Raw genomic sequence first — 56,356 nt, forward strand, 5'->3', positions numbered from 1 at the left:
TCAACGAGGCCCGCATGCTGCAGGTCGCCGACGCTTTCCAGCGCGCGACCGAATGGCATCGCAAGGCGCCGGCAGGGGTGTAAAGCATGAGCACGCAATGGGAAGTCGTTATCGGTCTCGAGACGCACGCGCAATTGTCGACGGCGTCGAAGATCTTCTCGGGCGCATCGACGCAATTCGGCGCGGCTCCGAACACGCAGGCCTGCCCCGTCGATCTCGCGCTGCCGGGCGTGCTGCCGGTGATGAACCGCGGCGCGGTCGAGCGCGCGATCCGCTTCGGCCTCGCGATCAACGCGACGGTTGCGTCGCGCAGCATCTTCGCGCGCAAGAACTACTTCTACCCGGATCTGCCGAAGGGCTATCAGATCAGCCAGTACGAGATTCCGGTCGTGCAGGGCGGGCAGATCACGATCCAGGTGCCCGCCAACGAAAAGGCCGGCAAGGAAGCGTACGAGAAGACCATCAATCTCACGCGCGCGCACCTCGAAGAAGACGCGGGCAAGTCGCTGCACGAAGACTTCGCGGGCATGACGGGCATCGACCTGAACCGCGCCGGCACGCCGCTGCTCGAAATCGTCACCGAACCTGAAATGCGCAGCGCCGCCGAAGCGGTGGCATACGCGAAGTCGCTGCACACGCTGGTCGTGTGGCTCGGCATTTGCGACGGCAACATGCAGGAAGGCTCGTTCCGCTGCGACGCGAACGTTTCGGTGCGCCCGGTCGGCCAGAAGGAATTCGGCACGCGCGCCGAGATCAAGAACCTGAACTCGTTCCGCTTCCTCGAAGAAGCGATCCAGTACGAAGTGCGCCGCCAGATCGAGCTGATCGAAGACGGCGGCACCGTGGTGCAGGAGACGCGTCTGTACGACCCGGACAAGCGCGAGACGCGCTCGATGCGCAGCAAGGAAGACGCGCACGACTACCGCTATTTCCCCGACCCCGACCTCATGCCGCTCGTGATCGATGCGGCGTGGGTCGAGCGCGTGAAGGGCGAGATGCCCGAGCTGCCCGCGACGATGCAAACGCGCTTCGTCGAGCAGTACGGCGTGACGCCGTACGATGCGAACGTGCTCACGTCGAGCAAGGCGATGGCGGCGTACTTCGAAGCGGTCGTGGCGAAGACCGGCGCTGCCCAGGCGAAGGCCGCCGCGAACTGGCTGATGGGCGAAGTGTCCTCGCAGCTGAACCGCGAAGGCCTCGACATCGGCGCCTCGCCGGTCTCGGCCGCGCAGTTCGCGCTGCTGCTCCAGCGCATCGCCGACGGCACGATCTCGAACAAGATCGCCAAGGAAGTGTTCCAGGCGATGTGGGACGAGAAGGCCGCAGACGTTGCCGCAGCGGATCGCATCATCGAAGCGAAGGGCCTCAAGCAGATTTCGGATACGGGCGCGCTCGAAGCGATCATCGACGAGGTGCTCGCGGCGAACCAGAAGTCGGTCGAGGAATTCCGCGCGGGCAAGGAAAAGGCGTTCAACGCGCTGATCGGCCAGGCGATGAAGGCCACCAAGGGCAAGGCCAATCCGCAGCAAGTCAACGAACTGCTGAAGAAGAAGCTGGGCTGATCGAGCCGGGCTGGCGTTCGGGTTGACGCAAGTCGTTGTGGGGCGGCGTCGCGCGCATGGCGTGCGGTGCCGCCTTGCCGTTTCAGGGTCCAGCAACAAGGAGGAGTGCAGCGCATGGCGAAGTCCCCGAGTCTCGACGATTACCGTGTGCCGTATGCCGGCGACAAGAAAGCGGAGAAGTTCGCGCCCGAGGCGATCGACCCGACCGAGAAGCCGTTCTCGACCGGCAGCAAGGATGGCGACCGTGAACGCCTCGCGGAAATCGGCGCAAGGCTCGACGAGCTGCAGGAGCGCCTGCATGCGCAGCGTCACCATCGCGTGCTGCTCGTGCTCCAGGGCATGGACACGAGCGGCAAGGACGGCACCGTGCGCGGCGTGTTCCACGAGGTCGACCCGCTCGGGCTGCGCATCGTGCCGTTTCGCGCGCCTACGCCCATCGAGTCGGCGCACGACTTCCTCTGGCGCGTGCATATGCAGGTGCCCGCCGCCGGCGAACTGGCCGTCTTCAACCGCAGCCACTACGAAGACGTGCTCGTGCCGCGCGTGATGCGCCAGATCGACATGGACGAGTGCGAGCGCCGCTACCGGCAGATCCGCGACTTCGAGGCCATGCTCGTGGAGAACGGCACGACCATCATCAAGTGCTGGCTGCACATTTCGAAAGACGAGCAACGCCGCCGCATCCAGGCGCGCATCGACGACCCCACCAAGCACTGGAAATTCGATCTTTCCGATATCGAGGCGCGCAAGCACTGGGACGCCTACCAGGCGGCGTATCGCGATGCGCTCGCGGCCACGTCGACGGAAGTCGCACCGTGGTACGTGATTCCCGCCGATTCGAAGACGCATCGCAATGTGATGGTGGCCGAGTTGCTGCTGCGTCTGATGGACGGACTGAAGCTCGAGTTTCCGCCGGCCAAGGCCGAGCTCGCGGGCGTGAAGGTCGAATGACGCTTCGGAGCGACTCCAGAGCGACGCCAGGGCGGCTCAATGCGCTCCCATCTCCCAACCGCGCAAATCAAAAGGACTGAAGACATGCTGCGTGTGATCACCGCGAACCTCAATGGCATCCGCTCCGCGGCGAAGAAGGGTTTCTTCGAATGGTTCGGCGAGCAGAACGCCGACGTGCTCTGCGTGCAGGAAATCAAGTGCTCGCAGGACGACATGACGCCCGAATTCATGGCGCCGCACGATTTCAAGGGCTATTTCCAGCACGCCGTGAAGAAGGGCTATAGCGGCGCGGGCGTCTACACGCGCCATGAACCCGACGATGTGATCATCGGCTTCGGTAGCGAGGAGTTCGACGTGGAAGGCCGTTACGTCGAGACGCGCTTCGGCAAGCTCTCGGTGATTTCGGTGTACGTGCCGTCGGGTTCGAGCGGCGAGGAACGCCAGCAGGCGAAGTACCGCTTCATGGATGCGTTCCTGCCGCATCTCGAAGCCCTCAAGCGCGAACGCGAGGTGATCCTGTGCGGCGACGTCAATATCGTCCACAAGGAAATCGACATCAAGAACTGGAAGGGCAACCAGAAGAATTCGGGCTGCCTGCCCGAAGAGCGCGCTTGGCTCACCAAGCTTTTCGACGACGTGGGCTACGTCGACGTGTTCCGCACGCTCGATCCGCGCCCCGAGCAGTACACGTGGTGGAGCAACCGTGGCCAGGCCTACGCGAAGAACGTGGGGTGGCGCATCGACTACGAGATCGCGACGCCCGGCATCGCGGCGACAGCGAAGCACACGTCCATTTTCAAGGACATCAAGTTCAGCGACCATGCGCCGCTGACCATCGACTACGACTACAAGATCAAGAAGCGCTGAGCGCGCGTCGGGCGGCTCGAGGCCGCCTCGCGCGCTCGTCAGGGCGCAGCTGTGGCCGTTACCTTCGAGCGCTTCGGCACCGGAATGCCCTGATAGTCGGGCAAGCTGGCCAATGGCTTGCCGATTGCCTTCGCGTAGAGCGGCATCATGTCGACGAGCCGCTTGGCGATGTCCGCGCGCCGCGCCGGCGGATACGGATGCACGTAGATGAAGCCCTGGTCGCGGTCGGCGCGCGTGGCCGTGGCGAGCTTGTCCCAGACCGTGAGCGCCGCGCGCGGATCGAAGCCCGCGCGGGCGGCGATGTCGCTGCCGATCACGTCGGCTTCGGTTTCGTCGTCGCGGCCATAATGCATCTCAACGAGACGCGAGCCGATGCCGAGCGGGAACATGCCGAGATCCGCGAGCCCGAACAGTTGCGGCGCCACGCCCGCCTCGATCTGCGCGGCCTGCTGCTCGCCGAGCCGCTCGCGCACATGCTCGCGCACCGCATGCGCGATCTCGTGGCCGAGCAGCATGCCGAGTTCGTTGTCGTTGAGCTTCACGCGATCGAGCACGCCGCCGTACACCACGAGCTTGCCGCCCGGTAGACAGTACATGCGGATGTCCGGCGAGCGGATCACCGCCACTTCCCACTTCCAGTTTTTCACGCGATCGCTCCATTTGAGCGCATAGGGCGCGAGCCGGTCGACGAGCTGGCGCACGCGCTGCGCGTGCGGATCGGAGTCGGGGTAGAGCAGTTTCGAGTGCGCTGCGCCGCGCACGATCTCGGTGTATTCGGCGGCGGCCTGCGCTTCGAGCATCGGCGACGGGATCAGGTTGCGAAACGCCGCGATGTTGCCAAAACGCACGACGCGGCCCGTGTTCGGTCCGCCGGACGTGGCGTTGGCGGACGCAGAAGCACTGCCGGCCTGCGCCTGCGCTGGCTGCGCATTCGCGCCGGAAGTAGCCGCAGCTGTGCCGATGGCCTCGGCCGCGCTCGCGAGCGCGGCCGGCGTGGAGGGCACCGAGGTCGAATTGGCCGGGACGCTCGCCGATGTGCTCGCGGATCCATTCGCGCTAGAACTGCCGGCAGCGGCCTCAGCGGCGCCGGCAAGACCCGCATGCAGGACTCCCCACATGGGCAGCGCTGCGGCGAGCGCCCGCGCGAGCGTGCTGCTCCACCCCGGACGGTGATGCGTCGGGTGGCGGGCGGGCACGGCATGCTGGCGGGACTTCACTTCCGGATTCTCCACGGGGCGATACGAATGAGCAGCAGCATACCCGGTACCGCGAGCACCGTGCAGACGATGAAGTAATCGAACCAGCCGATCTTCGCGACCACATAACCGCTGGCTGCGGACGCGAGCGTGCGCGGCACCGAGGCGAGGCTCGTGAACAGCGCGAATTGCGTCGCCGTATAGCGCGGATCGGTGGTGCTGGCGATATACGCGGTGAACGCGGCGAGCGTGAGGCCGGTCGCGAACGTCTCGAGGCCGTAGACGAGCGCGAGCGCGGCGGCGCGCGGGTCCAGCGCGAGCTGCGCGTGCAGGCCGACGGCGCTGGCGAGTTGCGCGACGCCATGGAGGGCGTCCTGAATGAGCGCGAGCGTGGGGGAGCCCGGGCCGAGCTGCGCGAGCCAGGCGAAGCCGAGCGTCGAGACCATCTGCAGGAAGCCGAAGATCCATAGACCGCGTCCGATGCCGATCTTCACGAGCGCCACGCCGCCGATGATGCCGCCCGCGAGACTCGCGCCGAACGCGGTCATCTTGGCGATCACGCCGATCTCGGTGCGCGAGTAGCCGATATCGAGGAAGAACGACGTCGAAAGCGTCGTGGCCATGGTGTCGCCGAGCTTGTACAGGAAGATGAAAGCGAGCACGAAGAGTGCCGCGCCCAGACCGTCGCGTTTCACGAATTCGGCGAACGGCTGCACGATGGCTTCGCGCAGGTTCTTCGGCGGCGCGCCGTGCACTTCCGGCTCGCTCACCACCAGCGACATGATCATGCCGGGAATCATGAACACCGCCGTCACGACGAACACGGTGCTCCACGGCAGATGATCGGAGAGAATCAGCGCGAGCGAACCGGGTACGAGCGCCGCGATCTTGTACGCGTTCACGTGCACCGCATTGCCGAGGCCTTGCTCGGTGTCCTTGAGCAACTCGCGCCGGTAGGCGTCGATGGCGATGTCCTGGCTCGCGCCGAAGAACGCCACGAGCGCGGTGAGCGCGGCCACGGTCCAGATCGACTCCTTCGGCGAAACGAAGCCGAGCGTGGCAATCGCCCCCGCCACGAGAATCTGCGTGACGAGCATCCAGCCGCGCCGGCGCCCCGGGCGCCAGCCGGGCAGACGCGGTACGTAACGGTCCATGAGCGGCGCCCAGACGAACTTCCACGTATAGGGGAACTGGATCAGCGCGAACAGGCCGATTTCCTTGAGGTTGACGCCTTCCGAGCGCAGCCACGCCTGCACCAGATAGACGAGCGTAAAGAGCGGCAACCCCGAGGTGAAGCCGAGAAACACGCAGATCAGCATGTGCGTATTCAGGTACGCGCGCCAGCCGGGGTGGTCTTCGTGTGCGTCCAGGTTGTGTGATGCCAGAGGCGTCTGGGTTACATCGGACGCCTGGGACGTCTGCGGGGTGTCCGTGGCGGCCTCTTGGGGCGGATTCTGCATGGGGTCCGGGATATCGGCGGAGTGTCGTCGGAGGGCGGCGGCGCGGTGACCAGCGGGTGACCAGCGTGGTTTGCTGATCGGCGATCCGTGAAGGGTGCGCGACACCGCTGCCGGTGTCGCCGCTTTCTCACGCTTTCTTCACGCGATAGACCGCAAGACTACCACGCCAGTTCACGCCCCATCGAACCGTCTGGCCTCCGTGCAGCACGGCGCGGTCGAGAATCTCGATGCCGACCTCGGGCGCGAGCGCCTCGAAGTCCTTCACCGTGAGCACGCGCACGTTCGGCGTGTTGTGCCACTGGTAAGGCAGCGACTTCGAAACCGGCATGCGCCCGTTCAGCACCGAAAGGCGGTGTGGCCAGTAGCCGAAGTTCGGGAACGAGACAATGCACTCCTTGCCCACGCGCGCCGTCTCGCGCAGGATCGCGGCGGTCTGGTGAATGGTCTGCAAGGTTTGCGAGAGGATCGCGAAGTCGAAGCTCCCATCTTCGAACAGGCGCAGGCCGTCCTCGAGATTCTGCTGGATCACGTTGATGCCGTTGCTCACCGAGGCGAGCACGCCCGCGTCGTTGAGCTCGATGCCGTAGCCCGTGCATTCGAGCTCTTCAGAGAGCAGCGAAAGCAGCGCGCCGTCGCCGCAGCCGAGGTCGAGCACGGTCGAGCGCGGCTCGACCCAGCGCGCGATCGTGCGAAAGTCGGGACGGGCCGAAAGACTGTCGAATGCGCTCTGGTTCATGCGCCCACCTCGTTGGCAATGCGTTCGTAATAAGCGCGCATGACGCCGTGATAGCGCGCGTCGTCGAGCAGGAAGGCGTCGTGGCCGTGCGGCGCGTCGATCTCGGCGTAGGTCACCTGGCGCTTGTGGTCGAGCAGCGCCTTCACCAGTTCGCGCGAGCGCGCGGGCGCGAAGCGCCAGTCGGTGGAAAAGCTCGCCACGAGGTACTTCGCCTTGGTGTGCGCGAGCGCGCGCGTGAGATCGCCGTCGAAGTCCTTCGCGGGATCGAAGTAGTCGAGCGCGCGCGTAATGAGCAGATACGTATTCGCGTCGAAGTAATCGGCGAACTTGTCGCCCTGGTAGCGCAGATACGACTCCACCTCGAACTCCACATCGAAGTTGAAGTTGTAGTCGTTCACGGCGCCCTCGGCGCGGCGCAGTGCACGGCCGAATTTGGCGGCCATGTCGTCGTCCGAGAGATAGGTGATGTGGCCGATCATGCGCGCCACGCGCAGGCCTCGCCTGGGCTTCACGTTGTGCGCGTAGTAGTCGCCGCCGTGGAAGTCGGGGTCCGAGAGGATCGACGAGCGGGCCACTTCGTTGAACGCGATGTTCTGCGCCGAAAGCTTGGGCGTGGAGGCCACCACGATGCAATGCCCGAGGCGATCGGGATAGCGCAGGCTCCACGCGAGCGCCTGCATGCCGCCGAGGCTGCCGCCCATCACCGCGGCAAACTTCTCGATGCCGAAGCGGTCGGCCACGCGTGCCTGGGCGTCCACCCAGTCTTCCACCGTGACCACCGGAAAGCGCGCGCCCCACGGCTTGCCCGTGGCGGGGTCGACGCTCATCGGTCCGGTCGAGCCGAAGCACGAGCCCAGATTGTTCACGCCGATCACGAAGAAGCGATTGGTGTCGAGCGGCTTGCCGGGGCCGACCATGTTGTCCCACCAGCCGACGTCTTTGGGGTTGTCCGCGTAGACGCCCGCGACATGATGCGACGCGTTGAGCGCGTGACAGACGAGCACCGCGTTGCTGCGCGCGGCGTTGAGCGTGCCGTAGGTTTCGACCACGAGGTCGTACCCGGCGAGCGCCGTGCCGTTCTGCAGTTGCAGGGGCTCGTCGAAATGCAGTGTTTGAGGAGCGACGATGCCGATCGATTCCATTCGTTCCGCCTGGGTTTCTGGGCGGCTAAACGGCGTCGGCGGGCGCGCGGTGCGGGCGCAGCTGACGACCTCTTTAGCCGCATTTATATCGAACCTCAGGCCGATGCCTGAAGTTCACGCGCCCGCAATCGAGTCAGCAAATCGGCGCGTGGGTGATGCACAACGAGCGCAAAGTATAACGGAAAACGCTTGGGCACAATGACGCGGACGAACCTGTGCTCCCGCCGCCGCCCGCCCGCGCGTATGCCTCGCGGGCTCAGACGCCGCGCGGATGGGCGTTGTGCCAGCGCCGCAACTGGAGCGACGCGACGATCATCAAGATGCCGTAAAGAACCGCAAAGCTGGCGATCAGCCAGATGAGCGAAAGTGCACCCGCGCCCGGGAACATGACGATAAAGATGCCCAGTGCAACGGAGAGCACCCCCGAGAGGCCGACCACCCACGGATGCGCAATTGCATGCCGGTACTGGATGGCGTAGACGATCTCGAAGAAGCCCACTGCGAGCGCCCAGAAGCCGATGATCATCACGAGGATGATGGCGGTTTCGCCGGGCCAGAAGAATGCCACGAGCCCCGCGAGCACGCCGATCGCGCCCACGAACACGTATGACCAGCGCCGCGAGCCGCCGCCGCGCGCGCCATAGAGCAGCGCGAAGGCGCCGTCGACGATTGCGTAAGCGCCCCAGACGAGGGCGAGCGTGAGCACGGTGAGGCCGGGCCAGGCGTAGGCGAGCACGCCGAACAGAATGGCGGCGATGCCGCGTGCGAGCAGCCAGCCCCAATGGGCGGAGAGGCTGGCGAGAATGGGCAGGGCGGCGGGAGGCGTCGGTCGGTTCATGCGTGTTTTCCTTGTCGGCCAGACCGCGCCTCGTGGGCGCAGTCCGGCTATTGAAGAATCACGCGGATCTGCTCGTCGGCATGCTCGCTGGGGGAGCGCTTGAAGCCGCTTTGGGCGTAACGGTGCCAACTGCCGATGACATAGCGGACGAGGAGATTGGCGCGAACAGCGGGATCGTAACCGGTTTTCGAAACGCGCCCGTCGGCCGTGCCGCCTTCGGCCTGCGCTTGCTCAGCCAGGCTCACGCGCAGACACTGGCGCAGCGTGGCCTCGATGCGGTCGAGCATCTGGTTCACGCGCTCGGCGAGGCGCTCATGCTCGCCCACGAGCGCTTCGCAGGTCAGCACGCGCGTCATGCCGGCGTTCTTCGCCGAAAATTGAAGCAGCATCAAGGCAATCGCGCGCGCCTGCAGCGCGCCGCTCGGCTCCTTCGTGACGATCTGGTTGATGAGCTGGAACAGCGTCTGCTCGATGAAGTCGATGAGGCCCTCGAACATCTGGGCCTTGCTCGCGAAATGGCGATAGAGCGCGGCTTCGGAGACGTTCAGGCGCGCGGCCAGTGCGGCGGTGGTGATCCTCTCCCCCCGCGGCGCTTCGAGCATCGAGGCGAGCGTCTGGAGAATGTGCACGCGGCGCTCGCCCGGCTTTGGACGGCTGCCGCGCCGAGGCGCGGCGTCTGGAGATTCGGCTGCTGCGCTTGCCGCCACGGCGGCGTCACGCGTTTCGGTCGGCTGCATGAAGGTCGCCCCCTGAGTGCGGCCCGCAGGCTGCGAATGCGCCCGGCCGCTTGAGTCTTGCCGTTGGTCCTGCCGTTTATTGTCGCCTGCTGCGCAATGCCCCGCTGCGCAGACCGCGTCCGAGCGATTTTAGCGAACGAACGCAATGATCGACATAGTGGGGCCGCCCGCCGCTCGCCACGTGTGCGGGTAGATGCCCCGTGATCCAGACCGTGCGGATGCCGAGGCGCTTGTAGCGCTTCAGATGCCCGCGCGTGTCCTCGACGAGGATCGCGTCGGCGAACGCGACGCGCGCATCGCGCAGCGTCTTGCGCAGCATCCTGTGGTCGGGCTTGGCGCGCCAGCGGTCGCGCGTGCGCATGTGCTCGATCGCCACGACGCGCTCGAACTGCCGCTCGATGCCGAGCGCCGCGAGCACCGCGTGCGCGTAGTCGGCGGGGCCGTTGGTCAGCACGATCTTGCGACCGGGCAGCGCCGCGAGCATGCGCGCGAGGCCGCGCTCGGCGCGCAGCATCGCGGGCAGGTCGTCGAAGGTGTGCACGACCTTCAGGAAGTCGTGCGGATCGATTCGATGATGGCGCGTGAGGCCCAGCAGTGCCGCGCCGTATCGATGCGTGTAGCTCGTGCGCAGATGGTTCGCGACGTCGCGGCTCACGCCGAGCGCGTCGATGATGTACTGCGTCATGCCCCGGTTGATGGCCGGGAAGATCGCGTGCGAGGCGCAGTGCAGCGTGTTGTCGAGGTCGAAGAGCCAGACGGGGGCGCCATGGCTCGGGGCGCTGTCGCCGGCGCTCCAGTTGCGCTGCCCGGCATGCGACGGCCGGCGGCGAAGCGGGCGTGAGACGTTCATCATGCGAAAGTTGGCGTTGCGCAGGCGCCGCACGAGGGGAGGAGGGCGCCGTGGCGGAATCGCCCGTGCGGCGCCCGAAGCCGATTCAGTGCGAGCGGATCATCGTGCCGAACGGCTGCTCGGTCAGGATTTCGAGCAACACCGAGTGCTCGATGCGGCCGTCGATGATGTGCACCGAGCGCACGCCGCTCTTGGCCGCGTCGAGCGCCGACGAGATCTTCGGCAGCATGCCGCCCGAGATCGTGCCGTCTTCGAAAAGCGCGTCGATCTCGCGTGCCGAAAGGTCGGTGAGCAGATTGCCTGCCTTGTCCATCACGCCGGGGATGTTCGTCATCATCACGAGCTTCTCGGCGTTGAGCACCACCGCGAGCTTGCCCGCCACCAGATCGGCGTTGATGTTGTACGAGAGGCCGTCCTCGCCGAAGCCGATCGGCGAGATCACCGGAATGAACGCGTCGTCCTGGAGCGCCTTCACGACGGCCGGGTTGATCGCGTCGACTTCGCCCACCTGGCCGATGTCGATGTACTGACCGGGGTTGTCGCGGTCCGGCATCATCAGCTTGCGCGCGTGGATCAGGCCGCCATCCTTGCCGGTCAGGCCGACCGCGTGGCCGCCGAAGTGATTGATGAGCGTGACGATGTCCTGCTGCACCTCGCCGCCGAGCACCCACTCGACGACTTCCATGGTTTCTTCGTCCGTGACGCGCATGCCCTGGATGAACGTGCCTTGCTTGCCGATCTTCTTGAGCGCCGTGTCGATCTGCGGGCCGCCGCCGTGCACGATGACCGGATTGATGCCCACGAGCTTGAGCAGGATGACGTCGCGCGCGAAGCCCTGCTTGAGCCGCTCCTCGGTCATGGCATTGCCGCCGTACTTGATCACGACGGTCTTGCCGTGATACTGGCGGATGTAGGGCAGCGCTTCAGCCAGGATTTCGGCTTTCAGGGTGGGCGCGATCTGCGAGAGGTCGATGGGCTCGGACATGGCGGCGGGACTGGACAGGAAAACGGAGCGGAAAACGGGTGAAAATAGGCGCGCTCGCGAAAGCGCGGTTGAAACAGGGCGAATTGTACAGGACTGGCGCGGTGCAACAGGGTTTTCGGCACGGCGGCGCACGAGCGTGCAACAAGGTGGCGCCGGGGCGTTGGGTTGCGCACAATTGAAGCGAATTTCAAGCGATCGCACGCTATTTTCACTAAAATGCGTACGATGAGTGGGCCACAGGCGGCTGTGCGGTCCTGTGGCATCATTTTTCCCATCACTGAATCCGGCCTCGCCAGGAGCGCGCCGCCATGACCGCCCCCGCAAGCCCTGCCCATGCCGTGAAGCGCGCGCGTTGCCCGCGTTGCAGCAGTGTCTTCGATTGCGGCAGGGACACCGACCCCTTCGACTGCTGGTGCAAGACGCTGCCCGCCGCGCCGGCGAGCCAGCTCGACCCGCGCGGACGCTGTCTGTGTCCCGAGTGTCTGGCCGCTGCCGTTGCCGCGGGGGCGGCGGCCCGGGGCGCTGGCGAAAGCCGCTGAGTCGCCGGGCCGCTGAGCCATTCAATACGCCGTCATCGTGCCTGCTTTGCCCGATGCTCGCCGGCGAGTTTCGCGAGGTCGGCGCTCACCTCGTCCAGAACGGGCTCCCACTCGCGAAACCGCTTTTGCCGGTACAGCGTCGTGTGCGGATACCACGGACTGTCGCGCCGCTCCAGTCCCCAGACCCAGTGCGGGTTCACGTCCAGCAGCACCCACGTGCGCCGACCCAGCGCGCCCGCCAGATGCGCGCTCGACGTGCAGACCGAGATCACGAGATCGAGCGAGTCGACGAACGCTGCGGTGTCTTCGAAAGTGCGCCACTCGGCGCTGAAATCCGCGATCTCGAAGCCTGCCTTGCGCACGGCCTCGATCTCGGCGCCCGCGCCAGGCTGCAATGAATAGAACGCCACCTCAGGTAGGGCCGCTGCGAAATTTGCTGCGAACCGTGTTGCGAAGTGCCCGAGTCCAATGCGCCGGAACGGATTGCGTTTGTGCGTGAGGCTGCCCGTCCACGCGAGCCCGACCTTCAGGCGCCGCTCGCCCGCGAGCCGCTCGCGCCAGCGCGCCGCTGCGGCGGGGTCCGGCGCGAGATAGCGCGCCGGACCTGGGATCGTGTCCTCGCGCGTGCCGAAAATCAACGGCAGGCTCAGCAGCGACACTTCGCAGTCGTAGGGCGGCAGCGTGGCGACCGGGCCGCCCGCACAGTAAAGATCGCAATGTCCGCCCAGGCTGCGCGAGAGCAGCGCGCCCATCTCCGGAAACGAATTCCAGACCAGCCGGCCGCCTTCGCGATGCACGCGCTCGGCGAGCATCGGCACATAACGGCAGAACTGCAGCAGGTCGCCCTTGCCTTGTTCGCCCCACACCAGCAGCGTGCGGCCGGCAAGCGGCTCGCCCCGCCATTCGGGTTTGGGGAAGGCCGGGCGGCCGCTGGCCAGCTCGCTCGCCCCCTGCCAGCGCACCTCGTGTCCGTGCCAGCCCTCGGCAAAGTTACCGCGCATGAGCTGGATCATCGACAGGTTAAGGCGCATCGATGCGTCGTTCGGCGCATACTGGCAAGCGTTGCGCGCGGCCAGTTCGGCTTCGTCCCATTGCTGGGCTTCCCGGCACGCCATCGCGTAATTGTTCGCGGCCAGCGCGCTATGCGGCGCGAGTGCAAGTGCCCTACGACCCGCCGCTAGCGGGCGCGCGATGTCGGTGTCGGTGGGCAGCACCCGGCTGAAATTGATCCAGGCATTGATGTCCTCCGGGTTTGCCGCGACGGACTCTTCGAGCAATGCCAGGATTTCCCGGCTATTGCGTTCGATATTGACTTGTAGCAAGGCGCTAGCAAGATTGTTTCGCAAACTGGGAAACGTTCGCTGGATCGCGAGTGCATGGCGGTAGGGCGGGAGTGCTTCTGCGTGGCGGTTGGCGAACTGCAGCGCAAGCCCGGCGGCGAACCATGCGGCGGCGCGCTGCGGTTCGAGTCTCGCGATCGCGGCGCTCAGGCGGATGGCCTCGCTGGCCAGTGCGGGCTCCCGGGCGCTGGCTGCGATGAGCATCAGCGCATCGTCGTCGAGACCGCGCAGCGAGGCGCGCATTTTCGCCAGCAGTTCGCGGGCCACTTCGGTTTCGCCATCGGTCGAGGCTTCGGTTGCTTCAACGGTTGCGGCATCGACGAAATCGAGAAAGAGGTCGCGCACGTGTGCAAGCGTGCCAGGAAGAAGAGTTTGCATTTGACCAAGTCACCCTGTCGGAAAATGTCACATCGAATGTAGCCAGAGGATGACTTAGATTGAAGCAAACCTTTTCACGATAATGAATCAGACGAGTCCGAACAGGTAAACTGGCACGATGCATCGCATAACCGTCAGTGCTAGCGTCAATCTCAGCCATTTGTTCTGGCTGCGCAGTCTCGCCATCATCGGCCAGCTCTGCACGATCGCCTTTGTACAATTCATGTTCGGCGTGACGTTGCCGCTGCCCGCGATGCTGTTCGTGATCGCCATGGAAGTGGCGTTCAACGGCGTGACCTGGCTGCGCGTCACGCAAGATCGCCCTGAATCCAATCTCGAATTGTTCGGCCAGATCTGGGTCGACCTGGGCGCGCTCTCCGCGCTGCTGTTCCTTTCGGGCGGCACGACCAATCCGTTCGTTTCGCTCTATCTGCCTTCTCTCGCCATCGCGGCGGCCGTGCTGCCGTGGTATCTCACCGCGTGGCTCGCGTGCTTCGCCGTGGCTTGCTACATACTGCTCGGGTTCGACAACGTCCCGCTCAATCTCGACAATCCCGCGAATCTCTTCGATTACTACCGCGGGGGCATGTGGGTGAACTTCATGGTGAGCGTGGCGCTCATCGTGTGGTTCGTCGCGCGCATGTCGCGCGCGCTGCGCCAGCGCGAAGCCGCGCTCGCTGACGCGCAGCAGCGCCTCCTGCGCGACGAACGCGCGGTCGCGCTCGGCGTGCAGGCAGCCACGGTCGCGCACGAGATCGGTACGCCGCTCTCGAGCATCGCGATGCTGACCGAAGAGCTGCGTGACATCGCCCGCACTGACAAAGGGCTCCAGCCGTATGGCGCCGACCTCGAACTGCTCGACAAGCAGATCACGCTGTGCACCTCGGCGCTCGCGCGCCTGCGCAGTCGCGCGTCTTCGGCGGGCAGCCGCCAGGCCGTGAGCGAATGGCTAGGGCCGTTCGTCGAGCAATGGCGGCTGCGCCATCCGCACGTAAAGTTCGAACTCCTTGGTAATGCGCCTGCCGAATTGTGTCTCGACGACACCGTTGCGGTCGGCCAGATCCTCACGATCCTGCTCGACAACGCCGCGCGCGCGAGCCGCGACTTCGTCACGCTGCGCGCAACGACGCGCGCCGGCTACATCGATTTCGAGGTTTGCGATGCGGGGCCGGGCATCCCGGCGGCGCTGCGCGCGTCGCTTGGCGCGGCGCCCGTGGAAAGCACGCAGGGCGGTCACGGCGTGGGGCTGTATCTCGCGTTTTCGTCGGCGGCGCGGTTGGGCGGTTCGATCGATCTCGGCGATGCGGGCGCCGTCGCCGGGAAAGACGCCGCGCTCGACGCCGGGCAGCCTGACGCAGGCGCGCGCGAGGTGCCGGGCGCGGGCCAGGCTGCTGCGCGCCCGCGCAAATGGCGCGGCACGCGCGCAGTGCTGCATGTGCCGGCGAAGACAGAGACCCGGGCGGGCGAGGCGGCTAGCGCAGGTGCGGCGGCGCAGAGTTCGGAAATTGGCGAAGGGCCAGGCCGGCCCGACGCCGCCTGATAACACGGAGAAGCAGTATGAGCGATATGAATTTCCTGGTGATCGACGACGACGAGGTGTTTTCCGACATCCTGACGCGCGGCCTCACGCGACGCGGCTACCAGGTGCAGCAGGCGCACAATGCCGAAGAAGCGATTCGTTTCGCGAATCAGCAGAAGTTCTCGCAGATTACCGTCGACCTGCATCTCGGCAACGACTCGGGTCTTTCGCTGATCGCGCCGTTGCGCAACCTGCAGCCCGATGCGCGCATGCTCGTGCTCACGGGTTACGCGAGCATCGCCACGGCGGTGCAGGCCGTGAAGGATGGCGCCGACAACTATCTCGCCAAGCCCGCGAACGTGGAAATGATTCTCACCGCGCTGCAAGGCGACGCCAGCGCGCTACAGGCCGAGGCGGCCATCGAGCATCCCGCGCCGCTATCGGTCGCGCGCCTCGAATGGGAGCACATTCAGCGCGTGCTGGCCGAGCACGGCGGCAATATTTCGGCCACGGCGCGCGCGCTCAACATGCATCGGCGCACGCTGCAGCGCAAACTCGCGAAGCGGCCGGTGCGCCAGTAAGCGCAAAAGCGCGCGCAAGCCACGCAAGCCACGCGTAAAAGAATAGGGGCTCCGCCAGTGTGCGGAGCCCCTTTTTCGTTGTGCGCGCGCACACGGGCGGGCTTCGATCAAGTTCGCGCGTTTTACCCGCGCGCCCACAAACCGTTACAGCACATAGCGCGAGAGATCCTCATCCTGCGCGACTTCGCCGAGCGCCTTGTCGACATAGGCCGCATCGATGACCACGCTCTGGCCCGCATGATTGCCGGCCGCGAACGACACATCTTCGAGCAGCTTTTCGATGACCGTATAGAGACGGCGCGCGCCGATGTTCTCGGTCTTCTCGTTGACGGCGTAAGCGATTTCCGCGAGGCGGCGAATGCCGTCGTCGGCGAAATCGAGTTGCACGTCCTCGGTGGCGAGCAGCGCCTGATATTGCTTGACGAGGCTGGCGTCGGTGGCGACCAGAATCGCTTCGAAGTCCTTCACGGAGAGCGAATCGAGTTCGACGCGGATCGGAAAGCGCCCTTGCAGTTCGGGAATCAGATCGCTCGGCTTCGAGAGATGGAACGCACCGCTCGCGATGAACAGGATGTGATCGGTCTTCACCATCCCGTACTTCGTGTTGATGGTCGTGCCTTCGACGAGCGGCAGCAGATCGCGCTGCACGCCCTGGCGCGAGACTTCGCCGCCGCTGCCTTCGTTGTTGCGCGAGGCGATCTTGTCGATTTCGTCGAGAAACACGATGCCGTTCTGCTCGACGTTCTGCACTGCCTTGGTCTTGACCTCTTCGTCGTTGAGCATCTTGGCCGCTTCTTCGTCGGTGAGGACCTTGAGCGCTTCCTTCACCTTGAGCTTGCGGCGAATCTTTTTGCCACCGCCGAGATTGGCGAACATCGAGCGGATTTGCTCGGTCATGTCTTCCATGCCCGGCGGCCCCATGATGTCCATGCCCACTTGCGGCTGCTCGACGTCGAGCTCGATTTCCTTGTCGTCGAGCTGACCTTCGCGCAGGCGTTTTCGGAAGGTCTGGCGCGTGGCGTTGTCGCCTTCGCTTTGGCCCGGTTCGGCCGACGAAGAGCCGAAGCCCACCGGGCGCGCGCTCGGCAGCAGGATGTCGAGGATGCGGTCTTCCGCTTGATCGGTGGCCTTGCTGCGCACCTTGCGCATTTCCGACTCGCGCGTTTGCTTCACCGAGATTTCGATCAGGTCGCGCACGATGCTGTCCACGTCGCGGCCCACGTAGCCCACTTCGGTGAACTTGGTTGCTTCGATCTTGATGAAGGGCGCGTCGGCGAGCTTGGCCAGACGCCGCGCGATTTCGGTCTTGCCGACGCCCGTCGGCCCGATCATGAGGATGTTCTTCGGCGTGATTTCCTGGCGCAGTGGGTCGGCCACCTGCTGGCGGCGCCAGCGGTTGCGCAGCGCGACGGCCACCGACTTCTTCGCCTTCGTCTGGCCGATGATGTGCTTGTCGAGTTCCGAGACGATCTCGGCGGGGGTCATGGTGCTCATCCTGATTCCTTCTCGTCTGTGCGGCGGGTTACTCGATGGTTTCGATCACGCGGTTGTGATTCGTGTAGATGCACATGTCGCCCGCGATCTGGAGCGATTTTTCGACGACCTCGCGCGGCGAGAGTTCAGTGTTCTCCACGAGCGCGCGGGCCGCGGCCTGCGCATACGCGCCGCCCGAGCCGATTGCGCAGATGCCTTCTTCGGGGTCGAGCACGTCGCCGTTGCCGGTGATGACGAGCGTGGTGCTGGCGTCGGCGGCGATCAGCATGGCTTCGAGGCGGCGCAGCATGCGGTCGGTGCGCCAGTCCTTGGCGAGTTCGACGGCCGCGCGCGTGAGATTGCCTTGATGCTTTTCGAGCTTGGCTTCGAAGCGGTCGAGCAGCGAGAACGCATCAGCCGTGCCGCCCGCGAAGCCCACCATCACCTTGCCGCCGTAAATGCGCCGGACCTTCTTCGCGCCACCCTTCATGACGATGTTGCCGAGAGTGACCTGGCCGTCGCCGCCGAGCGCGACCTTGTCGCCGCGCCGCACGGATACGATCGTCGTGCCGTGAAATTGCTCCATGTGCGTTCCTTTTTACCGTTGATGCCAGGCAGAGGCTGGTGCGACGCGGCCTTTGCAGCCGTGCCGCATTGTCGGATTCGGTACACGCCGCTCTATTCGCGCGGGGCGCGCGAGCGGGCGTATCGAATGGAGTTTAGGGCGGCAGCGGGCAGTTCAAGGGCTCGCGGCGCAGAAATCGAGATAACCGTGAGACAAGCGTGGGAGAAAGTCGGGCGCGAACGCCTGCGCAGCGTCAGATGCAAATAAAAAAGCGCACGGGACTCCGTGCGCTTCGACTAGGAAGGCAGAAAATTCCGGCACCCGCCGCGCGGCGGCGCCGGCAGCCAATCAATCGCCGAACAGCTTCTGGCGCAGTTCGCGGCGCTCTTGCGCTTCGAGCGAGAGCGTGGCGGTCGGGCGTGCGAGCAGACGCGGAATGCCGATCGGCTCGCCGGTTTCCTCGCACCATCCGTAATCGCCCGATTCGATGCGCGCGATCGATTGCTGCACCTTCTTCAGCAGCTTGCGCTCTCGGTCGCGCGTGCGCAGTTCGAGCGCATGCTCTTCCTCGATCGTCGCGCGATCGGCCGGATCTGGCACGATGACCGTTTCGCGCAGATTCTCGGTGGTCTGGCCCGCATTGCGGAGGATTTCCGCCTGCAGCTGTTCGAGCCGGTTCTTGAAGAAGGCGAGCTGATCCTCGTTCATGTAATCCTTGTCGCTCATCTTCAGGATTTCGGCTTCGGTCAAGAGTCGTTTCGTCGTCATCTGGCTTGCTTCTTCAATGAGTGAGGCAAAACTGGCACATCTTGCCTGCACTTTTGTGTTGCCCGCAGTGGCTTCTCCCACTTTACCGCGCGCTGTATCGCGCCAATGTGCGCGCCGGCGAGACGGGACGATGAACTGTCGTGACGCCTAAGCGCCGCTGCGGGGCCGAACTCCTCTGGAAACCGTTTTTAGATGCTCCTGAGGCATATTTCGTACCGGCTGCGCGCTGCGACGCGATGCGCGGCCGGGGAGGCCATCTCCTGCCGGAATCCGCTGAAAGGGAAATCCCGGGGCGCCTCTCTTTCCAGTGGGGCCGTATTGTAACCGAACCGCAAACTCGCGCCGCAAGCGGGAAAATCCCAAGTTGGCGGCTCTCGTCAACGTTCGATATCCAGAAAATATAACGCGCCCATCGTGAAAAAGCGATGGTCGGGTACGTTATTTGACATGCGCAGCGGAGAAAGGCGATTTTACCCAGCCGTGCTCGCCAGACGACAACGCCCGGCCATGGGCCGGGCGTTGGAGGCATCCTGACGAACGAGCCGTGCTGCAGTGCAGCGCGTCAGGCGAGGCAGGCGTCGAGGCCGTCGGTGATGAGGTCCTGCGGCAGCTCGATGCCGATAAACACCATCTTGCTGCTCTTCTTCTCGATCGGCAGCCACTTCGCGGCGAGGTCGCTGCCCATCAACTGGTGCACGCCCTGGAACACCACCTTGCGGTCCACGCCCTTCATGTAGAGCACGCCCTTGTAGCGCAGCAGGCGCTCGCCGTAGATCTGCAGGATGCCGCCGAGGAAGTCCTCGAGGCGGTTCGGATCGAACGGACGGTCGCTGCGGTACACGAACGACTTGATCTTGTCGTCGTGATGCGCGTGATGATGGTGGTGGCCATGGTCGTGGCCTTCGTGATTGCACTTGCCGTGATCGTGGTCGCATCCGGCGTGCTCGTGATCATGATCATGATCGTGGTCGTGATGCGCATGATTGTGATCGTCTTCAGCGAGGAAGTCGGGGTCGATCTCGAGCTTGGCATTCAGATTGAAGCCGCGCAGATCGAACACTTCCTTGATGTCCGCCTCGCCGAAATTCACCTCGCGGATTTGCGCGCGCGGATTCATGTGCATCAGGCGATGGCGCAGGTCGTCGAGTTCACGGGCGTCGACGAGATCGGCCTTCGTGACGAACAGGCGGTCGGCGAAACCGACCTGGCGCTGCACGACTTCGTGCTCGTCGAGCTGATGGTTGCCGTGCTTGGCGTCGACGAGCGTGATGATGGCGTCGAGCAAAAATTCGCCGGCGATCTCGTTATCCATGAAGAACGTCTGCGCGACCGGGCCCGGATTTGCGAGGCCCGTGGTCTCGATCACGACGCGGTCGAAATCGAGCTTGCCGTCGCGCTTTTGCTGGGCGAGATCGCCGAGCACGCGCGCGAGGTCGCCGCGGATCGTGCAGCAGATGCAGCCGTTGCTCATCTGGATGATCTGCTCCTGGCTGTCCTGCACCAGGATTTCATTGTCGATGTTCTCTTCGCCGAATTCGTTTTCGATCACGGCGATCTTCATGCCGTGCTGCTCGTTCAGGATGCGCTTGAGCAAGGTGGTTTTGCCGCTGCCGAGAAAGCCGGTCAGGATGGTGACTGGAATCATGCTATGTGCCTTGAATGCCTGGAATCGGGGTGGGATGCGGCGCGGGAGCCGAGCGTTACAAGATAACGACGTATTGGAACATATCTGGCCGGCTCGCGCTTGCACCAGCCTTGCGCTGCAGGAGGTAACCGTTCGGGTCGGGCGGCTGCGCCGGGATTGTCGAAGCGGTTTATCTCATTAATTTCAACCATCTCAATTTAATCAATGGTCTTATAGATTCACATCTTTGCAGCAAATCCTTGAGTTTGGAAATCGCCCTAGTGTTTCAGCCTGGCAAGCCGCGTTTAATTCAACTGCCGACAGCAATTACCAACGAAACCCTCCGGTTTGATCCGGCGTGCGCGTCGCTGATAAGCAGCACTCACGGAGATTGTTTTTAGCGCGCGCCGTGCCGGAGTCGGGAATAGACGATCGGCTCTATGTCTCATTAATTGGTTGGCGAATGCTGGATTGATCGTGTTTCCCCGTTTCTCCAATTAATGGGAATCTGGATTAACTGCTTGCTTTGTTGAAACATTATTGAGGATTTTATGAGCAAGGTTTATCGCAGCGTTTATAACAAGGTGCTGGGTACGTGGGTGGCGGCATCGGAATTGACCGCTGCGCGCCGCAAGCCGGCGCGCGCGAAGTCGGGCGCCATGCTCGTAGCGGGCGCACTCCTTGTCTCGACGGGCGCAATGTCCGAGCTGGCATAGGCATCCGTGTCGATTTCGGACAACGGCATGCAGACGGTCCAGTCCGGCACGTCGTCCATGGGCGGTAGCGCGGGTGGCAAGGGGGCAGCGGCATCGGCCAACTCGCTCGCCATGGTCGGCGACGGCGACTGCAACCTGCTCACCGACATCGACGCCCAGAAGGTGTACGGCGACGGTCTGGCCAACAGCTATAAGAACGGCATCTACGGCTTCGGCGTGCAGAATGCGGCGGCCAACTACGACGACCTGTCGAACGCCGGCGCGGGCCAGGCCGGCATCAAGGGTTTCACCTCGATGACCGCCGGCTACGTGACGGAAAGCGGCAGCGGCGTGGCGCAGACCCAGGCTTACGGCATGAATTCGATCGCCATGGGCTGCGGCTCGCACGCCAATGGCCTGGGCACGGTGGCCCAAGGCTGGGGCGCGGTTGCGAACGGCGCGGGCGCGGTGGCGTTCGGCATCAACTCGGCGGCTACCGGCCAGGGTTCGTTTGCATCGGGCATCGCCGCCACGGCAGCCGGTGATGATTCGATCGCGCTGGGCACGCTCGCTACGGCAACGGGCAACGGCGCGAACGCCGAGGGTGACAATTCGGTCGCGATGGGCGCACAGGCCACGGCCTCGGGCGCAGGCTCGATGGCGTTCGGCGAGAGCGCCGCGGCTAGCGGCGTGAATGCGGTTGCTTCGGGTAACGGTGCAGGCGCCGAGGGTGACGAGTCGGTCGCCATGGGCTCGAAGGCATTGGCTTCCGGCGCCGGTTCGATGGCGTTTGCCGCAGCCGCCGCGGAAAATGCGCGCAATCCGCTGTTCGCCGCCTATGGCGACAAGAACACGGAAGCGGCCAGCGCGAGCGGCATGAATGCGGTGGCAGTCGGCGTGAACGCGTCGGCAACGGCGGACAACTCGGTCGCGCTGGGCGCGGGCTCGGTGGCTGATCGCGCCAACACGGTTTCGGTGGGCGCCGCGGGCAGCGAGCGTCAAGTGACGAACGTGGCCGCCGGTACCGCGGGCACCGACGCCGTGAACGTGAACCAGTTGAACGACGCGCAGAAGCAGCCCGAGAACTACGCCGACCAGCGTATCTCGCAGAGCATGTCGAACATGTCGCAGAGTCTCTCGGGGCTGCAGGATTTGGTGCACGACGTGCTGCGCCGCTCCTACGCCGGCACGGCGGCGGCGATGGCTGTCGCGGGTCTGCCGCAGCCGACGCAGCCGGGCAAGATGATGGTTGCCATGGCCGGCGGCCGTTACGGTGGCCAGACGGGCGGCGCGCTCGGTGTCTCGTACGTGACCGAGAACAACAAGTGGGTCGGCAAGCTGTCGGCGAATACCAGCACGACCGGCAACACCGGTGTGGTGGTCGGCGCGGGCTATCAGTGGTAATGCCTCGCTAGTGCGAGCCGGCCGCAAGGCCGGCGAACACAAAATGCAGCGAAACGCAGGGTCCACGGCCTTCCGGCCGGGGCCCTGTTGTATTTTCCGCGCGGGTTTTTTACAGCACTTGCAGCAGCAGCCCCTTCAGATACTCGCCTTCGGGGAAGGCCGCGAGCAGCGGATGATCGACGCCCGCGCCAAGGCGCTTGAGGATGCGCGCATCGACCTTGGCATCGGCGGCCGCGCCCGCAACGATCTTCTGGAACAGCTCCGCATCGATCGCGCCCGAGCACGAGTACGTGAACAGCAGGCCGCCCGGACGCAGCAGCTTGAAGCCGGTGAGGTTGATGTCCTTGTAGGCGCGCGCGGCGCGGTCCACGTGCTCGCGCGAGGCCGCGAACTTGGGCGGATCGAGCACCACGAGATCGAAGCGCTCGCCTTCCTCGTGCAAGCGGCGCAGCGTCTTGAAGGCGTCGGCGTCGAGCCAGGTCGCACGGGCTGCGTCGAAGCCGTTCGCCGCCATGTTCTTCTGCGCGGTGGCGAGCGCCTCGCCCGACGAGTCGATCGACACCACGCGCTTCGCGCCGCCCTTCATCGCCGCGAGCGAGAAGCCGCCGGTGTAGCAGAAGCAGTTGAGCACGTCGCGGTCTTGCGCGAAGGTCTGCACGAGCGCGCGGTTGTCGCGCTGATCGACGTAGAAGCCGGTCTTGTGGCCGTTGCGCACGTCCACGTGATAGCGCACGCCGTTCTCGCTGGTCACGATGGTTTCGGGCGGCTCGTCGCCGGCCAGCAGGCCCGTGATCTGCTCGAGCCCTTCCTTTTCGCGGATCGAGACGTCCGAGCGCTCGTACACGTTCGGGCAGCCGGTGGCTGCCGTGAGCGCCGCGACGATTGCTTCCTTCCATGCCTCGACGCCTGCCGCCATGAACTGGCAGACGAGCTGTCCGCGTGCGTTTTCCCCTGCGGCGTCCTCTTTGTAGTAGTCGACGATCACGCCGGGCAGGCCGTCCGCCTCGCCAAAGATCAGGCGCACCGCGCCCGTGCCGCTCACCATCGCCTGACGATGCGCGAGCGCGCGCTGCACGCGGCGCTTGAAGAACGCGTGATCGATGGGCTCGTTTTCGTCGAAGCTCCAGACGCGCGCGCGGATCTGCGAATGCGGGCTGTAGGCGGCGCGCGCGAGAAAGCGGCCGTCATGCGCGCGCACGATCACGGTCGCGCCCGGTGCTGGCTTGCCCTCGACGCGCTCGATGGCGTTGGCGTAGACCCACGGATGGCGGCGCAGCAGGGATTTTTCTTTCGACGGCTTGAGAGTGACGATATTCATGATGGGTTCGATACAAGGGCGAGGCCCGTGACGCAGCGATGACACGACCGGGCGAGGCAAGGCAAGGCTCGCGCTCAGTCGCGCTTTTTGGCGCGTGGATGCGCGGTGTCGTAAACCTTCGCGAGATGCTGGAAATCGAGCGACGTATAGACCTGGGTGGCCGCGATGCTCGCGTGGCCCAGCAGCTCCTGCACGGCGCGCAGATCGCCGCTCGACTGCAGCAGATGCGTCGCGAACGAGTGCCGCAGCACGTGCGGATGGACGTTCGCCGGAATGCCGGCGGCGAGCGCGGCGCGCTTCACGCGCTCGCGCACGACGCCCGGCGCCATGCGGTTGCCGCGCACGGAGAGAAAGAGCGGGGCGTCGTCGTGCTTGATCCAGGCGCCGCGCACGGCGAGCCAGGCGTCGAGCGCTTCCAGCGCCTTCTTGCCGACGGGCACGATGCGATGCCGCCCGCCTTTGCCGTGCACTTCCACTTCTGCGGCGTCGCGCTTGAGCCAGCCTGCCGATTCATAGCCGTCGCGCTTCACGTAGCGCGCGTCGAGCCCCACGAGTTCGGCAAGGCGCAGCCCCGACGAGTAGAACAGCTCGAGCATGGCGTGATCGCGCAGCGCCTCGACGCTGCCGGCGGCATTTTCGCCGGCTTGGGCCGCCGCGCTGGGCGCATCCATGAGCTTCATGGTGTCGTCGACGGAGAGCGCCTTGGGCAGCGTCTTCTCGCGCTTGGGCGCGCGCACTGCCGCCACCGGATTCGCGTCGAGCGCGATGCGGCCCGCGAGCCAGCGGTAGAACGCGCGCCAGACCGAGAGCCGATGCGCGATCGAGCGCGCCGAGAGGCCGCTCGCATGGGCGCGCACGGCGGCGCCGCGCACTTCGACGGACGTGACTTTTTCGAGCGGACTGCCGTTCGCGAGCTTCTTGAGTTCGTCGAGCTCGTGCGCATAGCCGCGCAACGTGTGCGCCGAAAGCCGGCGCACGTGCTCGAGTTCATCGAGATAGTCGGCGATCGGGTCGGTTGGGTTCACTGTTGCGGCCTGCGCGTGGGAGCGGTCGCTTTAATGCGGCAGCAGCCGCGTGAGCCCTGCGCTCGCGAGCGTGCCGATCTTGCGCAGCAAATCGGTGGCCATGCCGTCGTGAAAGCGGCGCGGATCGGGTGAGCCGAGCACCAGCAGGCCGAACGCCTCGCCGCTCGGATCGCGCTCTTCGGCGCTCACGCGCCGGCGCAGCGCGATGATCGCCACCGACTGCGGCGCGCCCGCGTCGCCATCGAGCCATTGCGCCGCTTCGAAGCCGGTGTTCGCGCCGCAATACGGCACTTCGAGGCTGTTGGCGAAGAGGCGGACTTCCTCGCCCGTGTGCTTCGCGAAGCTTGCTTGTGCATAGGCATCGGCCACGTCCCACAGGCGCAACGCCGCCTGCGGCACGTCGAACTCCTGGCGCAGTTGTTCGGCGATCAGGCGCGGCAGCGCGTGCGGGTCGCGCTCGGCGAGCACATGCGCGACCCAGTGCACCGTCTTCACGGAAAGCGTGTCGTTTTCGTGGCCGTAGCGCAGCAATTCGGAAAGGCGCAGTTCCAGATGCTTGTTCTTTTCGCGCAGCATCTCCATCTGGCGCTCCTGCAGGGACACGGCTGCCTTGCCGTGAGGATTGCCGAGCTTGATGGTTGCCAGCAGTTCGGCGTGCTCAACGAAGAAATCGGGATTGGCGAGCAGGTAGTCGGCGACTTCGCGATCGTTCATGTTGGTGGCGCGTTCGATGAAGAGGCGGCGCGCGGCGAGCGCGCCATGCGGGGTTGGGGCAGCGCCGATGTGGCTCGCGGGCCGCCCGGCAAACGTCAGTTCGACAACGCGTCGGCGAGTTCGATCTCGCCTTCGAAGACGGTCGTGGCTGGACCCGCCATCGTCAGCGCGGCGGATTCGTCGCGCGAGCCGTCCCAGGCGATCGTGAGCATGCCGCCGTGCGTATGCACCTTCACGGGCGAATCGAGCAGGCCGCGGCGGATGCCGGCCGCCACCGCTGCGCACGCGCCCGTGCCGCACGCGAGCGTTTCGCCCGCGCCGCGCTCGTAGACGCGCAGCCGCACCTCGTGGCGCGAGACGATCTGCATGAAGCCCGCGTTCACCTTGTTCGGAAAGCGCGGGTGGGCCTCGATCACGGGGCCGTCGGCGAGCACGGCAAACGCCTCGGCGTCGTCGACCACCTGCACCGCGTGCGGATTGCCCATCGACACCGCCGAGATCCAGCGCGTCTGGCCGTTCACTTCGAGCGGCCAGAGCGTGTCGTTGCCTTCGCGGCGGCCTTGGAGCCCGCTTGCGTCGAACGGCACGTCCGACGGCTCGAATACCGGGCTGCCCATGTCGACCACGACCTCGCCGTTGTCCTGCATGACGAGCGTGATCACGCCTTTTTGCACTTGCACGCGCACACGGTTGGCGTCGGTGAGCTTGCGGTCGCGCACGAATTTCACGAAGCAGCGCGCGCCGTTGCCGCAGTGCTCGACCTCGCCGCCGTCGCAATTGAAGATGCGATAGCGGAAGTCGACGCCTTCGACAGTGGGCTTTTCGACCAGCAGCAGCTGATCGGCGCCCACGCCGAAGTGGCGGTTCGCGAGCGCCCGCACGCGCTCGGGCGTGAGCGCAATGGGCTGGCTATAGCCGTCGAGCACGACGAAGTCGTTGCCGGCGCCGTGCATCTTGGTGAACTTGAGTTTCATCCCGTCATTGTAAGCGACGCGCGCCCGAATGCCGCGCGCTGGCCGCGAGCGTCAGTACACGCCCGGCTCGCCGGGAGGGCGCGTCTTGAAGCGCTTGTGAACCCAGTAGTACTGCTCGGGAATGCGCGGAATCTGCTCTTCGAGGAAGGCGTTCATGCGGCGCGCGTCCTGCTCGTCGTCGCCGGTGGGGTAGTGGCCCCAAGGTTTGAAGACCTTGAGCCGATAACCCTTGTAATTGGGCAGCACCTCGCCGATGAACGGCACGACCTGGGCGCGGCCCACCTTGGCGAGACGTCCCACGGCGGTCAGCGTGCACGCGGGCACGCCGAAGAACGGCACGAAGGTCGAGTTGCGCATGCCATAGTCCATGTCCGCGCCGAGCATCACGGGCTTTTTGTCGCGCAGCCAGCGCAGCACGATGCGTGCGGCGTCCGCGCGGCTTGCCATCTCGGCGCCGAAGCGGCTGCGGCCCGCCTTCGCGGCGGCTTCGAACTCGGGGTTCGAAAACGGCTGGTAGAGCGAGCCGCACGGGCGGTGCAGCGAGTAATTGAGGAACATCGAGCCCGCCTCGATGCCGACGAAGTGCAGCCCGAGAAACAGCGTGGGCGGCAGATCGGGATCGGTGAGGTCGATTTCGCTGTCGAGCTCGATCAGCTTTTCCAGCTTTTGCGCGGTGCCGAACCACTGCACGCTGCGCTCGATGTAGCTGCGGATCGCGTGGCGAAAATGCAGGCCGGCGACTTCCTCGCGCTTTTCCTCGCTCCACTCGGGAAAGCACAGGCGCAGGTTGGTATGGACGACGCGCTTGCGGCTGCTCGGAATCTGGTAGAGCAGCCAGCCGAGGCCGTCGCCGAAACGGGCGATGAGTCCATAGGGCAGGATCGCGAACAGCTTGAGCAAGCCAATAGCGAGGCGGGAGCCGAGCTTAGCGAGCATGCACCGTCCTCATGGCATGCGCGGATAAATGGAACGTTGCGTTGGTTGGCACGCGGTATGACTCTGCGGCAAATTAGGGAAGTCGCTATAATAAGGGCTTCGCCGAGTTAATAGACAACTTGCGGGGCGAAGCCGGTTGCCATGCAGCCATCAGCGTCGGATATTTCGGGCGCTGTTGCGTGGGCCAACCGGGCAGGTAATCCGCTAAAGCGTCGCCGCTTCAAAGCTCCCGAAGTTGGCTACGTGAATATAACCGTCACCAGCTACAAGGAGCCTGACACGTGGCAAACGACTATTTCTTCACTTCCGAATCCGTCTCCGAAGGCCATCCGGACAAGGTCGCCGACCAGATCTCGGACGCGATCCTCGACGCCATCCTCACGCAGGACAAATACTCGCGCGTAGCGGCTGAAACGCTGTGCAACACGGGTCTCGTCGTGCTTGCCGGTGAAATCACCACCACGGCCAACGTCGACTACATCCAGGTCGCGCGCGACACGATCAAGCGCATCGGCTACGACAACACCGATTACGGCATCGACTACCGCGGCTGCGCGGTGCTCGTCGCCTACGACAAGCAGTCGCCGGACATCGCCCAGGGCGTGGACCGCGCGCACGACAACAACCTCGATCAGGGCGCGGGCGACCAGGGCCTGATGTTCGGCTATGCGTGCGACGAAACGCCCGAACTGATGCCGCTGCCGATCCACCTCTCGCACCGTCTGGTCGAGCGCCAGTCGAACCTGCGCCGCGACGGCCGCCTGCCCTGGCTGCGTCCGGACGCGAAGTCGCAGGTCACCGTGCGCTACGTGGACGGCAAGCCGCATGCGATCGATACCGTCGTGCTCTCCACGCAGCATTCGCCGGAAACCGACCTCGCCACGCTGCGCGAAGCCGTGATCGAAGAGATCATCAAGCCGGTCCTGCCGCGCGAGCTCATCAAGGGCGACATCAAGTTCCTCGTGAACCCGACCGGCCGCTTCGTGATCGGCGGTCCGCAGGGCGATTGCGGTCTCACGGGCCGCAAGATCATCGTCGATACCTACGGCGGCGCAGCGCCGCACGGCGGCGGTGCGTTCTCGGGCAAGGATCCGTCGAAGGTCGACCGTTCGGCCGCATATGCGGGCCGCTACGTGGCCAAGAACATCGTGGCCGCCGGGCTTGCCTCGCGCTGCCTGATCCAGGTCTCGTACGCGATTGGCGTGGCCGAGCCCACCTCGGTCATGGTCAACACGTTCGGCACGGGCAAGGTCTCGGACGCCACCATCACGAAGCTCGTGCGCGAGCACTTCGATCTGCGTCCGAAGGGCATCATCCAGATGCTCGACCTGCTGCGTCCGGTCTACGAAAAGACCGCGGCATATGGTCATTTCGGTCGCGAGGAGCCGGAATTCTCGTGGGAAGCCACGGACAAGGCGCTCGCATTGGCCGAGGCGGCCGGCACGGAACCGGTGGGCGCGCTCGCGTAAGCACGCCGCACGCAGGCCGGCGCTCGCCGGCTTTGTCGGGCGCGTATGAAGAAAGAAAAACCCCGCCTGGGCGTGCGCCCTGGCGGGGTTTTTTATCTGGCGCGGGTTGTTGTCAGCGCATGGCGAAGCCGAACCAGCCCGTGCTGCTGGCACCCATGCGGCGCGGGCGGCGGGCGTTGCGCGCCGTATGCACGGTGGCGGGTGCCGCGAGCGCGCGCAGCGTCGAGTTGGGACGGTACAGCAGCGTGCGCAGCGAGAAGTGGCGTGCGCCCGCGCGCAGGCGCAGCACCGAGAAGAACGAATGGAACCAGGTGCGCATGCCGTCCACGGCGCGGGCGTCGCGCACCTGCTGCGCAAGCGCGCGCGTGCGCGCGGCGTGATGGCGCAGGGCGCGCATGACGTGACGACGAGCGGGGCGTGCCGCTTTCAGAGCGGCATGGGTCATGCGGCGGGTGCTGAAAAGGGTATGCATGGCGTGTGTGGTGTCGGGTTCAAAGTGCGCCTTGCGCGAGGTTTCGCGCGGCACATCGATTCGAGCAGCAAACGTGCCCGTCTTCACGACGGTCACGGTGATGCAAGTCACGGGATGGATCGTACGGGGTGCGTGAAGCAGACGGTGGCGCATCGGAGCGGACCGCGGGCTCAGGCATCGCGCATGGCTGGCGCATGTTCGGGTATCGCGCGGCCCCGATGGACAGGGCTTCGGTGGCGGCCCGCGCGCGCAATCGATATTCTGGGTGATGAAACTGCATGCGCGCAGACTACACGCGAATCATGACGCCCGAAAGTCGGTTAATACCCGCGCTTGATTATGTGCGTGGCAGGTCGCCGGGGTTGCGCCGCAGTTGCGTTGTAGTTGCGCCATCGTGGCCCTTGTCGCCATCGCGGTGCATTTGCATCAGGTTTGTGCACGGACCCCCCTTCCGCGTGCGCGCGCACGTTTTACAATCGAGCGATTGGCGCGCGCGAAGTCAGAACAAGTTGAACCGGCGCCGCCATTGCCGCAGCCTTTCATGGATGCGGTCCTCGCAGGCCTCGAACAACGGAAGTCCTATGTCAGTCCAATCCAAAAAGGAACAGGTGCAGGCGCTGCGCGAGCGCGGTTTCGTGGTCGTGCCGGGGCTCGTCTCGCCTGGGCGGTGCGACGAACTCAAGCGCGTGGCGCAGGAGCAGTTGCAGGCGGCCGCCGTGCCGCTCGAATTCGAAGCCGATCTGCGTTATCCCGGCGCGCCGGAGTCGAAAGACTCGCCTGGCGGCCATACGGTGCGCCGCCTGCTCGATGCGTACGCGCGCCATGCGCGCTTTCGCGAGTGGGCGACCTCGCCCGAGATCGCAGGCTGGATGGAGTTGTATTTCGGCGAAGAGCCAGTGCTCTCGCGCGCCCATCACAACTGCATGATGACCAAGCACCCCATGTATGGCAGCCTCACGGGCTGGCATCGCGATTCGCGCTACTGGTCGTTCGAGCGCGACGATCTGGTGTCGGTGTGGCTCGCGCTGGGGAACGAGACGGTCGAAAACGGCGGGCTGTGGCTGGTGCCGGGCTCGCACACGGAGCCGTTTACCTCAGAGCGTTTCGACGCCGCCAAATTCTTCCGCGCCGACCTGCCCGAGAACCAGGCATGGATCGAGCGCGCGACGTCGCCCACGCTCAAGGCGGGCGACGTCGTGTTCTTCCATTGCAACACGCTGCACTCGGCGGGCCAGAACCTGAGCGGCGACGTGAAGTTCTCGCTGGTGTTCACCTACCACGGCGCGAGCAACGTACCGCTGCCGGGCACGCGCTCGGCCTCGCTGCCCGAGGTGAAGCTGGTGTGAGCGCGCGGGGCGCGCCGCGCGCCTAGCGCCGGCGCCCGGAAACCGCGAGACCGGTAATGCCGGCAATGGTCGCGGCCACGCCGGCCGCGATCAGGATCATCGTGCGGTCGGTGGGCGCGCCGGTGACGAGGCGCGAGACGTCGTTCGATAACGAGTGAAACGACTGGCCGCCAAAGTAGAGCAGCACGACGCCGCAGGCGATCAGCGCGCACGAAATCGCTTTGACCATGAAAACCTCCCGGGGTATGACGAACGCCGCAGTGTAGGCGAGCGTCGCTGCGGCGTCCATCCGCGAGTCCCACATGGTGGGCATCTGCAGCCTGCGTGGGGATTGGCTACCATGACAACCCCGCGCACTGGCCGGACGCATTGCCGGACCCTGTTACCCCCTCATTTCGTCGAGGATTCGAACCATGGCCTACGAAGCCGCTGCTGAACGCTATTCGGAGATGCAATACCGCTTTTGCGGCAAGTCGGGACTCAAACTGCCGGCGCTGTCGCTCGGGCTCTGGCACAACTTCGGCGATACCACGCCGATTGCGACGCAGCGTGAAATACTGCGCACGGCCTTCGATCTCGGCATCACGCACTTCGATCTCGCGAACAATTACGGCCCGCCCTACGGCAGTGCCGAAACCAATTTCGGCCGCATTTTCCGGGACGATTTCCGCCCCTATCGCGACGAGCTGCTGATCTCGTCGAAGGCCGGCTGGGACATGTGGCCGGGCCCCTACGGCCAGGGCGGCGGCTCGCGCAAGTACGTGCTCGCGAGCCTCGACCAGAGCCTCAAGCGCATGGGTCTCGATTACGTCGACATCTTCTACTCGCACCGCTTCGACGTGGAGACGCCGCTGGAGGAAACCGCCGGCGCGCTCGCTACCGCGGTTCAGCAGGGCAAGGCGCTCTATGTGGGCATCTCGTCGTATTCAGCTGCGAAGACGCGCGAGATGGCGAAGCTGCTGGCCGAATACAAGGTGCCGCTGCTGATCCATCAACCGTCGTACAACATGCTCAACCGCTGGATCGAGCACGAGCTGCTAGACACGCTCGACAGTCTCGGCACGGGCAGCATTGCGTTCACGCCGCTTGCGCAGGGGCTGCTGACGAACAAGTACCTGAACGGCGTGCCTGAAGATGCGCGCGTGAACCGGCCGGGCGGCGGCTCGCTCAAGAGCGAGCACCTGAGCGCGCAGAACATCGAGCACGTGCGCAAGCTCAACGAACTCGCGCAGCGGCGCGGCCAGAGCCTCGCGCAGATGGCGATCGCGTGGACGCTGCGCGGCGGCCGCGTGACCTCGGCGCTGATCGGCGCGAGCCGCGCGGAGCAGGTGCGCGAGAACGTCGCTGCGCTGAAGAACCTCGAATTCTCGCAGGAGGAACTCGCGGAGATCGACCGCAACGCGACCGAAGGCGGCGTGAATCTGTGGGAGAAGCCGTCGACGGATCAGCACATCTGAAGACCGCAGTCCCGTTCGTTGGGCGGCAGCGTCTTGAAGAACCGCTTCGCTTCATGCGAGGCGGTTTTTTTTCGTCGACAGGTTTCGTGTCTTCCCGTTCGGCACGTCTTCGGCCTGTCATGCGGCGCTGCTAACGTCGCGGCAGTCTTGGCCCCAAGGAGTGCCGATGGAGTCCACGAGCGCCGTTCGCCCCGTATCTGCCGATGCCGAAGCGCCGTCCGCAGCGCGCTTCGCTGCGCAGGCTTCGCGGTGCACGCCGCATCTGGGAGCGAATGCCGCGCTCATTGCCGTGGCCGGGTTGGCGCTCGCGTATCAGCTATTCGGCTTGCCGCTGCTTCTGCGTGCGGCGGGGGGAGCGTCGCTCGCGCTCTGGGTCTCGCTCTTGCCGGTCGTGCTTGTCGTGCTCGCCACGCCGATCCACTGGGGTTTGATCCACGAGGGGATCCACGGGCAGCTGCTTGCCTCGCGGCGCGCCAACGAAGCCGTTGCACGCCTGCTCTCGATTAGCCTGGCGATTCCGTTCGACGCGGTACGTTTCGGACACCTGATGCATCACCGCTTCACGCGCGAGGCGTTCGATCGCCCCGACGTCGACGATGCGCGCGGCCCGCGCTGGCTGCGCTGCATGGCGTGGTATGCGAGGCTGCTGGGCGGGCTTTACGCGGCCGAGTTGTGTGCACCATTGCTGGCGTTCGTGCCGGCGCGCATGGCGCAGGCACTGGTTGCACGCGGCGTGGGCGCACACGGGGCGCAGGGGCCGATCGTGCAGCGGCTCTTCAGCAACCACGCTGCCGACCCCGTGAGGCGCCGCCGTGCGCGCCGCGACGGGCTTGGTGCGCTCGCGCTTTATGGGTTCGCCTTCGCGCTCTACGGAAAGGCCTGGCCGGTGCTGCTGGTGACGATGTATCTGCGCGGGCTATGGCTGTCGCTCGCCGACAACCTGCCGCATTACGGCGTGGCGCTGGACGAACCCGGCCGCGCGCGCGATTTTCGGGTGCCGCGCGGGGTGGGCGTGCTGCTCATGAATCATCATCTGCATCGACAGCATCATCTGCATCCGACGCTGCCATGGGTGGCGTTGCCCGCGCTCACGCGCGCCGAAGACGCCGCCTCAGTGCATGCGCGCATACCGTATTGGCATGCGGCGCTGCGGCAATTCAAGGAGTTGCAGCCAGGCAGGGGGAGCGTGCTGACGGCGGCCGCAGAAGCGCGCGGCCGGCAGCGAACGCAAACGCATTGAGAATAGCGAATAGCGAATAGCCGCGAAGCGTCGTGGCGCTACATCAGCGCGGGCAGTGTTTCCACCAGCGCAACGGCGCATAGCGCACCGATCAGCGCGCCGATCACCCGCAGCGTGTTGTGCTTGAATTCGGTTGCGCAGGGCACCGCGCCGAGGAAGAGCGCACCGGCCAGGGCCATCGGGATGATCATGATGAAGTCGCCGATCGTGAAATAGCCTTCCATGCTCGTCTCCTGTCCCATGCAAGTGGGTCATGTCGGCCATCGCAGTAATCGGGCGCTGTGCGCCACTGCAGCTGCGGGCCTCAATCGAGTATAGGAGAGGCTAGCGAACAAGGCGGAACCCATGCCCAGCCGCGGCGCAGGCTTTGCGGCCCGCAGTCCCGCCTGGCGGCGCTTTGCGCCGACGCACGCGATGCAGCGCGCAATTCGTGGAGAGTCCGCCAACATTACGTTCAGCTTTCGTAGATGGCATGGTGACTCAACCGCATGGCGCGCCTGCCGTTTCAGGCCGCTCCGGCGCGCTCCTGTTCACGCAGCTTCCACGCCCCGGCCAGCCCCGCGACGAGCAGCGCCATGACAAGCCCTGCCACGCCGCCCCAGCCCAGACTGGCCCAGAAGTGCCCGCCGATCGACCCCATGATGCTCGAGCCGAGGTAATACGCGAGCAGGTAGAGCGCCGCGGCCTGGCCCTTCGCTTCGCGCGCGAGGCGGCCGACCCAGCCGCTGGCCACCGCATGCCCCGCGAAGAAGCCAATGGTGAGGCAGCAGATGCCCGTCACGATCATGCCGAGCGGCGCGAACATCGTGAGCACGACGCCCGCGAGCATCAGCACGATCGCGGCGATCAGAACGGGCGAGCGGCCGAGCCTGTCGGCCATGCGGCCCGACCACGGCGAGGCGACCACGCCGGTCAGATAGACGACGAAGATCGCGCCGATAGCGGCCTGGCTCAGGTTGTAGGGCGGCGCGATCAGCCGGTAGCCGATGTAGTTGTAGAGCGTGACGAAGCTGCCCATCAGCACGAAGCCGAGCGCGAACAGCACGGGCAAGCCGGGCCGCGCGAAATGGCGCATGAGCGCCGCACGGTGATGGGCGAAGCCGAGTCCGCTTCTCGGCGCGAAATGGCGCGAGGGCGGCAGCAGCGCACGAAACGCGAACATCGAGGCGAGCCCGAGCACGCCGATCACGGCCACGGCCACGCGCCAGCCGAACAGGTCGGTGCAGATGCCGGTGATCACGCGCCCCGCCATCCCGCCGATGGCCGTGCCGCCCACGTAGAGGCCCATCGAGAGGCCGAGGCCGTCGGGGTGCATCTCTTCGGCGAGCCACGCCATGGCGACCGCGGGCACGCCGCCGAGCGCGACGCCTTCGAGCGTGCGCAGCACGAGCAGCGTGTGCCAGTGGGGCACGAACGCCACCGCGAGCGTGAGCAGCGAGGAGATGCTGAGCGAGGCGGTCATCATGCCGCGCCGGCTCCAGCCTTCGGAGACGAAGCCCGCCACGAAGATCGCGCAGGCGAGCGCCGCCGTGGTGAACGAGAGCGCGAGGCTGCTCTGCGCGGGGCTCACGCCGAACGCCTGCGAGAACGCGGGCAGCAGCGGCTGCACGCAATAGAGCAGCGAAAAGGTGGCGTAGCCCGCGAACAGCAGCGCGAGGCTCGCGCGCCAGAAGGCGGGCGTGCCGCGCTCGATAAAGGGAAGGGTGGATGGCGCAGCGCTGGGCGTGGTGGTGTTACGCCCAGCGCCCGGTGATGCGGTCACGGCTCGAACTCCTGGGAGAACTGGCAAAGGCGCAACGATACGCCTTCCGCACGATCCATGCCTTGCCCGATTGCAGGTTCGCCGCCGCGCCGATCTATGGCGGCGGGCCGCCGTTCGCGGCGTCGCGCGGATGCAAGAGCGCGTCGTCGGTGGGCAGCGCTGCCGTGCTCCAGCCGCCGCCCAGCGCCTTCACGAGCGCGACGCTCGCCGCGAGGCGCCGGCGCGCGATGCTCACGGCCTGGCGCTCGTTGTTGAGCGCCGTGGTTTGCGCCGCCACCACGTCGAGATAGGTGATCGCGCCGCTCTTGTAGCGATTCTCGACGATCGCAAGCGTGCGCTTCGCGGCGTCCACTGCGCGGTCCTGCGCGACGGCCTCCTGTTCGAGCACGCGCAGGGCCGCGAGGTTGTCCTCGACCTGGCCGAACGCGTCGAGAACGGTCTCGCGATACTGCGCGACGTTCTCGTCGTATTGCGCGCGTGCCGCGTCGCGCACGGCGGCGCGGCCGCCGAAGTCGAGCAGCGTGCCGGCGAGCGCCGGGCCGAGCGACCAGAAGCGTGCGGGCGCGACGAGCCACTGGCTGTAGTTGGTCGCCTCCAGCCCGCCCGTGACGGCAAGGACGAGGCTCGGGAAGAACGCTGCCGTGGCCACGCCCACCTGCGCGTTTGCGGCGGCCACGCGGCGCTCGGCGGCGGCGATGTCGGGGCGGCGCTCCAGCAGCGTCGACGGCACGCCCGGCGGCGCGACCAGCGCCTGCGCAGTGAGCGGCGCGCCGGGCAGCACGGGAAGCGCGAAGGTGGAGGGCGACTGCCCCGTGAGGATTGCAATGGCGTGTTCGAGTTGCGCGCGCTGCACGCCCAGATCGATCGCCTGCGCCTCGGTGGTCTGCAATTGCGTCTGCGCCTGGCCCACGTCGGCGTCGGTGGCGATGCCGCCTTCGTAGCGGTGTTGCGTGAGCGCGAGTGACTCGCGGTAAGCGGCGAGCGTGTCTTCCAGCAACTGGCGTTCGCGGTCGAGGCCGCGCAGCTCGAAGTAATCGGTCGCGAGTTCGGCCTGCACCGAGAGCAGCACCGCCTGCATGTCGGCGGCGCTCGCCTGGGCGTTGGCCTGCGCGCTTTCCACGCCGCGCGCGACGCGGCCCCAGACGTCGGGCTCCCAGGTGGCGTCGAGACCTACGAGGTAGTCGTTGATCGTGCGGCCCGCCGTCGACTTGAACTCGATGTTCTGCGAGGTCCGCGTGCGCGTGAAGCCCACGCCCGCGGTCACGGTCGGGAAAAAGGTCGAGCGTTGCTGGGCGACGTTCGCACGTGCGGCGCGAAAGTGCGCCTGGGCGGCCTGCACGTTCTGATTCGCCCGCTCGACCTGCGCTTCGAGCGCATCGAGTTGCACGTCGCCGTAGATCGACCACCAGGCGCCGCGCGGCGCGGTGTCGGCGGGCTGCGCGCTGGTCCAGCCGGAGCCTTCGAGTTCCTTGTAGGTGGCGGCGACGCCGATCTGCGGGCGCACGTAGTCGGGGCCGACCTTGCAGCCCGCGAGCGCGGCGCCAAGCGCAAGGCAGAGCAATATTCGCCTCACGATGCCGCCTTCCCGACGATGCGCACCGGCGTCCCATCGACGATCGAATCCTGCGGATTCACGATCACGCGCTCATTGCCGGTGAGTCCCGCGGCCACCGCTACGCGCGTGCCGAAGTCGGTGCCGAGCGTGACATCGACGAGCTTCACGTGCCCGTTCTCGCCCACCGTCGCGACCTTCACGCCATCGGGCCGGAACAGGAACGCGTTGCCCGGCAGCGTGAGCGGCGTGGCGCTGCCGTCGAGCGCGAAATGCACTTGCGCGTAGGCGCCGGGCAGCAGGTCGCCGTTGGGATTGTCGACGTCCACTTCCACGAGCAGCGTGCGCTGCTGCGGGTCGACCGCGCCCGCCGTGCGCGCGACCATGCCCGGGTAGCGCTTGCCTTGCGTCTCGTTGAGCGTGAGATACGCGTGCTGGTTCGGTCGGATCTGCTGCGCGTAGGCTTGCGGCACGTTCGCATAGACGCGCAGGCGGTCGGCCTGCGCGACATGGAACAGCTCCTTTTGCTGGCCGCCCGAGCTGCCCGCGTCGATCAGCGCGCCCACGTCGGTATTGCGCGCCGTGACGATGCCGTCGAACGGCGCGCTCACCTTCTCGTACGACTGCAACTGCGAGAGCCGCGAGACGTTGTAGCGCGCCGCGTCGAGCGTCGCCTTTTTCGCGAGCATGTCGGCTTGCTTCTCGTCCGCGTCCTGCTTCGCCACCGAACGGGTCTGGAGCATCTGCGTCCAGCGATCGGCGGTCGTTTTCGCGAGCGCGTAGTTCGCCTCGGCGTTCGCGAGATCGGCGCGCGCAGCGCGCAACTGGTCGTCAACTTCGGGCGCGTCGATTTCGGCGAGCAGCTGGCCCGCCTTCACGTGCGCGCCGATATCCGCATACCACTTGCGCAGATAGCCATTGGTGCGCGCATAGATGGGCGTGTCGAGAAACGCCTGCACGTTGCCAGGCAGCACGAGGTCGAGCGCATGCGCGGAGCGTTGCGGCGTGACCACCTGCACGCTCAGTGTGCTCGCGCGTTGTGCTTCGCGCTCGAGCGCCGCGTGCGCGTTCAAACGCGACCAGATGCCTTGCACGGCAAGCGCGATCACCACGAGCGCCGCGAGCACCAGCGGCCAGCGCCGTGCCCGGCGTGGACCGTGCGGATCGCGTGGATCCGGCGGCGGCGTGTCAGCGTGGCCGGGATGCATGGCGGCTCCGGGTCGTTGGAGAAAAGAGCATCGTCGTCATGATTTGGGCACTACGTTTTCGATGGCGCGCTGGCGGTGCTCGCCGAGCTTGCGGTACACGAGCGAGAACACCACGGGCACGAAGATGAGCGTCGCGAGCGTGCCCACCGTGAGCCCGCCGATCACGGCGCGCCCGAGCGGCGCGTTCTGCTCGCCGCCTTCGCCGAGTCCAATGGCCATCGGCACCATGCCGATCACCATCGCGAGCGCCGTCATCAGCACCGGGCGAAAGCGCGTGAAGCCCGCCTCGATGGCGGCGCGCGCGGCGTCGCCGTGCTCGCGCAACTGCTCGCGCGCGAAGCTGATCACGAGAATCGAGTTCGCCGTGGCGATGCCGATGCACATGATGGCGCCCGTGAGCGCGGGAATGGAAACCGTGGTGTGCGTGAGGAACAGTATCCAGACGATGCCCGCGAGCGCGCCGGGCAGCGCCGAGATGATGATGAGCGGATCGAGCCACGACTGGAAGTTCACGACGATCAGCAGGTAGACCAGCACGATGGCGAACACGAGGCCGCCCAGCAATCCGGAGAACGAATTGTTCATGGTGTCGACCTGGCCGCGCAGGCTGAGCGTCGAGCCCTTGGGCAGGTCGCCGTGCGATCCGGCGATGATTTTCTGGACGTCGTCGGAGACCGCGCCCAGATCGCGGCGGTCCGCGCTCGCGTAGATGTCGATGGTGGTCTGCGCGTTGTAGTGCGTGACGACCGCGTCCCCGGACACGCGCCGCATGCTCGCGAGCGAGCCGAGAATGTTGCTGCGCCCGTTCGCGGTGAGCGGAATGTTCGCGAGTGACTGCAGCGAATCGATCGTGTATTGCGGCGCTTCGGTGATGACGTTGTAGCTCACGCCGTTCATCGGGTTGAGCCAGAACGTGGGCGTGGTCTGCTGGCTGCCCGAGAGCGTGATGAGCAGGTCGCTCGCCACGTCCTTCTGCGTGAAGCCCGCTTGCTGCGCGCGCGTGCGGTCCACGTCGATGAAGAGGCGCGGCAGGTCGGCTGGCTGCTGGATGCGCGCGTCGGCGAGACCCGGCACGCTGCGCAGTTTCGCGAGCAGGCGCGCCGCGTATGCGCGGTTGGCATCCACGTCGCGGCCCGTGATCTGCACGTCGATCGGCGCGGGCATGCCGAAGTTCAGCGTCTGGCTCACGATGTCGGCGGGCAGGAAGGCGAACTGGACGCCCGGGAATTCGTCGTTGAGCGTGCGCCGCAGCAGCCGCACGTAATCCGCCGTCGGGTGGTGGTTTTCGGCGAGCGAGATCAGCACGTCGGCGTCCGAGGTGCCGATCGTGCCGGTGTTGCTGTACGAGAGATTGATGCCCGAGACCGGCAGGCCGATGTTGTCGATGATCGAATGCAGCTCGCGCGCGGGAATCAGCTGGCGGATGCGCTTGTCGATGCGATCGGTGATGACGGCGGTTTCCTCCACGCGCGTGCCGGTCTTGGCGCGCAGATGCAGCGCGATCGTGCCCGCATCCACTTGCGGAAAGAAGTCGCGGCCGAGAAACGGCAGCAATAGCAGCGAGGCGCCGCAGCAGGCGAGAAACGCCGCCACGAACCACACGGGATGCGCGACGCGCGCCGCGAGAAACGCGCGATAGCGCACGCGCATGCGCTCGAAGCCGCGCTCGAACGCAAGGTGGAGGCGCATGAACGGATTGCGCGTGCCCGCATGCATGTGATGGAGGTCGGCGGGCTTGTGGTGATAGCGCAGCAGATACTTCGCGAGCGTGGGCACGAGCGTGCGCGAGAAGAAGTACGACGCGAGCATCGCGAACACCACGGCTTCGGCGAGCGGAATGAACAGATAATGCGCGACGCCCGTGAGCAGGAACATCGGCACGAACACGATGCAGATCGAGAGCGTGGAGACGAGCGTGGGCACCGCGATCTGGTGCGCGCCGTCGAGAATCGCTTGCTCGAGCGTCTTGCCCTGTTCGAGCTGCTGGCTGATGTTCTCGATGGCGACCGTTGCGTCGTCAACGAGTATGCCGACGGCGAGCGCGAGACCGCCGAGCGTCATGATGTTGATGGTCTCGCCGAGCGCCGCGAGCACGATGATCGAGGTGATCATCGACAGCGGAATGGAGATCGCGATGATGAGCGTCGCGCGCCAGTTGCCGAGAAACAGCAGGATCATGAGCGCGGTGAGCGCGGCGGCGATGAGCGCCTCGCGCAGCACGCCCTGCACGGCGGCGCGCACGAACAGCGACTGGTCCGCGACCGGGTCGATGTTGAACGAGGGCGGCACGAGATTGTGCAGCACCGGCATCATCGCCTTGATGCGGCCGACGATTTCGAGCGTGGACGTGTTGCCGCTCTTGTTGATGGTGAGCAGCGCCGCGCGCTGGCCGTTCACGCGCACGATGTTGGTCTGCGGCACGAAGCCGTCGCGCACGTGCGCGACGTCGCGAATATAGATCGTGCCCGCCGCCGTGGTTTTCACGGGGATGTCGTTCAGGCCCGCTATGGTGTTGGGGCTCGCGTTCATCAGCACCGAATATTCGGACGCGCCGATCTTCGCCGTGCCCGAGGGCAGGATGAGATTCTGCGCGCTGATGGCGTTCACCACGTCCATCGGCGAGAGGTTGTGCTGCTGCAATGCGCGCTGGTCGATATCGACCATGATCTGCCGCTGCTTGCCGCCATAGGGCAGCGGCGCCGAGGCGCCCGGCACCGTGGCGAGCTGCGTTTTGAGGAAGTTGTTGCCGTAGTCGAACAACTCCTGCTCGGTGAGCAGCGGCGAGGACAGCGAAAGGCGCAGGATCGGCACCGTCGAGGCGTTGTAGCGCAGGATGAACGGCGGGTTGATGCCCGGCGGCAGCGAGCGCAATTGAGCCTGCGAGAGCGCGGTGACTTCGGCCAGCGCCTCCTGCACGTTGGCATGCGGCTGGAAGAAGATCTTCACGACCGTCACGCCGTTGAGCGAGGTGGACTCGGTGTGCTCGATGTCGTTGACGGCCACCGAGAGTCCGCGTTCGTAGTTGATGGCGATGCGTCTGGACATCTCGTCGGCGGGCAGGCCCGTGTAGGTCCAGATGACAGAGAGCACGGGAATGTCGATGTTCGGGAAGATGTCCGTGGGCGTGCGCAGGATCGTCAGCGGGCCGACGATCAGGAGCAGGAGCGCCAGCACGATGAACGTGTAAGGGCGCTTGAGTGCGAGCCTGACGATCCACATGAAACGGCAGCTTCCTTCGCGGGTGGCGGTGTTATGGCCGATATCAGCACGCAGCTATCGCGCGGTGCCCGCGCAGTTGTCATGCTGTTACCGGATCGGGCGGCGAGCGTTCGCGCGGGGCGCGTGGCTGCTCATGTGGCTGTTTGGGGCGGCGGCTGGTGCATCGATTACGCGCCGTTTGTCTGCGTTTTTATCCGTTCGTGCCAAGCTTGCGCCTTTTGGCAGGACTATAACGCCTGCCAGTAATAGTCAGAGTACTTTTGCAGCCAGCGCTCCACAAGCGCGCCGGGTGGCGATTACCATCTGTTACAGTCAGGAATTCGTAAGTCGAATGGGGGCGCGAGCCGCCCCTCTATTTTTGCTTTGCGCAAGTAGCCGAAATGAGGCAAAAATGCGTAAACCGGTTGGGTCCGTGTCGGGTCCGTGTCACGTCTCAAGGGCGAAAGAAGTGTGAAAGAAGCGCGAATCACGCGCGAATCAAGCGCGAACGCGGCTCGCCGGAGCAGGTTGGATGTGTGCGCAACGTCGAATGCGCACCAGTTTTTGTCAGCACACTGACTGGCCTTTCTTGCGGGGAGGCCGGCAATGGAATGGGAACGGGGAAACATCATGCAAGTCGGTTCTATCGTCCGCACCGTGCATATCGCAGTGCCTCATGGCGCGCGCGGTATCGTGATGCGCATTCTCGGCGACATGGCCATGGTTACCTGGTACGTGGGGGAGCCTGGCGCGTCGAAGCAGCTCAACACCGAACCCTTTTTTCTGGTGGATCTGATAGACACGGGCGAGCACGTCATGCCCGCCGGCGCGAATCTGCATTGAGCGCGCCCTGAATTCAGCCTGAACTTGTGCCGGATTTGACCTGCGAGTTTGACTTGCGAGTTTGACCGGACCTCGCCGCCGCGGCGCGCACGATGCACAATGCGCAGATGAACGATCCAACCACATTTGCATCGGGCGAGCCTCCGGAAGCGGGTTCGGCCGCACCTTACGCCCGCCTCACACCCGAGTGCGTGCTCGACGCCGTCGATGGCGTCCTGATGCCGGCGGGCCGCCGCACCGACGGCCGCATGCTGGCGCTCAACAGCTACGAGAACCGCGTCTACCAGATCGGCGTGGAGGACGAAGCGCCGCTCGTCGTGAAGTTCTATCGTCCCGAGCGCTGGAGCAACGAAGCCATTCTCGAAGAGCACGCGTTCGTGGCCGAGCTTGCCGCGCGCGAGATTCCCGCCGTGCCCGCACTCGTGCTCGAGGGCCGCACGCTGCACGAGCACGAGGGCTATCGCTTCGCACTCTTCGAGCGGCGCGGCGGCCGCGCGCCCGACCTCGACCGCAGCGATACGCTCGAATGGATAGGGCGCTTCATTGGACGCATTCACGCGCTGGGCGCGACCCAGCCGTACCGGGCACGCCCATCGATCGATATCGCGAGCTATGGCTACGAGCCGCGCGCGTACCTGCTCGAACACGGCTTCGTGCCCGCCGACGTGCGCGAAGCGTGGGAAGCGGTCGTCGCGCTCGCGCTGCAAGGCGTGGAGGCCGCGTTCGAGCGCGCTGGCGACGTGCGCAAGCTGCGTCTGCACGGCGACTGCCACCCGAGCAACGTGCTCTGGACCGATGCGGGGCCGCATTTCGTCGACTTCGACGACAGCCGCATGGGTCCCGCTATCCAGGATTTGTGGCTGCTGCTGCCCGGCGACCGCGCGGACGCCTCGCGCGCACTCGCGGATCTGCTCGCCGGCTATGAAGACTTCTGCGAATTCGATCAGCGCGAGCTGCATTTGACCGAAGCGCTGCGCACGTTGCGGCTCATTCACTACTCGGCCTGGCTCGCGCGGCGCTGGTCCGATCCCGCCTTTCCGGCGGCATTCCCATGGTTCAACACGCAGCGCTACTGGGAAGAGCGCATTCTCGAATTGCGCGAGCAGATCGGCGCGATGCAGGAAGGGCCGCTCTGGCCGGTTTGATCATCCGTTTGAGCCGCAATCACTACATGCGTGGCACCGAGGCCTGCGGCGCCTCGATCTCCAGCGCGCCCGCTGCCGGTTTTGCCGCAACGGGCTTGACGATCAGCGGGGCGCGCAGGTCGCGCGCCATGGTCTCGAAGGTGGCGCGCATCTGCGCGAAATCGGCGGGACTGCACACGTCGCTCGGAAAATGCGTGCGGCCCGTGCGCATCACGCGCAGCACGTTGGCGTGAGTATCGAGCGTGTATTGCGAGCTGTAGTCGATCAGCGTCGTGGCGGCGTGCTGCGCCGAGGGCATGTCGAGCACGCGCAGCCCCGGCGGCAATTCGATGCGCGTGCGCTCGGTCACGGCCACGTTGCGGCACACGAACGGCTGCGTGCGGCGCGTCTCGCCGAGCCAGTAGCGCAGATTCGCCTCGATGCCGCCCACGAGGCTCGTGAGCGTGGGTACCGGCGTGGTCATCAGCGGGTCGACGAAACCGTCCAGCGTGCCCGTGAGCGTCACCACGAGCGGTCCTGAGGTGGCGTCGAGCGGGCTCGACGCGAGCAGGGCGCTGCCGCGCAGGTTCGCGTTGCGCAGTTCCCACTGCAGCGATTCCTCGCGCTGCGCGGGCGTTTGCAGGCGCAGCACGCTGCGCGTCTGCTCCGCGGCCCAGCCTTTGGACTCGAGGCGATAGACGAAGCGCGCCGAGCCATCGGGCGCGACGGTGATGTCGAGATCGCTGTCGCGCGCGGTCAGTTCGGTGGCCGGCGTGCGCATGAGCGTGCCGTCGCCGGCGAGCACGGTCTCGCGGTTCATGTCCGTCGAAGGCAGATAGCCGAACTCGACGTTATTCGCCGTGGAGTCCGCGAAAAGCTCGAGGTCGGGCAACCATGTGATGACGTGGTTGATCACACCGAAGCCCGGCACCGAAGGCAGCGTGTAGATCGTGCCGCTGTTCAGGAGCGCGGGCACGTTGCGCACACCCACCGCGTCGAGCAGCGCGCCATAGAGCGCGACGTGGTCTTTGCAGTCACCGTAGCGGTTCGCGAGCACCTCGGTCGCGCGATGCGGCACGATCTCGCCGCGCCCGACATTGACCGCCACGTAGCGGATATTGCGGCGGACCCAGTCGTAGAGCGTTTGAGCTTTCGCGCGCGGCGTGGCATCGTGCGCCGTGAGCGTGTGCGCCAGCCGCACCACGTCCGCGTCGCGCGCGGCCACGTCGGCGGAGGCCTCGCGGTACACCTTCGCGAATGCCACGTAATCGGGGAAGGTGGAAACCATCAGCCGGTCGCCATAGCTTACGTAGGAAACCGAACCATATTCGAGGCGCGCGAAATTCGTCTTGTCATAGCGGTATTCGTAGCGCGTGCGGCCGTTCGCCGTGACCGGCTCGAGCACGGTGAAGCCGCGCGCGTCGGCATGGAGCGGCACCTTCGCGGGCAAGTCGTAGATCACGCGGAAATTGTGCGTGGGCGCCATGTCGGGCGGCGTGAAGTCGCTGAACCAGCCGGGCACGAGCGGCACGCGCTGGGTCTTGCGCCACGTGAGATGCACGCGCGCGCCGGGCTCGACGGCCGGGAACACGATGACCTTGTCCTGCACGTCCTGGAACATCGGGGCGTCGAAGGAGCGTACTTCCTGCACGTCGCGGATCTGTTCGGGCCGCACGTCGTGGCGCTGGCCCTGGGCGTCCTCGGTCCATGCCTCCACCACATCGACGCGCGCCATGCCGCGGTTGAACCACACGTAGTACTGGCCCGCGCGCGCGATGCCCGCCTCGGTATTGATGCGCAGCGTGAGCGCGTCGACCTTGGTGAAGGAGCCGTCGGCGTTGATGGCGAAGGTCTGCGTCTCCGACTCGTTGGTGTAGGGCGCCTGGTCGGCAGCGTTGCCGGCCGTGGGCGCCGCGGTCTGCGCAGGGGCCGCGCCAGGCGCGGGTATTTCCGCCGCTCGTGCGCCGCAGGCCGAACCGAGGACAGCCAGATAAAGAACGAGGACGTGGCGCATGGCGGCGTTCCGTGAGCGGCGTTGTGGTTATGAGACGGCTCTCGCAGGTATTCGGCGCAATACCTTCACTTAAAAGTCACGCAATTTCCTTGTCAAGCGGATGCCGCTCATTGCGCACGCCTTGCCTTTACGTCTCGCCTTCTGTTTGTGTAATAATAATTATTCTCATTTTCAATTATTGATCCGGCGCACGACGTTGGTGTGCCGTATCCGGAGTCGTGTCTTGAATGCCCGTCTCGACGAGACCCTGATCGAAACCCCGAGCGCCGAAGCTGGCGCTGGCGTTCGCATCGATCCCCCGCACCGCGCCGCCCAGCCCCTCGATGCCGCCGAATTCGCCGCGCGGCGCAAGCGCTCGCGCCGCGCGAACTTCATCAAATGGCTGCGCAAGGTGCATGGCTGGGTGGGACTATGGGGCGCCGTGCTGGGGTTGCTATTCGGCGTGACGGGCTTTTTGCTCAACCATCGCGCCGGGCCGATGCATATTTCGACGGGCGCGCCGCAGGTCACGCAGCTGCGGCTCGCGCTGCCCGCCGAGCGTCCCGCCACGCCCGAGGCGCTCGCGCGCTGGCTCCAGCACGAACTCGCGTTCGACGGCAAGCCCGGCAAGATCCGCCGCGAGCGCGCGCATCCGGTCGCGTGGGGCGCGCGCAGCGTCGTGCAGCCCGAGTTCTGGCAGCTCATGCTGATGGGGCCGCGCCAGAGCGTGGCCGCGGAGTACTGGGTGGGCGACAGCACCGTCGCCGTGCGGAGCACCGAGAGCGCATTCCTCGCGACGCTCACCAATCTGCACAAAGGCGTGGGCATGAGCATGGGCTGGGTGCTGCTCATGGACACCATCGCGGGCAGCCTCATCCTGCTTTCGCTGACTGGCGTGCTGCTGTGGACCGAGCTCAATCGCCGCCGCATCACGGGCGTCGCGCTGGTGGCTGGGTCGGTGGCGGCTGCGTTGGCGTTCGGGCTGCTCTAGCGCGCATTTGCGCTTGGCTGCATGTGCTTTCGCACACTTGCGCGCGCAACCGAAAACCCGCTTCGCGTGTACGTACTGCGCACCTTGAGGGCGGACACGCGTCGGTGGAGCGTAGCATCGCACCCATGAAAACCGCCAACGCGGAGTGAACGATGGTGCGGCTCATGATCATCCTGCTGGGCGTCGATTACCTGCGCGCACGTTGGCGCGGGGTGCTGATCGCGGGCGCGGTGAGCGCTGCGATCGGCGCCGGGCTCTTCGTCGATGCGCTCGACGGCGTGCTGTATTTTCGCGTCGCGCCGTTCGGCTGGCTGCTGCTCGTCGAAGGGCTCGCGACGCTCGCAGTCGCGTGGACCGGCATGGGTGGCCAGCGTACGCTGCGCTACGTGAAGGGGCTCGCGTTCTGCCTCACCGCCGGGCTCATTCTCTCGGGCTACCGGCATGCGCCGTTCATCCTCTCGATGGTGTTCGCGACGCTCTTTCTTGCCGATGGCCTGCTGCAGATCGCTTCCGCCTGGGTCGTGCGCTACCGCACCTGGAAATTCGCGGTGGCGGGCGGCGTGCTCGAAATCGCCATCGCGATCTTTCTGTATCAGCCGTATCCCACGCATTACAGGGGCACGGTGCCGTATTGCCTTGGCCTCGCCCTGATCTTCACCGGCTGGAACCTGTTGCTGCTCGCCTTGCGCGCGCGGCGGCTCGGCGTGAATCCGGCGGTGGCGCAGAGCGGCGCGGCGGCGCTCGCGGCGAGCGCCGTGGGCACGAAGGCCGGGAAGGACGGAGTTGAGGCGCGGCTGACGCACACCGTGTTCGACGGGCCGCCCGAGGACCACGAGCACGCACTCACCGTGCACGTGTGGACGCCCGTGGGCACCTCGAAGGCCGAGGCGCGGCGCCAGCCGTTGATCGACCGCTATATCGCGGCCGTGGACCGCGACGGCGTGATCTCGACCGGCCACGCGGCGCTGGAGGCGCCCGAGAACCTGTACATCAGCCTGTATCCCGCCGTCGAGATCGACCGCTCGCCCGACGAGTTCTCGCGCCTCTTGCGGGCGACCGCGGAGAACGACGTGCCGGGCCTGTTCCAGCCCGATTACGCGACTGAGTCGAAAGCATGGTGCCCGTCTACGCGCAAGGTGCGCATCCGCAACTACGATGCGCAGCGGCTCGCGCGCTTCTGGCAGCACTATCGCGCCGACACGACTTACAACCTCACGCATCGCAACTGTTCGAGCACGGTCTCGCATGCGCTGGAGGCGGCGCTCGAAGGCGCGACGCCGCGCGTGTGGGGCGGCGGCTGGCTCGCCTTTGTGCGCATGCTGGCGACGCCGGAGCTCTGGGTGGCCGCGCAGCTGCGCAAGCGCGGCCAGACCATGGCGTGGACGCCCGGCCTGACGCTCGACTATGCGCGGGCGCTGAGCATGCTCGCCGACCCGCGCCCGGCGGGATGGACGCGCGCGATGCGGCTGGTGCGCACGCGGCTCGGACAGTGGCTCAAGCCGTGCGGCGCACGCGAGCGCAGCAAGAATCACGAGGATGAGCGCGGCGCGGGTTCGCGCGGCGCCTGAAGCGGGCGCACGCGCAGCGTCACGCCTGCCGGTCGGGGCGCTTCAGACGTCGCAGCTCGACCCGGCGCTCGCGGCCTGCTCGCGCGCGGCCTTCGCGCCTTCGACCTGGAGCAGGGTGGGCAGCGAAACGCCATTCTTCGCCGCGGTGACTTCGGCGAGGATCGACACGGCGATTTCGGGCGGCGTGCGGCTGCCGATGTAGATGCCCACCGGCCCGTGCAGCCGCGCGAGTTCGGCATCGTTCAGATCGAACTCCTTGAGCCGCTCGCGCCGCGCCGCGTTGTTGCGCCGCGAACCTAGCGCGCCCACGTAGAACGCGCGCGTCTTGAGCGCTTCCATGAGCGCGAGGTCGTCGAGCTTGGGGTCGTGCGTGAGCGCGATCACGGCGCAGCGCTCGTCGAGCTTCATGTCGAGCACGGTGTCGTCGGGCATGGTGCGCACGAGCGTGGTGCCGGGCACGTCCCACGTGTCGGTGTATTCCTCGCGCGGGTCGCACACCGTCACGTGATAGTCGAGCCCCACCGCGATCTGGCACAGATAGCGCGAGAGCTGCCCCGCGCCGATCACGAGCATGCGGTAGCGCGGGCCGTGGATCGTGAGCAGGCGCTTGCCGTCGAAATCCACGCCGTCGGTGGCGCTCGCGGGGCCGAGCGACGCCTGGCCGCTGGCGATGTCGAGCGTGCGCGCCACCAGCTCGCCGCGCTCCACCGCTGCGAGCAGCGCGCCGATGCCCGACGCCAGGGTGAGCGGCTCCAGCACGAGCTGGATCGTGCCGCCGCACGGCAGTCCGAAGCGATGCGCCTCTTCCGCCGTGATGCCGTACTTCACGGCCTCGGGCGTGACGATGTCGATGCCTTCGCGGCGCACGCGGTCGATCAGATCGTCTTCGATGCAGCCGCCCGAGACCGAGCCCACCACGAGGCCGTCGTCGCGCACGACGAGCATCGCGCCTTCCGGACGCGGCGACGAGCCCCATGTCTTCACCACCGTCACCAGCAAGGCGCGGTGGCCTTCCTCGAGCCAGCGTTCGCTGGATTTCAGGACTTCGAGATCCACGCTGTCCATGATCGTTTCCTCTTTTGCGGTTCGTCGCCGCCCGTGCCTTCGGCGTCGCTGGCGGCTTGTGTTTTGTCAGTCGTTTCGGCTGTCTGTTGCGCGGCGGCTTCATCGCTTTGCGCGCCGCCGGCTTGCGCGCCCTGGCCAAGCTGCTCGGTGAAGCGCTTGAAGAACTCGGCGGCGATCTTGCGCGCCGCGCCGTCCACCAGACGCGAGCCGATTTGCGCGAGCTTGCCGCCCACCTGCGCGCTAGCCGTATAGCTGAGCGTGGTGGCGTCCTCGCCCGCGGGTTCGAGCGTCACGCGCGCGTCGCCCTTGCCGAAGCCCGCCGCGCCGCCCTGGCCCTCGAACTGGATCGTGTAGCTGCGCGGCGCTTCGATGTCGGCGAGCTGCATGCGGCCCTTGAAGCGCGCTTTCACGGGCCCGATCGCGGCCGTAAGGGCCACAGCATACGCGTTCTCGCCATCGGCATCGATGCTCTCGCATCCCGGAATGCACACCTTGAGTATCGCCGTGTCGTTGAGGGCTTCCCACGCGTGCTGCTGCGGCACCGGCAGCGTGTGGCTTTCGCTCAGCTCCATTGTCTCGCTCCTTGTCTTGATCTGTGCGTTGATCCGTGCGATGGGTCCTGCAGGCTGCGGCCGAACGCTTCCAGGCTCTCCAGATTGTGGACGCGATAGTGCGCGTCCACATGCGGCAGCATCGCCTGCACGCCGCGTGCCTTCGGCTCGAAACCGCGATAGCGCAGCAGCGGATTGAGCCACACCACGCGATGCGCGAAGCGGTGCAGGCGCGCCATTTCCTCGGCGAGCGCGCTGCCCGGGTCGTGATCGAGGCCGTCGGTGACCATCAGCACCGTGGCGCGCCCGCCGAGCACGCGGCGCGCCCAGCGCCGGTTGAACTGCGCGAGCGTCTCGCCGATGCGCGTGCCGCCCGACCAGTCCGCCACCTGCGCGGCGAGTTGCGCGAGCGCGACATCGGGGTCGCGTTCGCGCAGCGCCCGCGTGGCGTGCGTCAAGCGCGTGCCGAACAGGAACACCTGCAAGCGCTCGCGCGATTGCAGCAGCGCGTGGCAAAAGTAGAGCACGGCGCGCGAATAGCTGCTCATCGACCCGGAGATGTCGAGCAGCAGCACGAGCGGCACGCGGCGCTCGACGCATGCGCGGTATTTCCAGACGGTCCAGTCGCCGCCCGCGCGCACGGCATGGCGCGCGCTCGCGCGCAAATCCGCATGCGTGCCGTGCGACGACGCTTTGAGGCGCCGCGTGCGCTCGGTCGCGAGCGGCAGTCGCCGCGCGCGGATCAGGTGGCGCAGCGCGCGCCATTCGTCGGCGCAAAGCGTATCGAAGTCGCGGTGGCGCAGGCGCTCTTCGGCGCTGAAGCTCGCATGCGCGCGCAGTTCGTGCTCCTCGTGGGCCGGCGGTGCCTGAGTGGCCGGGCGCGAGGCCGCGCGGGCCGCGAGCGCGTCGGCAAGACGATTGTTGCGGCGCGGCGGCGGCAATGCGCCCTGCACCTTCGGCAGCAGCAGCGCGCGCAGCTTGCCCTCCCAGTCGGGGTCGCGCCAGAACAGCTCGAACGCGGCGTCGAAGAGCTCGCGCTCGTCGGGCGCGGCGGTGAGCAGGGCGGCCAGCGCGGCGCGCACATCGTCGCGGCGCGTGAGGTCGATGAAGCTCAGCGCTTCGAGCGCATCCACGGCGCGCGCGCTCGACATCGGCAAGCCCGCGCCGCGCAGCACACGCACGAAATGGACCACATTGCGCGCGAACATCGGCGGCGGTTCGTGCGATGCGGGTGCGCCGCGTGCAGCGGGGCGGGCGGGCGTCCGAGGCGCCGCCTGCGCTTCCGGTGTTTCCGGTGTGGCGTTCGAGCGGTTCGGCGCGTGCACCATCGGCATCACTCCGCAAGCGCAAGCGTTTGGGCGATCCGCTGCGTGTCGAGCTGCGCGAGATCGTCCTGATACTTGAGCAGCACGCCCAGCGTGTCCTGCACCGACTGCGGGTCGAGTTCGGTGACCGATAGCGCCGCGAGCGCACGGCACCAGTCGATGGTTTCGGCAATGCCGGGCGCCTTGAACAAATCCATCGAGCGCAGTTGATGCACGAACGCCACGGCGCGGCGCTGGAGTTCCGCGCTGGTTTCAGGCGCGCGCGCCGCGACGATGGCAAGCTCCCGTGCGCGCTCGGGGTAGCCGAGCCACTGATAGAGGCAGCGCCGCTTGAGCGCGTCGTGCACCTCGCGTGTGCGATTGGACGTGACGACGACGAGCGGCGGCACGCTCGCGCGCACCGTGCCGTACTCGGGAATCGATACCTGGAAATCCGAAAGAAGCTCGAGCAGGAAGGCTTCGAAGGGTTCATCGGCGCGGTCGATTTCGTCGATCAGCAGCACGCGGCGCGCGCCGGGATGATGCGGGTCCGGTTCGAGCGCTTGCAGCAGCGGGCGCTTCAGGAGGAATTCGTCGCGATAGAGCGTGTCGCTGCGCGGCTTCTCGCCCGAGGCTTCGGCCAGCCGCAGCGCCATGATCTGGCGCGGATAGTCCCACTCGTAGAGCGCGCTGGCCGTGTCGAGCCCCTCGTAGCATTGCAGGCGCAGCAGCGTCGTGCCGGTGAGCGCGGCCGCGGCCTTCGCGAGCTCGGTTTTGCCCACGCCGGGCTCGCCTTCGAGAAACAGCGGGCGCTCCATCTTGAGCGCGAGAAAGAGCGTCGTGGCCAGCTCGCGGCTCGCGAAATAGCCGTGCGCTTCGAGTTGCGAGAGCGTGTGGTCGATCGTGGCGGGGAGCATGGCGGGTCTGGATGGGGCCGGAAATACGTGGACGATACGCGAGCAATACGTCGGCGATAAGCGGCCGCTCGCGCCACGCGTCGCGCGGGCGAGCGGCCGTGGGCAGCGGGCCTAACCGAGCGCTTTGGTCACCGCGCGCGCAGCCAGCACCGGGATCAGGTGGGCGCGGTAAGCGGCGCTCGCGTGCAGATCGGTGTTGAGCTCGTCAGGCGCGATGCTCACCGCGCGCGCCGCGGCGGGCGTGAAGCTCGCCTTGAGCGCGTCCTCGAGCGCGGTAGCGCGGAACACCGAGGACGCCGCACCCGTGATGGCCACGCGCACGGACCCATCTGCCGACTGCGCGACGAACACGCCCGTCAACGCGAAATGCGAGGCCGGGTTGTTGAACTTCTCGTAGGCGGCGCGCTGCGGCACCGGAAACTCCACCGCGACGATCAGCTCGTCGGGTTCGAGCGCGGTCTCGTACATGCCGAGGAAGAAGTCGTCAGCGGCGATGCGCCGGCGGTCCGTCACCACCGTGGCGTTCAGACCGAGCACGGCCGCGGGGTAGTCGGCGGCGGGGTCGTCGTTGGCGAGCGAGCCGCCCAGCGTGCCGAGCGCGCGCACCTGCCGGTCGCCGATGCCGGCGGCCAGTTGTGCGAGCGCCGGCAGCGTGGCCAGGATCTGCGCGTTCGCTGCGACATCGGCATGGCAGACCGCCGCGCCGATCTTCACCACCTTGCCGTCCACCTGCACGGCCTTGAGCGCGGGAATGCGCGTGACGTCCACGAGCGTCGAAGGCTGCGCGAGGCGCAGCTTCATCGCCGCGAGCAGGCTCTGGCCGCCCGCGAGGAATTTGGCGTCGGGGTCGGCATTGAGTGTCTTCACCGCGCCTTGCGCGTCGCTGGCGCGCTGGTAATCGAATGAATACATGGTGCGCCTCCGCTCAAGGTTGTTGTGACGCCGACGTGGATTGTGCGGCTTGCGCAGTTTGAATCGCTGACCACACGCGATGCGGCGTGGCCGGCATCTGCAGGTCCTTCACGCCGAGGGGGGCCAGCGCATCGAGGATCGCGTTGATGACGGCCGGCGGCGAGCCGATCGCGCCCGCCTCGCCGCAGCCCTTCACGCCGAGCGGATTGTGCGTGCATGGCGTGCCCTTCGCGGTTTCCACGGTGAACGACGGCACGTCCGACGCATGCGGCATCGCGTAATCCATGTACGAGCCCGAGAGCAGCTGGCCGCTCTCGTTGTCGTAGACGCAGCGCTCGAGCATCGCCTGGCCGATGCCCTGGCCGAGCCCGCCATGCACCTGGCCTTCGACGATCATCGGATTGATGACGTTGCCGAAGTCGTCCACGGCGGTGAAGCGCTCGATGCGCGTCTCGCCCGTGTCGGGATCGACTTCCACTTCGCAGAGGTACGCACCCGACGGATAGGTGAAGTTGGTGGGGTCGTAGAACGCGCTTTCGTCGAGCCCGGGCTCCAGCGTTTCGAGCGGATAGTTGTGCGGCACGTAGGCCGAGAGCGCGATTTCGGCGAAGGCCTTGGTGCGGTCGGTGCCCGCGACGCGGAACACGCCATCGGCGAACTCGATGTCTTCGACGCCCGCTTCGAGCATATGCGCGGCAATCTTCTTCGCCTTCGCTTCGATCTTGTCGAGCGCCTTCATGATGGCCGAGCCGCCCACCGCGATCGAGCGCGAGCCATAGGTGCCCATGCCGAACGGAATGCGCGCGGTGTCGCCGTGCACGATCTCGATCTGCTCGATGGGCACGCCCAGACGCTCGGACACCACCTGCGCGAAGGTCGTCTCATGGCCCTGGCCGTGGCTATGCGAGCCCGTGAAGACGGTGACCGAGCCTGTGGGATTCACGCGGATCTCGCCCGCTTCGAACAGGCCCGCGCGTGCGCCCAGCGCTCCGGCGATATTCGACGGCGCGAGGCCGCACGCCTCGATGTAGCACGAGTGGCCGAGGCCGCGCAGCTTGCCGTTCGCCTTCGAGGCATCGCGCCGCGCCGGAAAACCCTTCACGTCGGCAAGTTCGAGCGCGCGCGACAGGCACGCCTCGTAATCGCCGATGTCGTAAGTGAGGCCCACAGGCGTGGCGTACGGGAAGCTCGTGATGAAGTTGCGGCGGCGGATCTCGGCTGGGTCGAGGTTCATCTCGCGCGCGGCGGTCTCCACCAGGCGCTCGACCACGTAGGTCGCCTCGGGGCGGCCCGCGCCGCGATACGCATCCACGGGCACCGTGTTCGTGAACACCGCCTTCACCTCTGCGTAGATCGCGGGCGTGGTGTACTGGCCCGCAAGCAGCGTCGCGTAGAGGATCGTCGGCACGCTGGAGGCGAAGGTCGAGAGATACGCGCCCATGTTCGCCGTAGTGTGCACGCGCATGGCGAGGAACTTGCCGTCCTTGTCGAGCGCGAGCTCGGCCTTCGTCACGTGGTCGCGGCCATGGGCGTCGGAGACGAACGACTCGCTGCGCTCCGCGGTCCACTTAATGGGACGGCCGATTTTCTTCGCGGCCCAGGTGAGCGCCACATCCTCGGCATAGAGAAAGATCTTCGAGCCGAAGCCGCCGCCCACGTCGGGCGCGACGATGCGCAGCTTCGTCTCCGGCAGCCCGAGCACGAACGCGGCCATCAGGAGGCGCTCGACGTGCGGGTTCTGGTTCGAAACGTAGACGGTGTAGCTGTCGTCGTGTTTGCTGTAGCTCGCGTTCACGGCGCGCGGCTCGATTGCGTTCGGGATGAGCCGGTTGTTCACGATGTCGAGCGTCGTGACGTGCGCGGCCTGGGCGAAGGCGGCGTCGGTGGCGGCCTTGTCGCCGTGGCCCCACGTGTAGCAGGTGTTGTTCGGCACGCCGTCGTGCACGAGCGGCTGGCCTGCGTCAGCAGCATGCGCGGTGTCGACGATGGCGGGCAACTCCTCGTAGTCGATCTCGACGAGCTCGGCGGCGTCCTTCGCGGCCTTCATCGATTCGGCGATCACGAGCGCGACCTGGTCGCCCACGTGGCGCGCCTTCTCATGCGCGATCACAGGATGCGGCGGCTCGTGCATGGGCGTGCCGTCGATGCTGTGGATCAGCCAGCCGCACGGCAGGCCGCCCACGTTCCCGGCGGCGAGGTCCGCGCCGGTGAAGACGGCCACCACGCCGGGCGCAGCCCTGGCGGCACTGGTATCGATGCTCTTGATGCGCGCGTGCGCGTGCGGCGAGCGCACGAACACGGCGTAAGTCTGGGCGGGGAGGACGACGTCGTCGGTGTACTGGCCCGCGCCGGTGAGGAAGCGATAGTCTTCCTTGCGCTTGACCGGGGCGCCGATCATGCGCGGCGTTTGGGAGTCGGGTGCGTTCATGGCGATTCTCCCCTTACGCTGCCGTCGAGGTGGCAGCGGCGCCGGCGCGCATGCCTTCGGCGCCTTCGAGCACGGCCTTCACGATGTTGTGATAGCCCGTGCAGCGGCACAGATTGCCGTCGAGACCCGCGCGCACGTCGGCTTCGGTGAGATCCGGTTTTTCGGCGGCGAGCGCGGTAGCGCTCATCACCATGCCCGGCGTGCAGAAGCCGCACTGCAGGCCATGGCATTCACGAAAGGCCTCTTGCATCGGGTGGAGCGCACCATTCGTCGAGAGCCCTTCGATCGTGGTCACGGCCATGCCCTCGCACTGCACGGCAAGCTGGTTGCAGGACTTGATCGCGCGGCCGTCGAGGTGGACGGTGCAGGCGCCGCACTGCGCGGTATCGCAGCCGACGTGCGTGCCGGTGAGGCGTAGCTGCTCGCGCAGGAACTGGACTAATAGCGTGTGGGGTTCGACTTCGGCGGTCACGGGCTTGCCGTTGACCGTCAGGCTGAGACTGATCGCCATTGACTGTCTCCTATGGATAATAGGGACCGGCCTGGGCCCGCATTCACCAATTGCCCCGTTCTTGCCGCCTGCTGTCTTTCGCCCAGGTTGCGCCGCGCGGCGGGCGCGAGGCGTTTGCCGCGCGCGATGGCGGGCAGGCTGGACGGAAGCGGGGTTTTGAGGGTCCGGCTGGTGCTTTGCTGTTCAGTGATGCCTGGATACTGCCTGGATGGTGCGTGATGCGCGATGCGTGGTGCGGCGAAAGCGATGCCCGGACAGTAAAGCATACTTTCCCATTTCGCGCAGCCCGCGCTTTTACTCCTGCGTACCATGCAAAACGGCCCGCGCCGGAGACCGGACGGGCCGTTGCAGTGTCGCGAAATCGACGCTAACGCGAGCGGCTTTCAGTGCTCGTGCGGATGATGCGCGAGGCGCGAATGACGGCGCGAGTAGAGGAAATAGATTGCGAGACCGATCACCAGCCACACCACGAACGCGACCCACGTGATCCACGCGAGATTGAGCATGAGGAACAGGCACGAAGCCACTGCGAGAACCGGCACGACAGGGACGCCAGGGCAGCGGAACGCGCGCGGCAGATCGGGGTGGGTGCGGCGCAGGACGAGCACGGCGATCGAGACCATCGAGAACGCGGCGAGCGTGCCGATGTTGATGAGCTCGGCCAGCACGTTCAGCGGCACGAGCGCGCCGATCAGGCCGAAGAAGATGCCCACGAGCCAGGTGGTGAAGAAGGGCGTGGCAAAGCGCGGATGCACCTTCGAGAGCTTGGCGGGCAACAGGCCGTCGCGCGACATGGCGAAGATGATGCGGGTCTGGCCGTAGCTCATCACGAGAATCACGGTGAGCATGCCGAGCACGGCGCCCAGGTCGATGAAACCGGCGACCCATTTCTGGCCAGCCACCTGCAGCGCATACGAAACCGGGTGAGCGATGCCGGCGAATTGCTGCCACGGCACGATGCCCGTGACGACGGCCGCGACGGCCACATACAGCACCGCGCACACCACGAGCGACGCGATGATGCCCACGGGCAGGTCGCGCTTCGGATTCTTGACCTCTTCGGCGGCCGAGGACACCGAGTCGAAGCCGATGAACGCGAAGAACATCACGGCGGCGGCGCCGAACACGCCGTCCCAGCCGTGCGGCATGAACGGATGCCAGTTTGCGGGCGTCACGTGGAAGGCGCCCACGGCGATCACGAGCAGCACGACCGTGACCTTGATCGCCACCATGATGTTGTTGATGCGGGTGGATTCGCGCACGCCGAT

At 66.3% G+C, this 56,356-nt stretch carries 51 protein-coding genes (2 of these 51 only partly in view); 17 read left to right on the forward strand and 34 right to left on the reverse strand.

Going from position 1 to position 56,356, the window contains the following annotated elements; genetic code table 11:
• The 4 genes from gatA to P5W98_RS00260 form a co-directional block, all read left to right on the forward strand.
• A protein-coding gene (gene gatA / locus P5W98_RS00245) for an Asp-tRNA(Asn)/Glu-tRNA(Gln) amidotransferase subunit GatA (RefSeq protein WP_421022677.1) crosses the window boundary here: on the forward strand, positions 1–83 show its 3' end. 1,408 nt of this gene lie to the left of the window's left edge; 83 of the gene's 1,491 nt are visible here — the last part of the coding sequence; the start codon falls outside the window, past its left edge; it ends in the stop codon at positions 81–83.
• A 3-nt stretch (positions 84–86) separates the two neighbouring features.
• Positions 87–1,562, forward strand: a complete 1,476-nt coding sequence (gatB, locus tag P5W98_RS00250) for an Asp-tRNA(Asn)/Glu-tRNA(Gln) amidotransferase subunit GatB (RefSeq protein WP_421022678.1) — start codon at positions 87–89, stop codon at positions 1,560–1,562.
• Between the two features lie 114 nt (positions 1,563–1,676).
• Positions 1,677–2,513: a PPK2 family polyphosphate kinase gene (locus P5W98_RS00255; protein ID WP_421022679.1), complete on the forward strand. Its 837-nt coding sequence runs from the start codon at positions 1,677–1,679 to the stop codon at positions 2,511–2,513.
• A gap of 84 nt (positions 2,514–2,597) precedes the next feature.
• On the forward strand, positions 2,598–3,380 hold the full coding sequence (locus P5W98_RS00260; protein WP_421022680.1) for an exodeoxyribonuclease III: 783 nt from the start codon (positions 2,598–2,600) through the stop codon (positions 3,378–3,380).
• A gap of 38 nt (positions 3,381–3,418) precedes the next feature.
• Here the strand turns inward: P5W98_RS00260 and P5W98_RS00265 are convergent, their stop codons facing one another.
• From P5W98_RS00265 to argB, 8 genes are all read right to left on the reverse strand, one after another.
• On the reverse strand, positions 3,419–4,597 hold the full coding sequence (locus tag P5W98_RS00265) for a M48 family metallopeptidase (RefSeq protein WP_434718112.1): 1,179 nt from the start codon (positions 4,595–4,597) through the stop codon (positions 3,419–3,421).
• On the reverse strand, positions 4,594–6,036 hold the full coding sequence (locus tag P5W98_RS00270; protein WP_421022682.1) for an AmpG family muropeptide MFS transporter: 1,443 nt from the start codon (positions 6,034–6,036) through the stop codon (positions 4,594–4,596). The genes P5W98_RS00265 and P5W98_RS00270 overlap by 4 nt, the downstream gene beginning before the upstream one ends.
• 127 nt (positions 6,037–6,163) lie before the next feature.
• Positions 6,164–6,772 carry a methionine biosynthesis protein MetW gene (gene metW, locus P5W98_RS00275; RefSeq protein ID WP_421022683.1) on the reverse strand — a complete coding sequence of 203 codons (609 nt, stop codon included), beginning with the start codon at positions 6,770–6,772 and terminating at the stop codon, positions 6,164–6,166.
• Positions 6,769–7,914 carry a homoserine O-succinyltransferase MetX gene (metX, locus tag P5W98_RS00280; RefSeq protein WP_421022684.1) on the reverse strand — a complete coding sequence of 382 codons (1,146 nt, stop codon included), beginning with the start codon at positions 7,912–7,914 and terminating at the stop codon, positions 6,769–6,771. The genes metW and metX overlap by 4 nt, the downstream gene beginning before the upstream one ends.
• Before the next feature lie 256 nt (positions 7,915–8,170).
• Entirely contained in the window at positions 8,171–8,752 is a 582-nt protein-coding gene (locus P5W98_RS00285; RefSeq protein WP_421022685.1) for an HdeD family acid-resistance protein, read from the reverse strand.
• Between the two features lie 47 nt (positions 8,753–8,799).
• The gene (slmA, locus tag P5W98_RS00290; RefSeq protein ID WP_421022686.1) at positions 8,800–9,489 is read right to left on the reverse strand and encodes a nucleoid occlusion factor SlmA; all 690 of its coding nucleotides are present in this window, start codon (positions 9,487–9,489) and stop codon (positions 8,800–8,802) included.
• A gap of 76 nt (positions 9,490–9,565) precedes the next feature.
• Positions 9,566–10,339 carry a pyrimidine 5'-nucleotidase gene (locus P5W98_RS00295; protein WP_434718520.1) on the reverse strand — a complete coding sequence of 258 codons (774 nt, stop codon included), beginning with the start codon at positions 10,337–10,339 and terminating at the stop codon, positions 9,566–9,568.
• Positions 10,340–10,424: 85 nt separating this feature from the next.
• Positions 10,425–11,324, reverse strand: coding sequence for an acetylglutamate kinase (gene argB, locus P5W98_RS00300; protein ID WP_421022687.1), 900 nt, complete (start codon positions 11,322–11,324; stop codon positions 10,425–10,427).
• 308 nt (positions 11,325–11,632) lie between these two features.
• On the opposite strand from argB, the gene P5W98_RS00305 reads away from it, so the two are divergent.
• The gene (locus P5W98_RS00305) at positions 11,633–11,863 is read left to right on the forward strand and encodes a cysteine-rich CWC family protein (RefSeq protein ID WP_434718113.1); all 231 of its coding nucleotides are present in this window, start codon (positions 11,633–11,635) and stop codon (positions 11,861–11,863) included.
• Between the two features lie 32 nt (positions 11,864–11,895).
• Here P5W98_RS00305 and P5W98_RS00310 read toward each other — a convergent pair whose 3' ends face one another.
• Positions 11,896–13,581: a hypothetical protein gene (locus P5W98_RS00310; RefSeq protein ID WP_434718114.1), complete on the reverse strand. Its 1,686-nt coding sequence runs from the start codon at positions 13,579–13,581 to the stop codon at positions 11,896–11,898.
• A 118-nt stretch (positions 13,582–13,699) separates the two neighbouring features.
• On the opposite strand from P5W98_RS00310, the gene P5W98_RS00315 reads away from it, so the two are divergent.
• Together P5W98_RS00315 and P5W98_RS00320 are read left to right on the forward strand one after the other, a co-directional pair.
• Entirely contained in the window at positions 13,700–15,121 is a 1,422-nt protein-coding gene (locus tag P5W98_RS00315; protein WP_421022690.1) for an ATP-binding protein, read from the forward strand.
• 17 nt (positions 15,122–15,138) lie between these two features.
• Positions 15,139–15,681: a response regulator transcription factor gene (locus tag P5W98_RS00320; RefSeq protein ID WP_322061294.1), complete on the forward strand. Its 543-nt coding sequence runs from the start codon at positions 15,139–15,141 to the stop codon at positions 15,679–15,681.
• A 144-nt stretch (positions 15,682–15,825) separates the two neighbouring features.
• Here the strand turns inward: P5W98_RS00320 and hslU are convergent, their stop codons facing one another.
• The 4 genes from hslU to P5W98_RS00340 form a co-directional block, all read right to left on the reverse strand.
• The gene (hslU, locus tag P5W98_RS00325; RefSeq protein WP_421022691.1) at positions 15,826–17,175 is read right to left on the reverse strand and encodes an ATP-dependent protease ATPase subunit HslU; all 1,350 of its coding nucleotides are present in this window, start codon (positions 17,173–17,175) and stop codon (positions 15,826–15,828) included.
• 28 nt (positions 17,176–17,203) lie between these two features.
• Positions 17,204–17,740, reverse strand: a complete 537-nt coding sequence (gene hslV, locus P5W98_RS00330; protein ID WP_421022692.1) for an ATP-dependent protease subunit HslV — start codon at positions 17,738–17,740, stop codon at positions 17,204–17,206.
• A gap of 327 nt (positions 17,741–18,067) precedes the next feature.
• Positions 18,068–18,487, reverse strand: a complete 420-nt coding sequence (gene dksA / locus P5W98_RS00335; RefSeq protein ID WP_027815854.1) for an RNA polymerase-binding protein DksA — start codon at positions 18,485–18,487, stop codon at positions 18,068–18,070.
• A 562-nt stretch (positions 18,488–19,049) separates the two neighbouring features.
• On the reverse strand, positions 19,050–20,132 hold the full coding sequence (locus tag P5W98_RS00340; protein WP_421022693.1) for a CobW family GTP-binding protein: 1,083 nt from the start codon (positions 20,130–20,132) through the stop codon (positions 19,050–19,052).
• Positions 20,133–20,662: 530 nt separating this feature from the next.
• Here P5W98_RS00340 and P5W98_RS00345 point away from each other — a divergent pair.
• Entirely contained in the window at positions 20,663–20,827 is a 165-nt protein-coding gene (locus tag P5W98_RS00345; protein WP_421073858.1) for an ESPR domain-containing protein, read from the forward strand.
• A 27-nt stretch (positions 20,828–20,854) separates the two neighbouring features.
• Entirely contained in the window at positions 20,855–22,210 is a 1,356-nt protein-coding gene (locus P5W98_RS00350) for a YadA family autotransporter adhesin (protein ID WP_434718115.1), read from the forward strand.
• A gap of 109 nt (positions 22,211–22,319) precedes the next feature.
• On the opposite strand, the gene P5W98_RS00355 is transcribed toward P5W98_RS00350, so the two are convergent.
• The 5 genes from P5W98_RS00355 to P5W98_RS00375 form a co-directional block, all read right to left on the reverse strand.
• Positions 22,320–23,528 carry a class I SAM-dependent rRNA methyltransferase gene (locus tag P5W98_RS00355; RefSeq protein WP_421022696.1) on the reverse strand — a complete coding sequence of 403 codons (1,209 nt, stop codon included), beginning with the start codon at positions 23,526–23,528 and terminating at the stop codon, positions 22,320–22,322.
• 74 nt (positions 23,529–23,602) lie between these two features.
• On the reverse strand, positions 23,603–24,553 hold the full coding sequence (locus tag P5W98_RS00360; protein WP_421022697.1) for a tyrosine recombinase XerC: 951 nt from the start codon (positions 24,551–24,553) through the stop codon (positions 23,603–23,605).
• 30 nt (positions 24,554–24,583) lie between these two features.
• The gene (locus tag P5W98_RS00365) at positions 24,584–25,267 is read right to left on the reverse strand and encodes a DUF484 family protein (RefSeq protein ID WP_421044658.1); all 684 of its coding nucleotides are present in this window, start codon (positions 25,265–25,267) and stop codon (positions 24,584–24,586) included.
• A 95-nt stretch (positions 25,268–25,362) separates the two neighbouring features.
• The gene (gene dapF, locus P5W98_RS00370) at positions 25,363–26,241 is read right to left on the reverse strand and encodes a diaminopimelate epimerase (RefSeq protein WP_421022699.1); all 879 of its coding nucleotides are present in this window, start codon (positions 26,239–26,241) and stop codon (positions 25,363–25,365) included.
• A gap of 51 nt (positions 26,242–26,292) precedes the next feature.
• The gene (locus tag P5W98_RS00375) at positions 26,293–27,177 is read right to left on the reverse strand and encodes a lipid A biosynthesis lauroyl acyltransferase (protein ID WP_421022700.1); all 885 of its coding nucleotides are present in this window, start codon (positions 27,175–27,177) and stop codon (positions 26,293–26,295) included.
• A gap of 281 nt (positions 27,178–27,458) precedes the next feature.
• Between P5W98_RS00375 and metK the strand changes: the two genes are divergently transcribed.
• A complete protein-coding gene (metK, locus tag P5W98_RS00380; RefSeq protein ID WP_035523442.1) occupies positions 27,459–28,646 on the forward strand; it encodes a methionine adenosyltransferase in 1,188 nt (395 codons plus the stop codon).
• 112 nt (positions 28,647–28,758) lie between these two features.
• Here the strand turns inward: metK and P5W98_RS00385 are convergent, their stop codons facing one another.
• Positions 28,759–29,118, reverse strand: coding sequence for a hypothetical protein (locus P5W98_RS00385; RefSeq protein ID WP_421045079.1), 360 nt, complete (start codon positions 29,116–29,118; stop codon positions 28,759–28,761).
• 581 nt (positions 29,119–29,699) lie between these two features.
• Here P5W98_RS00385 and P5W98_RS00390 point away from each other — a divergent pair.
• Positions 29,700–30,464, forward strand: a complete 765-nt coding sequence (locus tag P5W98_RS00390) for a phytanoyl-CoA dioxygenase family protein (RefSeq protein ID WP_421022701.1) — start codon at positions 29,700–29,702, stop codon at positions 30,462–30,464.
• 22 nt (positions 30,465–30,486) lie between these two features.
• Here P5W98_RS00390 and P5W98_RS00395 read toward each other — a convergent pair whose 3' ends face one another.
• Entirely contained in the window at positions 30,487–30,693 is a 207-nt protein-coding gene (locus P5W98_RS00395) for a DUF3185 family protein (protein ID WP_421022702.1), read from the reverse strand.
• 184 nt (positions 30,694–30,877) lie between these two features.
• Here P5W98_RS00395 and mgrA point away from each other — a divergent pair, with 184 nt between their 5' ends.
• Together mgrA and P5W98_RS00405 are read left to right on the forward strand one after the other, a co-directional pair.
• Complete coding sequence (gene mgrA, locus P5W98_RS00400) at positions 30,878–31,921, forward strand: L-glyceraldehyde 3-phosphate reductase (RefSeq protein WP_421022703.1); 1,044 nt, start codon at positions 30,878–30,880, stop codon at positions 31,919–31,921.
• Positions 31,922–32,087: 166 nt separating this feature from the next.
• Positions 32,088–33,161 carry a fatty acid desaturase gene (locus tag P5W98_RS00405; protein WP_434718116.1) on the forward strand — a complete coding sequence of 358 codons (1,074 nt, stop codon included), beginning with the start codon at positions 32,088–32,090 and terminating at the stop codon, positions 33,159–33,161.
• Between the two features lie 38 nt (positions 33,162–33,199).
• Here P5W98_RS00405 and P5W98_RS00410 read toward each other — a convergent pair whose 3' ends face one another.
• The 5 genes from P5W98_RS00410 to P5W98_RS00430 form a co-directional block, all read right to left on the reverse strand.
• The gene (locus P5W98_RS00410) at positions 33,200–33,385 is read right to left on the reverse strand and encodes a hypothetical protein (RefSeq protein ID WP_421022705.1); all 186 of its coding nucleotides are present in this window, start codon (positions 33,383–33,385) and stop codon (positions 33,200–33,202) included.
• A 281-nt stretch (positions 33,386–33,666) separates the two neighbouring features.
• Positions 33,667–34,854 (reverse strand): MFS transporter, encoded by a 1,188-nt coding sequence (locus tag P5W98_RS00415; RefSeq protein ID WP_421025138.1) that lies wholly within the window; start codon positions 34,852–34,854, stop codon positions 33,667–33,669.
• 163 nt (positions 34,855–35,017) lie between these two features.
• The gene (locus P5W98_RS00420) at positions 35,018–36,496 is read right to left on the reverse strand and encodes an efflux transporter outer membrane subunit (RefSeq protein WP_434718117.1); all 1,479 of its coding nucleotides are present in this window, start codon (positions 36,494–36,496) and stop codon (positions 35,018–35,020) included.
• Positions 36,493–37,683, reverse strand: a complete 1,191-nt coding sequence (locus P5W98_RS00425) for an efflux RND transporter periplasmic adaptor subunit (protein WP_434718118.1) — start codon at positions 37,681–37,683, stop codon at positions 36,493–36,495. Before P5W98_RS00425 ends, P5W98_RS00420 begins: the two co-directional genes overlap by 4 nt.
• Before the next feature lie 36 nt (positions 37,684–37,719).
• On the reverse strand, positions 37,720–40,902 hold the full coding sequence (locus P5W98_RS00430) for an efflux RND transporter permease subunit (protein WP_421022708.1): 3,183 nt from the start codon (positions 40,900–40,902) through the stop codon (positions 37,720–37,722).
• Positions 40,903–41,511: 609 nt separating this feature from the next.
• Between P5W98_RS00430 and P5W98_RS00435 the strand changes: the two genes are divergently transcribed.
• Together P5W98_RS00435 and P5W98_RS00440 are read left to right on the forward strand one after the other, a co-directional pair.
• On the forward strand, positions 41,512–41,724 hold the full coding sequence (locus P5W98_RS00435; protein WP_035523464.1) for a hypothetical protein: 213 nt from the start codon (positions 41,512–41,514) through the stop codon (positions 41,722–41,724).
• 107 nt (positions 41,725–41,831) lie between these two features.
• Positions 41,832–42,869: a serine/threonine protein kinase gene (locus tag P5W98_RS00440; protein ID WP_421022709.1), complete on the forward strand. Its 1,038-nt coding sequence runs from the start codon at positions 41,832–41,834 to the stop codon at positions 42,867–42,869.
• Between the two features lie 22 nt (positions 42,870–42,891).
• Here P5W98_RS00440 and P5W98_RS00445 read toward each other — a convergent pair whose 3' ends face one another.
• Positions 42,892–44,862, reverse strand: a complete 1,971-nt coding sequence (locus P5W98_RS00445) for a DUF3857 domain-containing transglutaminase family protein (RefSeq protein ID WP_434718119.1) — start codon at positions 44,860–44,862, stop codon at positions 42,892–42,894.
• Between the two features lie 250 nt (positions 44,863–45,112).
• Between P5W98_RS00445 and P5W98_RS00450 the strand changes: the two genes are divergently transcribed.
• A complete protein-coding gene (locus P5W98_RS00450) occupies positions 45,113–45,832 on the forward strand; it encodes a PepSY-associated TM helix domain-containing protein (RefSeq protein WP_434718521.1) in 720 nt (239 codons plus the stop codon).
• 152 nt (positions 45,833–45,984) lie between these two features.
• On the forward strand, positions 45,985–47,400 hold the full coding sequence (locus tag P5W98_RS00455; protein ID WP_421073863.1) for an HdeD family acid-resistance protein: 1,416 nt from the start codon (positions 45,985–45,987) through the stop codon (positions 47,398–47,400).
• Between the two features lie 42 nt (positions 47,401–47,442).
• Here the strand turns inward: P5W98_RS00455 and P5W98_RS00460 are convergent, their stop codons facing one another.
• From P5W98_RS00460 to P5W98_RS00495, 8 genes are all read right to left on the reverse strand, one after another.
• Positions 47,443–48,465, reverse strand: a complete 1,023-nt coding sequence (locus P5W98_RS00460) for an XdhC family protein (protein WP_421022712.1) — start codon at positions 48,463–48,465, stop codon at positions 47,443–47,445.
• Positions 48,438–49,037, reverse strand: a complete 600-nt coding sequence (locus tag P5W98_RS00465; RefSeq protein WP_421044645.1) for a CoxG family protein — start codon at positions 49,035–49,037, stop codon at positions 48,438–48,440. Before P5W98_RS00465 ends, P5W98_RS00460 begins: the two co-directional genes overlap by 28 nt.
• The gene (locus P5W98_RS00470; protein ID WP_421025140.1) at positions 49,028–50,224 is read right to left on the reverse strand and encodes a vWA domain-containing protein; all 1,197 of its coding nucleotides are present in this window, start codon (positions 50,222–50,224) and stop codon (positions 49,028–49,030) included. The genes P5W98_RS00465 and P5W98_RS00470 overlap by 10 nt, the downstream gene beginning before the upstream one ends.
• A gap of 125 nt (positions 50,225–50,349) precedes the next feature.
• Entirely contained in the window at positions 50,350–51,237 is an 888-nt protein-coding gene (locus tag P5W98_RS00475) for an AAA family ATPase (RefSeq protein ID WP_421022714.1), read from the reverse strand.
• A gap of 111 nt (positions 51,238–51,348) precedes the next feature.
• The gene (locus P5W98_RS00480; protein WP_421022715.1) at positions 51,349–52,149 is read right to left on the reverse strand and encodes an FAD binding domain-containing protein; all 801 of its coding nucleotides are present in this window, start codon (positions 52,147–52,149) and stop codon (positions 51,349–51,351) included.
• A gap of 13 nt (positions 52,150–52,162) precedes the next feature.
• A complete protein-coding gene (locus tag P5W98_RS00485) occupies positions 52,163–54,577 on the reverse strand; it encodes a xanthine dehydrogenase family protein molybdopterin-binding subunit (protein ID WP_421022716.1) in 2,415 nt (804 codons plus the stop codon).
• Between the two features lie 13 nt (positions 54,578–54,590).
• Positions 54,591–55,088, reverse strand: coding sequence for a (2Fe-2S)-binding protein (locus P5W98_RS00490; protein ID WP_421022717.1), 498 nt, complete (start codon positions 55,086–55,088; stop codon positions 54,591–54,593).
• Positions 55,089–55,471: 383 nt separating this feature from the next.
• Positions 55,472–56,356 carry the 3' portion of an amino acid permease gene (locus P5W98_RS00495; protein ID WP_421022718.1) on the reverse strand. 522 nt of this gene lie beyond the right edge of the window, so 885 of the gene's 1,407 nt are visible here — the last part of the coding sequence; the start codon falls outside the window, past its right edge; it ends in the stop codon at positions 55,472–55,474.

The sequence above is a fragment of the Paraburkholderia sp. A1BS-2L genome (genome assembly GCF_051125205.1).
In the GTDB taxonomy this organism is placed as follows: domain Bacteria; phylum Pseudomonadota; class Gammaproteobacteria; order Burkholderiales; family Burkholderiaceae; genus Paraburkholderia.

Excerpts from the sequence above, each read along its gene's own strand:
- gatB (WP_421022678.1), top strand. The coding sequence starts at position 87 with ATGAGCACGCAATGGGAAGTCGTTATCGGTCTCGAGACGCACGCGCAA.
- P5W98_RS00255 (WP_421022679.1), top strand. The coding sequence starts at position 1,677 with ATGGCGAAGTCCCCGAGTCTCGACGATTACCGTGTGCCGTATGCCGGC.
- P5W98_RS00260 (WP_421022680.1), top strand. The coding sequence starts at position 2,598 with ATGCTGCGTGTGATCACCGCGAACCTCAATGGCATCCGCTCCGCGGCG.
- P5W98_RS00270 (WP_421022682.1), bottom strand. The coding sequence starts at position 6,036 with ATGCAGAATCCGCCCCAAGAGGCCGCCACGGACACCCCGCAGACGTCC.
- metW (WP_421022683.1), bottom strand. The coding sequence starts at position 6,772 with ATGAACCAGAGCGCATTCGACAGTCTTTCGGCCCGTCCCGACTTTCGC.
- metX (WP_421022684.1), bottom strand. The coding sequence starts at position 7,914 with ATGGAATCGATCGGCATCGTCGCTCCTCAAACACTGCATTTCGACGAG.
- P5W98_RS00285 (WP_421022685.1), bottom strand. The coding sequence starts at position 8,752 with ATGAACCGACCGACGCCTCCCGCCGCCCTGCCCATTCTCGCCAGCCTC.
- slmA (WP_421022686.1), bottom strand. The coding sequence starts at position 9,489 with ATGCAGCCGACCGAAACGCGTGACGCCGCCGTGGCGGCAAGCGCAGCA.
- P5W98_RS00295 (WP_434718520.1), bottom strand. The coding sequence starts at position 10,339 with ATGAACGTCTCACGCCCGCTTCGCCGCCGGCCGTCGCATGCCGGGCAG.
- argB (WP_421022687.1), bottom strand. The coding sequence starts at position 11,324 with ATGTCCGAGCCCATCGACCTCTCGCAGATCGCGCCCACCCTGAAAGCC.
- P5W98_RS00305 (WP_434718113.1), top strand. The coding sequence starts at position 11,633 with ATGACCGCCCCCGCAAGCCCTGCCCATGCCGTGAAGCGCGCGCGTTGC.
- P5W98_RS00310 (WP_434718114.1), bottom strand. The coding sequence starts at position 13,581 with ATGCAAACTCTTCTTCCTGGCACGCTTGCACACGTGCGCGACCTCTTT.
- P5W98_RS00315 (WP_421022690.1), top strand. The coding sequence starts at position 13,700 with ATGCATCGCATAACCGTCAGTGCTAGCGTCAATCTCAGCCATTTGTTC.
- P5W98_RS00320 (WP_322061294.1), top strand. The coding sequence starts at position 15,139 with ATGAGCGATATGAATTTCCTGGTGATCGACGACGACGAGGTGTTTTCC.
- hslU (WP_421022691.1), bottom strand. The coding sequence starts at position 17,175 with ATGAGCACCATGACCCCCGCCGAGATCGTCTCGGAACTCGACAAGCAC.
- hslV (WP_421022692.1), bottom strand. The coding sequence starts at position 17,740 with ATGGAGCAATTTCACGGCACGACGATCGTATCCGTGCGGCGCGGCGAC.
- dksA (WP_027815854.1), bottom strand. The coding sequence starts at position 18,487 with ATGACGACGAAACGACTCTTGACCGAAGCCGAAATCCTGAAGATGAGC.
- P5W98_RS00340 (WP_421022693.1), bottom strand. The coding sequence starts at position 20,132 with ATGATTCCAGTCACCATCCTGACCGGCTTTCTCGGCAGCGGCAAAACC.
- P5W98_RS00345 (WP_421073858.1), top strand. The coding sequence starts at position 20,663 with ATGAGCAAGGTTTATCGCAGCGTTTATAACAAGGTGCTGGGTACGTGG.
- P5W98_RS00350 (WP_434718115.1), top strand. The coding sequence starts at position 20,855 with ATGCAGACGGTCCAGTCCGGCACGTCGTCCATGGGCGGTAGCGCGGGT.
- P5W98_RS00355 (WP_421022696.1), bottom strand. The coding sequence starts at position 23,528 with ATGAATATCGTCACTCTCAAGCCGTCGAAAGAAAAATCCCTGCTGCGC.
- P5W98_RS00365 (WP_421044658.1), bottom strand. The coding sequence starts at position 25,267 with ATGAACGATCGCGAAGTCGCCGACTACCTGCTCGCCAATCCCGATTTC.
- dapF (WP_421022699.1), bottom strand. The coding sequence starts at position 26,241 with ATGAAACTCAAGTTCACCAAGATGCACGGCGCCGGCAACGACTTCGTC.
- P5W98_RS00375 (WP_421022700.1), bottom strand. The coding sequence starts at position 27,177 with ATGCTCGCTAAGCTCGGCTCCCGCCTCGCTATTGGCTTGCTCAAGCTG.
- P5W98_RS00385 (WP_421045079.1), bottom strand. The coding sequence starts at position 29,118 with ATGCATACCCTTTTCAGCACCCGCCGCATGACCCATGCCGCTCTGAAA.
- P5W98_RS00390 (WP_421022701.1), top strand. The coding sequence starts at position 29,700 with ATGTCAGTCCAATCCAAAAAGGAACAGGTGCAGGCGCTGCGCGAGCGC.
- P5W98_RS00395 (WP_421022702.1), bottom strand. The coding sequence starts at position 30,693 with ATGGTCAAAGCGATTTCGTGCGCGCTGATCGCCTGCGGCGTCGTGCTG.
- mgrA (WP_421022703.1), top strand. The coding sequence starts at position 30,878 with ATGGCCTACGAAGCCGCTGCTGAACGCTATTCGGAGATGCAATACCGC.
- P5W98_RS00405 (WP_434718116.1), top strand. The coding sequence starts at position 32,088 with ATGGAGTCCACGAGCGCCGTTCGCCCCGTATCTGCCGATGCCGAAGCG.
- P5W98_RS00410 (WP_421022705.1), bottom strand. The coding sequence starts at position 33,385 with ATGGAAGGCTATTTCACGATCGGCGACTTCATCATGATCATCCCGATG.
- P5W98_RS00425 (WP_434718118.1), bottom strand. The coding sequence starts at position 37,683 with ATGCATCCCGGCCACGCTGACACGCCGCCGCCGGATCCACGCGATCCG.
- P5W98_RS00430 (WP_421022708.1), bottom strand. The coding sequence starts at position 40,902 with ATGTGGATCGTCAGGCTCGCACTCAAGCGCCCTTACACGTTCATCGTG.
- P5W98_RS00435 (WP_035523464.1), top strand. The coding sequence starts at position 41,512 with ATGCAAGTCGGTTCTATCGTCCGCACCGTGCATATCGCAGTGCCTCAT.
- P5W98_RS00440 (WP_421022709.1), top strand. The coding sequence starts at position 41,832 with ATGAACGATCCAACCACATTTGCATCGGGCGAGCCTCCGGAAGCGGGT.
- P5W98_RS00445 (WP_434718119.1), bottom strand. The coding sequence starts at position 44,862 with ATGCGCCACGTCCTCGTTCTTTATCTGGCTGTCCTCGGTTCGGCCTGC.
- P5W98_RS00455 (WP_421073863.1), top strand. The coding sequence starts at position 45,985 with ATGGTGCGGCTCATGATCATCCTGCTGGGCGTCGATTACCTGCGCGCA.
- P5W98_RS00460 (WP_421022712.1), bottom strand. The coding sequence starts at position 48,465 with ATGGACAGCGTGGATCTCGAAGTCCTGAAATCCAGCGAACGCTGGCTC.
- P5W98_RS00465 (WP_421044645.1), bottom strand. The coding sequence starts at position 49,037 with ATGGAGCTGAGCGAAAGCCACACGCTGCCGGTGCCGCAGCAGCACGCG.
- P5W98_RS00470 (WP_421025140.1), bottom strand. The coding sequence starts at position 50,224 with ATGTTCGCGCGCAATGTGGTCCATTTCGTGCGTGTGCTGCGCGGCGCG.
- P5W98_RS00475 (WP_421022714.1), bottom strand. The coding sequence starts at position 51,237 with ATGCTCCCCGCCACGATCGACCACACGCTCTCGCAACTCGAAGCGCAC.
- P5W98_RS00480 (WP_421022715.1), bottom strand. The coding sequence starts at position 52,149 with ATGTATTCATTCGATTACCAGCGCGCCAGCGACGCGCAAGGCGCGGTG.
- P5W98_RS00485 (WP_421022716.1), bottom strand. The coding sequence starts at position 54,577 with ATGAACGCACCCGACTCCCAAACGCCGCGCATGATCGGCGCCCCGGTC.
- P5W98_RS00490 (WP_421022717.1), bottom strand. The coding sequence starts at position 55,088 with ATGGCGATCAGTCTCAGCCTGACGGTCAACGGCAAGCCCGTGACCGCC.